A 57,671-nucleotide genomic window follows, 5' to 3' on the forward strand; every position below is an offset into this window, starting at 1 on the left:
CGTCGCCAAACGCTCGAACACAAGTAGAATCAACACCGTGCGCCTTGTCTACAAAATTTAAACCGGACAGTAGTGGGACAAGCCCAAGGATGACGTTGTGCGGGAGGGCAGCGTTGTCATCACCCTCGGCCCGGCAGCTTACCGGGCTTTTTAAAGCCCGAGAAACAACAGCATGATGAAGGTGGCGAAGAGGATGAAATGCGTCATTCCCTCGATCGCGTTGGTTTCTCCGTCATTCAAATTGATGGCGGCGGCGATGAGGGTGATGAAGACCATGACGGTCTGGACCGGTGTCATCGCCATCACGAAGGGCTGGCCGGTGTAAAGCGCGATGCCCTCCATCACCGGCACTGTCAGGATAACCGTCGAGAGCGAGGCGCCCATGGCGATATTGACCACGGCCTGCATGCGGTTGCGCAATGCGGACCTGAGTGCGGTCAGGATTTCCGGCGATGCAGAGATCGTCGCGACCACCACTGCCATCAGCGCCGGTGGGGCGCTTGTGCCTTCGAGGCTCTCGCTTAGGAAGGCCGCCATGAATTCCGCCAGCACGCCGATCAGCACCACGCCTGCGATGATGAGACCGATGGAGAGGGATGCGCTGCCTTCCTCTCCCTCTTCCTCCGCGTGGCTGTCGGATGGTTGACCGTCCGGGCGTGCCTTGCGCGGATAGGCGTAGCTGAAGAAATAGCTGTGCGTGCCGACCTGCATTTTGAGAAACAGCGCGTAAAGCGCGATCATTGCGACGATGGTGAAGGCGGAATAGACGTGCCAGCTTTGATCGGGGATGAATTCCGGCACGATCATCGAGATGCCCATGGCGGTGAGGATCATGACGCCGTAGGTCTTGCCGGAATCGTCATTATAGGGCTGCTCACCGTGGCGAAGGCCGCCGAGCAGGGCGGCCAGGCCCAGAATGCCGTTGATGTCGATCATCACGGCGGAATAGATTGTGTCGCGCACCAGGGTCGGCGAACTGGATTCGCTCATGATGATGGCAAGGATCAGCACTTCCACCGCCACCGCCGAGAGTGTCAGGATCATCGTGCCATAGGGATCGCCGACTTTGGTCGCCAGGATTTCTGCGTGATGCGCGACCCGCACCGACACCAGAATGATCATGCCGATGAGCGCGATCGCGGCGATGAGCGAGGCCGTTTTGCCGGCCTCGAATATTGCATGTTCGGCCATGTAGGCGACGATCGCCGCAGGTATGGCCAGGAGCAGCATGCGCTCCTGTTTCAAAATAGAACCCACCATCGATTTCCCCTCTCCTGACAGTGTGAGGCTGTGACGTATCGTCGTTAAGATCAAGCAGGATTTGCGCTTGAGTGCTTTTGGTAGGATAGTGATGTCGTCTGGACATGCTGCTCGTGCCGCGGTGTCCCCCTCGAGTGCAATGCTTGAAGCGCGGTTGTGGTTGCCATGTCACCTACTGAAACAGGAGGAACATGCATGACCAAAGTGGTATATGAAATCGTCGAACATGACGGGGGCTTCGCTTACCGCATGAACGGCGCTTATTCCGAAACATTTCCGTCCTATGCCGATGCCGTCGAGGCCGCGCGCATCGTTGCCGCCGAACAGCAGGTGGGCGGCGATGACGAGGAAATCAGCTATCAGGACGAGCGCGGCCAGTGGCATGAAGAATATAGCCAGGGCGGCGATCGGCCGGAAGCGGAGGTGGTCGACAAGGTTTCGCCTCCCGCCAGGCCGTTTTGATGAAGGGTTTCAGCATTTCCGGTGAAAACGGCATCATCCTCCATGCTTCGCCGGTTTGTTTCATGCAAGTGCGGACGCAAGGTCGCGTGGCATCGATGGCGCAATGACGTCAGCGCCGTTGTGGCGGCGCGCCCGGATCGGTTTCCTTGAGATGAGCCTTGAGGCCTTCGACAAGGGCGCTGAACAGGGCACGGCATCGCGGCGAGGTCTTGAGATTTTCATGCATCGCGACCCAGGTATGCAGCGGGATGTCGATTTTCGGAAGGACCTGGACAAGCCGAGGGTCCTTGCGCGCCAGACCGATCTGACAGACGCCGATGCCCGCGCTGGCGCGGATCATGGCAAGCTGAGCAAGATTGCTATCGGCGCGGATTGCAAAGGAAATTTCTTCCGTGTCCGGTATCTCCGGATCGATTGAACGCATGCGCTGCACGGCCGCGCGAATGAAGGGCGTCTTGCGGTCGAAACCGATGAGGCGATGATCTTCAAGGTCGCCCATGTCTTTCGGAGTGCCGGCTTTCGCCAGATAGTCGCGCGTCGCGTGAAATCCCAGACGGAAATTGCCGATATAACGCATCACGATCGCATCCTGCTGCGGTTCGGTCATGCGAATGGCGATGTCGGCCTCGCGCCGCAAAAGATCTTCCAGCGAATCGGAGAGCGAAAGCTCGATTTCAAGCCGGGGATGAACCTCCTGCATGGCCGTAATGATCGGCGGCAGCATTTCCACGCCGATGATATCCGAGGCGCTGATACGCACCGTGCCTTCGATCTTGCCGACTTCGCCGGAGGCGGCGCGCATGAGGGCTGAGGCCGTCGCTGCCAGATTTTCCGCATAGGGCCGGAGCGCGAGTGCGGCTTCCGTCGGCATCAACCCGTGCGGCGAGCGGATGAACAGCGGAAAGCCGACGGTTTCTTCCAGCGCGCTGATGTGGCGCCCAGCCGTCGGCTGGGTGATGCCGAGTTCGCGGGCAGCGGCGGAAAGCGAGCCGTCACGCAGCACGCTGAGGAAGGTCCGGTAAAAATCCCAACTGACATTGCGGCTTTTGAACATAAGATTTTGTATAGCTGTTCCACTTATTTCGACAATTTCGTATATCGCCTGACGGGTCGATACTCCAGCCCACAGGAAGGAGTAACCACCATGATATATGAAAATCAGGCAACTACAGCAGGGAATGACCAGCCTCTGGCCTTGATCATCGGGGCGAATGGCGGTGTCGGCAACCATGTTTCGAAGATGCTGCTGCAGCGCGGCTGGCGGGTGAGGGCGATGACACGACAACCGGTCTCGACCGACGCCGCTGATGGCGTCGAGCGCGTGACTGGTGACGCCATGAACCGGCAGGATGTGGTGACGGCGGCAAACGGCGCCACGCTCATCGTCCATGCGGTCAATCCTCCGGGATATCGCAACTGGGACAAGCAGGTGCTGCCGATGCTCGACAACACCATTGCCGCCGCCGAGGCCTGCGGGGCGAGGATCGTGTTTCCGGGCAGCGTCTATAATTTCGGCTCTGACGCTTTTCCGCTCCTGACGGAAGACAGTCCGCAAAGGCCTTTCACCCGCAAGGGCGTCCTGCGCGTGGAAATGGAGCGGCGGCTAAAAATGGCCTCGATGCGCGGCGTGCCGGTGCTGATCGTCCGCGCCGGGGATTTTTTCGGCCCGGACGCGAAAAACAACTGGTTTTCGCAAATGCTGGTGCGGCCGGGCAAGCCGGTCCGCAGCGTTCAGAACCCGGCACATCCCCACGCCGGGCATCAATGGGCCTATCTGCCTGACGTTGCGGAGACGATCGGGCGGCTGCTTGATTGCTCGGACGAACTTCAGACTTTTGCCGTCTACCACATGGAGGGGTTCTGGGATTTCGACGGGCTGGAACTGGTCGCGGCAATCGAGCGCGTGGTGGTTCACCCGGTCAAGATGCGGCGACTTTCCTGGTGGGCCATGGGGCTGGCCGCGCCTTTCGTGCCATTGTTCCGTGAAGTCCGGGAAATGAAATATCTCTGGCAGATGCCGATCCGGATGAGCAATCGCAAGCTTGTGGATTTTCTCGGAACGGAACCGCGAACGCCGATCGATGCCGCGGTATCAGCGACACTGGCGAGCCTCGGATGCCTTGAACAGGTGCCGCAACCGGCGAACCTTCGCCGTCCGGCCGATGCCGGGAGTAGTGTGTGATGGTGATAACGGTGAATGGATTGTCGCGCCGGCGGCGCATGTTTGCAGCGATTTCGGCAGGCGTGCCGGTGCTGGTTTTCGCGCAGGTGCTGCTGGCCGGGCTGTCGATCTATTATGACGGGTCGCTGCTTTCGGTCCACAAGGGGCTTGGCATTTTCATTGCCGTTCCCATCGTGTCGCTGGTGGTCTTTGCCCTGCGCTATGAAGATGTCCGGCCGAACCTTGCCCGAGCGCTGGTGCTGCTCGGCCTCTATTGTCTTCAGGTGGCGCTGATGAGCATCGGCCGGGAAACGGGCAATGGCTTTTTGCAGGCGCTGCATGTCGCCAATGCCTTCGTCATGGGCGCGTTTTCCGATTTTGCCGCGCGGCAGGCGCGAAGCCTACCTTAAAACAGCAAAACGCCGCACCGCTGTGGAGCGGTGCGGCGTCTTGGATTTATCACTTATCAGCCAAGCGCCGGATAGTCGGTATAGCCTTCGGCCCCGCCACCATAGAAGGTCGGCTGGTTCGGCTCGTTCAGCGGCGCGTCGTTTTTGAAGCGGCGCACCAGATCCGGGTTGGCGATGAAGGCCTTGCCGAAGGCGACGGCATCGACCTTGCCGCTTTCAACGGCTTCGATTGCGCTGTCACGGTCGTAACCATTATTGGCGATCCACAGGCCCTTGCCGCCGGCGTTACGATAGGCGGCTTTGAAAGCGGCGTAATCGAAGGGCTTGTCGCCCTGCTTGAAGTCGCGCGGACCACCCGTCGCACCTTCAACGACATGGATGAAGGCGAGACCCCGCTTGCCAAGTTCTTCCGCCACGTAATTATAGAGCGGCTGCGGATCGGCCTCGAAAATGTCGTTGGCGGGGGTGACGGGGGACAGGCGGATGCCGGTGCGGCCCGCGCCGATCTCTTCGGCAACCGCATCCACTGCTTCCAGCAGGAAACGGGCGCGATTTTCAATCGAACCGCCATAGTCGTCGGTGCGCTGGTTGGTGCTGGATTTCAGGAACTGCTCGATCAGATAACCGTTGGCGGCATGGATTTCGACGCCGTCGAAACCGGCCTCAAGTGCTGCGCGCGCACCGGTGCGGTAGTCTTCGAGGATAAGGCCGATATCGTCAATGGTCAGCGCACGGGGTTCGGAGGTTTCCGCAAAGGTGCCGGTGCCATCATCATTGATGATATAGGTCTTGGACTTGGCCGGGATGGCGGAAGGGGCGACGGGCTGGCCGCCATGCGGCTGGAGCGACGTGTGGGAAATACGCCCGACATGCCATATCTGCGCCACGATCTTGCCGCCTGCCGAATGCACGCCGTTCGTGATCTTCTTCCAGCCCTCGATTGCTTCCCGCTTGTAGAGGCCCGGAACGTCGGCATAACCCTGACCCTGCTGGGAAATCGGCGTGCCTTCCGTGACGATCAGCCCGGCTGTTGCGCGCTGTTCGTAATAGGTGGCGTTGAGGTTGTTGGGAATTGCCCCCGGCGAGCGGTTGCGGGTGAGGGGAGCCATGACGATACGGTTGGCGAGTGCGATATCGCCGGCCTGTGCCGGTTCGAAAAGACTGGTCATGCGACTTCACTTTCTGGTCGGTTGGCAAAATTGCGCGGCTGGCGCGCTGTCTTTTTGTCTGGGCATCGGAGAGAAAACCGCCTTGCAGCTTTCGGTCCGACGCCCCGGTCTTATAAGCTTGGGAGGCTCAAAGATTGGCTTGCAGATAATTGCGGAAGGCGTCGATGGTTTCCTCGTCGCGTTCGAAAAACACCCATTGCCCGACTTTCTTCGACCTTATCAGGCCGGCCGCCTGCAAAACCGCCAGATGTGACGACACCGTCGATTGCGACAGGCCGCTGATCTGGAACTGGTTGGCGCATACGCCCATGCTGAGCGGATGGTCCTGGCAGAAGTGACTTTCCGGGCTTTTCAGCCATTCAAGGAACTTCAGCCTTGCAGGGTGTGAAAGGGCTTTGAGGATTTCCTCCGGGTTCATCAGCGTTTCTCTAATATCTGGTGTTTCCGATATTTATATCGATTATTTCCGATATACAATTCACGTCTCCGTGAGGACCTTATCTGCGGCGGCGCAGCGTCTTCCAAAAAAGAAGGCCGCTGGATTTCTCCGCGGCCTGATAAGTTTGAAGGTTAAAACCTCCAGAGGGGAACAGCTGTCGCGTGCATAGGCAAGCGTGACAGCTAACTAAAATATGGGAGTGGCAAGAATACAAAACAAGGTTGCATCGTGCGATATTTCGCCAAATTGGAGAAAATTCTTGCGGGTAAAAAAAGAGGGCCGCCGGATAGATCCAGGGCCCTTTAAGTGTGAAGGTTAAAAACCTCCAGAGGGGAACAGCTGATGCGGTGGAACTGGGAGGAAAAGCCACCGTGTGCATCAACTGAGAGCGATATGGTGCTTTTTTGTGCACGAAACAACTCTTCTTTGTGCAGGTCAGGCATGCGCTTGATGCAAGTCTGGATATTTCCGGTATATTTTATGTGCAAAGCTGGAGAGCGGCATCTATGTGCCGCTCTCACGCGCCATTGTGCAAACTATTGAATTCAAACAATTATATCTGCTCGTCGGCTATTTAAACGTCAGAAGTTCCAGTTCCGTGCCTTGGCGACGACGAAATCCCGGAAGACTTTCAGTTTTGCAGCGTTTTTCATCTCGTCGGGATAACAGAAGTAGGTATCGAACGAGGGAATATCGGCGGCAAGCGAAAGCTGAATCAGTCCCGGGTCGCGCCCGACGATGTAATCGGGCAAACAGGCGATACCTATCCCCAGAAGGCAGGCGCGCTTGATCGAGGTCTGGCTGTTGATCTGCAGATGTGGAATGCGCGTGTTGTCCGACGAGCGCCCCGCATTTTCCAGCCAGTTGACATCGAGCAGGTAGTTGGGTGCCGGTTCGCCGAAGGAGATGACGCGGTGATTGTCCAGATCCTCGATCGACTGCGGCTCGCCGTGGCGGTTGATATAGGAGGGAGCCGCATAGACGTGCATGTGAACCGTGAACAGCTTGCGCTGGATGAGGTCCGATTGCTGCGGCTGGCGCAGGCGGATGGCGCAATCGGCGTGCCGCATGTTCACATCCAGTTCCTCATTGTCGAGGATGAGCTGGATCGACATTTCCGGATAAAGTTGCAGGAACTCCTGCACCTTGTCCGTCAGCCACCCCTGGCCGAGACCGACGGTCGTCGTCACGCGCAGCTTGCCGCTCGGCTTCTCCGTTGTTTCGGTCAGTTGCATCTTGACGGTTTCAAGCTTCAGCAGCACGTCATGGGCAGTGCGATAAAGCAGTTCGCCCTGCTCGGTGAGGATCAGACCTCGGGCATGACGGTGAAACAGCTTGACGCCGACATCCTGTTCCAGCGCGCTGACCTGACGGCTGATGGCCGACTGGGACAAATGCAGCTTGTCGGCAGCGTGGGTAAAAGACCCCGCTTCGGCTGCGGCATGAAAAATGCGCAGTTTATCCCAGTCCAATGGCATTGCCATGCCTATCCTGCCTTTCGGTTATTCCGCTGCTACCGCGAGCGGTTGTTGCGCGGTGAGATACCGTTCTGCTTCGAGAGCTGCCATGCAGCCCATGCCGGCGGCGGTGATTGCCTGGCGGTAAATATCGTCGGTGACGTCGCCGGCCGCGAAAATACCTTCCACGTCGGTCGCCGTGGAATCGGGTGCGGTCCACATGTAACCATTGTCCTTGAGCTTCACCTTGCCCTTGAACAGTTCGACCGCCGGCGCATGGCCGATGGCGACGAAGACGCCGTCGATCGGCGTGTCGCTGATCGCACCGGTCTTGGTGTCACGCAGCCTCACACCCGAGACGGAGGGCGGCATGGGCGGCTTGGCGGGTGCGCCGGTGATTTCGGCGATTTCCGTGTTCCACAGGATCTTGACGTTTTCCTTGGCGAAAAGCCGTTGCTGAAGGATCTTCTCCGAGCGGAAGCTGTCGCGGCGATGCACGACGGTCACTGATTTCGCGATATGGGCGAGATAGAGCGCTTCTTCCACGGCGGAGTTGCCGCCGCCGACCACGATCACATCCTTGTTGCGATAGAAGAAACCGTCGCAGGTCGCACAGGCCGAAACACCGAAGCCCTGAAATTGCTGTTCGCTCTCAATGCCGAGCCACTTGGCCTTGGCGCCGGTGGCGATGATCAGCGTGTCCGCGGTCCAGACCTGACCGGAATCGGTCTTGACCACGAAGGGGCGCGTGTTGGTTTCGACTTCGGTCACGAGGTCGCTGACGATTTCAGCGCCCACATGCGTTGCCTGTTTCAGCATCTGGTCCATCAGCCAGGGGCCCTGGATCGGATCGGCGAAGCCCGGATAGTTCTCGACATCGGTGGTGATCATCAACTGGCCACCCTGTTCCATGCCGGCAATCAGCACGGGTTTCAGCATTGCGCGGGCCGCGTAGATCGCAGCCGTATACCCGGCGGGACCAGAGCCAATGATCAATACCTTGGTATGGCGGGCAGACATGGAAACATTCCTTTCAATAGCGGGGCCTTTCGGCAGCAGAGCCTTCCAGCCGCAAGACGGCGGACAGGGCCACAACCCCTTCGTTGGCAGGTATTTAAGGTTGTCTAGTGCCTTTATTCAAGGGCAGCCTTGCGTTACCAACAAGGCAGTTGTGGATGCGTGCGCAATTTTGTGACCGGCCGGCGGCATATTGTTGCGAATCCTGTACCAAATAGTACAAGGAAGTTCTCCAGCTAAACGAGGAACTTCTCCGTGACCAGCGTCGAACTCGATGCCATCGATCTGAAAATCCTGCGCGAATTGCAGCGTGACGGGCGTATGACCAATGTGGAGCTGGCCGAACGGGTCGGGATTTCCGCTCCGCCATGCCTCAGGCGCGTCCGCAAGCTGGAAGAAGCTGATGTGATCGAGGGGTATCACGCCATGTTGAATGCGCCGAAACTGGGTTTCGATCTCGTCGCCTTCTGCATGGTCGGTCTCAAGCGCCAGTCGGACAGCAATCTGAAAGCCTTTGCGGCGGCGACGGGTGGATGGTCGCTGGTGCGGCAGGCATGGATGGTGTCCGGCGAAAGCGATTTCCTGCTGCATTGCATTGCCAGAAACCTGACCGAGTTTCAGGATTTCGTCATCGAGGTTCTGACGGCCGACGAAAACGTCGATACGGTGCGCACCATGCTCACCATCCGTCAGGTCAAGCGCGTCGGTCTCGTGGAGATCTGAACGGCGACGCCTTGCCGCCGCTTACCCGCGCCGCAGCGCGTCGTAGATCGTGCCGAGGCTTGTCGCCTCTTTTTCCAGCGGGAATACATTGCGCACATGCGCAAGCCCGGCACGGGCATGGTCCCTGGCGAGGGCTGGGTCGGCAAGATAGGGTTTTATCGCATCCCGCAGGGATGGGTAGTCGCCGGCTTCGACGACCATGCCGGTCTCGCCCCTGACGATCATCTCCTCATAGGCCCCGGCATTGCTGGCGACGACGGCGGTTTCCGAAGCCATGGCTTCGAGCGGCGTCAAGCCGAAACCCTCGTTGCGCGACGGCGCGACGTAAAGCGTCAGCCGCCGATACCACGGCTTGATGTCGTCCACTTCGCCTTGAAACACGATGCGGTCCGAGAGGCCGGCGGCTGCGACATCGGCTGCGAGCTTATCGGCGAAGGCTTTGTGTTCGGGGGTTACGCGACCGGAAACGACCGCCGTCCATTCGGGGTGGGCGGGCAGAAGCTCGATCATGGCGCGCACGAAAAGGTCGGTACCCTTCTGGTGGCGCACCCGTCCGAAACAGCCGATCAGATACTGGCCCGGCAGGCCGGTCGACGCGATCGTGTCTTCGGGACCATTTCCCGGATGAAACAGGTCGGTATCGACGCCGTGCATGACGACACTATGGGGAACTTCCAGAAACGAGCCGGAGCGGCCGCTTGTCGCGACCACCGCATCCATCTTCGAAATCAGAAAGCGGGTATAGGCCGAGTGTCGCCTTTGCGCGGCCGAGGTAAAGAGCAGCTTCACCTTCATGCGCAGCACGTCACGCATAAAAATGCCCGGCAGCATTTCCAGATTGCGGCGGGCGTGCCATATGCGCGGGCCGCCGTGCGGACCGTTTTGCCAGAGCCGCCACAGATCGCGGAAACGCACATGTGGCAGATGCTGGGGCAGGCCGGGTCCGATGACCGCTACCTTCTGCCCCAGCCGGTTTTGCACCGGGATAAGCTGGACGATGGTGGAGGTGACGCCGGAGAGCCGGCGTTTGAAGTTCGGCGCAAGCACCTGCACATCTTTCAGACTGGCGTGGGGCAAGATGAGCTTCCGTCTTTGCGGCAGATTCGAAGTGCTAGGGCGTTCTTGTGCAACGTCGTTTCGGACGCGGAGCGCTCCAGGGTGCGTTCAGTTCGATACGTTGGAAAGCAATGCGCCCGTAGCGGGCGCATTGCATTTGAGGGCAATCAGCCCCACTGCACCGCGAGAATCTCGTAACCCTTGGCGCCGCCCGGAGCGTTGACTTCAATGCTGTCGCCGACTTCCTTGCCGATGAGGGCGCGGGCGATGGGCGAGGAAATGGAAATACGGCCAGCCTTCACATCGGCTTCCTGGTCGCCAACGATCTGGTAGGTCCTTTCCTCGTCGCTATCCTCGTCGATCAGCTTCACAGTGGCGCCGAATTTGATCTTGGAACCGGACATCTTGGACAGGTCGATGACTTCCGCGCGTGCGGTCAGATCTTCGAGTTCGGTGATGCGGCCTTCATTGTGGCTCTGTGCTTCCTTGGCAGCGTGGTACTCGGCATTTTCCGAAAGGTCGCCATGGGCGCGCGCTTCCGCAATTGCCTCGATGATACGGGGACGTTCCTCCTGCTGACGAAAGCGCAGCTCCTCCTGCAGCTTGATGAATCCACCGTGCGTCATCGGTACTTTTTCTACCATTTTTTTATCCTTCGCAGTCCTGTCGCTTTACTTGCAGACACAAAAAGAAACAGGTTCCGGAGAGGAACTCCGGAACCATGTCAAAATCACAACTGAGCCGACTATATCAGAAGACGGCAGGGAAATGCCAGCAAATTTGAAACAGGTATATTTCTAATTTAATTCAAATACTTAGATGGAACGGTTGATCTTTTTCGAGGGGACATAGAGTGAACATGACCATTGGGAAGGCAGCGCGCAACGGTTGGCCATCTTTTCCAATGCGGCGAAATACGATGTGTCCTGCGCTTTCAGGGCATGCCGAGACCTCCGGGGGCACCGCCCCGCAGAGCGAATGGGCATATTCCCAATGTTGGAGTAATATTTTAATGTTTATTAAATTTGGAATTTTATTGTATTTTTATACTTCATAATTTAATTGTGTCGTTTCAATTTATCTATTGCGTGGGCATGTTATGTTTGGCGAACTCGATCTTACGACCGTCATATTGATGCAAAAATGTTCTTACATCGTCGGATTGTTGAGTTTCATCTACCTCAAATTGACAAATCGCGGTTTGCCTGGCCCGGCTGTTCTTGCTGCTGGCTTTGCAGCGATGGTAATCGGCTCCACACTTGCCGGTTACGGTGAATGGGGAATGATTTCGCCCGCCTTATGGCAGCTCGGCAGCGTCGTCTTCGGTATTGCGGGTTATTCGCTGATCTGGCTCGGTCTGAAAATCTTGTGCGATGGACGTTCGCCCGGAAAGTGGACCGTTTTCGTTACTAGCGCCATCGCCTTGCTGGCGATTGTCGTTGCGCAGCAAATCGCTGACAATAACGCGTTTCGCGCGGCCCTGTTCAACGGTTGCGCGGCTCTGGCCTATCTTGCGGGCGCGGTTGTTTTTCTCGCCAGCTGGGGCAGGGAACCGCTTCTTTCCCGGCTGGCGCTTGCGGCTATCACGGGCATTTCCGGGCTCATATCGCTGTTGGTGATGAAAAGCATGCTTTTCCCCGATTTTGCCAGCATCAATATCGTCGACGCGTTTTTCTTCATCATCACACTGAACTTCGCAATCGCCCTGTTCGTGATGATCCTGGTGGCCGAGCGCTCCGAGCGGAAATTGCTGGTTCTCGCAAACACCGATCCGCTGACGGGCGTCAAGAACCGGCGTTTCTTTTTCCAGGCCATGCCTGCGGTGCCAAATCCTGCGGATGCCGCCATGTTGCTCGATCTCGATCATTTCAAGGCGATCAACGACCGTTTTGGCCACGCCGTCGGCGATAGCGTTCTTCAGGAAGTGGCGAAGCGAATCGGTGGCAGCATACGCGGCGGCGATGTGCTGGCGCGTTATGGCGGCGAGGAATTCATCATCTTTCTGCCGGGTGCGGGCGTTCAGAAAGCCTGCATGATCGGCGAACGCATTCGCGATGCGGTTGCGATAACCGAGGTCGATTGCGGCGGCCTGCGCGTCGGCGTGACGATCAGCATCGGCGTCGCGACCAGCGGCGAGCTGGGTTGCGATCTCCAGACATTGGCGGAAATGGCGGACCGCGCCCTTTACCGCGCCAAGACCGAAGGGCGCAATTGCGTGCGCGAGGCTATGGCGGCGTAAGCTTCAGGGTCCTTTATGTGGCAAAGCAAAACGCCGCAGGCATGGTGACCTGCGGCGTTTCAATTGTCTTCACTACCGGAAAACCTTGAGGTTTTCCGCGCCGGAAGCTTACTGGAAATAGCTCTGCAACGGCTTGACTTCGAGGTTGCCGGCCTTCAGCGCCTTGATGGCAAGGGCTGCTGCTTCCGCACCGGCCATCGTGGTGTAATATGGCACCTTCTGCATCAGCGTCGCGCGGCGCAGCGACTTCGAGTCCGAAATCGCCTTGTTGCTGTCGGTGGTGTTGATGACGAGGTGGACCTGACGGTTGCGAATGGCGTCCTCGATATGCGGACGGCCTTCCTGCACCTTGTTGATCTTTTCGGCATTGACGCCCTGTTCGGCGAGGAAACGCTGGGTGCCGCCGGTTGCCAGCACCTTGAAGCCGCTTTCCACCAGAATGCGGATGGCGGGCAGGACGCGTTCCTTGTCGTCGTCGCGCACCGATACGAACACCGTGCCGGAGCGCGGCAGATCGACGCCCGCGCCGAGCTGGCTCTTGGCGAAAGCCAGCGCGAAATCGGTGTCGAGGCCGATGACTTCGCCGGTCGAGCGCATTTCCGGGCCAAGCAGGATATCGACGCCGGGGAAGCGCGCGAAGGGGAAGACGGCTTCCTTGACGGCGATGTGCTTCAGGTTGCGCGGATCGGGCTTTGCGCCATAGGCGGCGATTGCCGCGTCAAGCTTTTCTCCGGCCATGATGCGGGCGGCGATCTTGGCGATCGGCGCGCCGATGGTCTTGGCCACGAAAGGCACGGTGCGCGAGGCGCGCGGGTTGACTTCGAGAACGTAGATCGTGCCGTCCTTGATGGCATATTGCACGTTCATCAACCCGCCGACATTGAGCGCCTTGGCAAGCGCCGTTGTTTGGCGTTCCAGCTCGTCGAGGGTCTCCTCGCTGAGCGAACGCGACGGCAGCGAGCAGGCCGAGTCGCCCGAATGGATGCCGGCCTCTTCGATATGCTCCATGATGCCCGTGACGAAGACGTTTTCGCCATCGCACAGCGCATCGACGTCCACTTCGACGGCGTTGGTCAGGTAGCTATCGAACAGAAGTGGGTTCTTGCCGAGCAGGGTATTGATCTGGCCGGTCTTGTCGTTCGGGTAACGCTGCTTGATGTCCTCAGGTACGAGGCCCGGAACCGTATCGAGCAGATAGGTCTGGAGCTGGCCTTCCGAATGGATGATCTGCATGGCGCGGCCACCCAGAACGTAGGAGGGGCGCACGACCAGCGGGAAACCGATTTCGGAGGCGACGAGGCGCGCCTGCTCCACCGAATAGGCGATGCCGTTATTCGGCTGGGCAAGATCGAGCTTCATCAGCAGCTTCTGGAAGCGGTCGCGGTCTTCGGCAAGATCGATCATATCAGGCGCGGTGCCGAGGATCGGGATACCGTTCTTTTCCAGCGCTTCGGCGAGCTTCAGCGGCGTCTGGCCGCCGAACTGCACGATGACGCCGACCAGCTCGCCGCGCTCCTGTTCGGCGCGCAGGATTTCGATCACGTCTTCGGCCGTCAGCGGTTCGAAATAGAGACGATCGGAGGTGTCGTAGTCAGTGGAAACCGTTTCCGGGTTGCAGTTGATCATGATCGCTTCGAAACCGGCATCCTTCAACGCGAAGGCGGCATGGCAGCAGCAATAATCGAACTCGATGCCCTGGCCGATGCGGTTCGGGCCACCGCCGAGGATGACGACCTTTTTGCGGTCGGAAACCTGTGCTTCGGAGCGCGCGGCGCCAACGAAGGGAACTTCATAGGTCGAATACATGTAGGCGGTGGGCGAGGCGAATTCGGCCGCGCAGGTGTCGATGCGCTTGAAGACCGGGCGAACGTTGAGGCTGTTGCGCAGTTCGGCCACTTCCTTCGGGCGCTTGCCGGTAAGGCTTGCAAGGCGGGCATCGGCGAAGCCCATGGCCTTCAATGTCCGCAGGTTTTCGGCGTCTTGCGGCAGGCCATGTTCGCGGATGCGGGCTTCCATATCCACGATCGCCTTGAACTGGGCGATGAACCAGGGATCGATCTTGCTGTTTTCGTGAACTTCTTCTTCGCTCATGCCCATGCGCAGCGCCTGTGCGACCATGCGCAGGCGATCCGGCGTCGGCGTGCCGATGGCGGCGCGAATGGCGTTGCTGGAGCCTTCGCCTTCTTCGTGACCGGGAATTTCGATTTCATCGAGGCCGGTGAGACCGGTTTCCATGCCGCGCAGTGCCTTCTGCAGCGATTCAGCGAAAGTGCGGCCAATGGCCATGACTTCGCCGACCGACTTCATGGCGGTGGTGAGGATCGGCGAAGCGCCGGGGAATTTCTCGAAGGCGAAACGCGGGATCTTGGTGACGACATAGTCGATCGACGGTTCGAAGGAGGCAGGCGTGGCGCCGCCGGTGATGTCGTTCTCCAGCTCGTCCAGCGTGTAGCCGATGGCGAGCTTGGCGGCGATCTTGGCGATCGGGAAGCCGGTTGCCTTGGAGGCGAGAGCGGACGAGCGGGAGACGCGCGGGTTCATTTCGATGACGACGAGGCGGCCGTCCTTCGGGTTGACGGCGAACTGTACGTTCGAACCGCCGGTCTCAACGCCGATCTCGCGCAGCACCGCAATCGAGGCGTTGCGCATGATCTGGTATTCCTTGTCGGTCAGCGTCAGCGCTGGCGCGACCGTGATCGAGTCGCCCGTGTGGACGCCCATCGGGTCGATGTTTTCGATGGAGCAGATGATGATGCAATTGTCCGCCGTGTCGCGGACCACTTCCATCTCATATTCCTTCCAGCCGAGAACCGATTCCTCGACCAGCACTTCGGTGGTTGGCGAGGCGTCGAGGCCGCCGGAGACGATATCGAAAAATTCAGAGCGGTTATAGGCAATGCCGCCGCCGGTGCCGCCAAGCGTGAAGGAAGGGCGGATGATGGCGGGCAGGCCGACATGGTCGATCGCCTGGGCAGCAATCGCAATCGCATGCGCCATGTAACGCTGCTTGCGGTCGGTCTCGCCAAGGTTCCACTGGTTTTCAAGATCGTCCAGCGCCTTATCCAGATCGGCACCGGAAAGCTTCGCCTTGAGTTCGGCGCGAGCAGCTTCGTGCTTCTTGCGGTCGGCGTCCTTGATCTCTGTCGCATTGGCGAGCATGGACTTCGGCGTTTCAAGGTTGATGCGGGCCATCGCTTCGCGGAACAGGGCGCGGTCTTCTGCCATGTCGATGGCTTCGGGCTTCGCGCCGATCATTTCCACGTTGTAGCGGTCGAGAACGCCCATGCGCTTCAGGGAAAGCGCGGTGTTGAGCGCCGTCTGGCCGCCCATGGTCGGCAGCAATGCGTCCGGGCGCTCCTTGGCGATGATCTTGGCGACCACTTCGGGCGTGATAGGCTCGACATAGGTCGCGTCGGCAAGGCCCGGATCGGTCATGATCGTCGCCGGGTTTGAGTTGACCAGAATGACCCGGTAACCCTCTTCCTTCAGCGCCTTGCAGGCCTGCGTGCCGGAATAGTCGAATTCACATGCCTGACCGATAACGATCGGTCCTGCGCCAATGATGAGGATGGACTTGATATCTTGGCGCTTCGGCATGGCTCTCTCGTTCCGCGTTTTGGTTGCGCAAAACACCAGCCAGGGTGAAAAATCACCGGCCGGGGCGCGCAATTCAAAGTTTTCAGGCTAGAAGCGGCTTATAGGCAAATGTTTTTGAGAACGGAACCCCATAAATTCCGGAATCGACAGAAACTCTTAACGGATAGTGGAACGCGCGGCGAAACGGGCCTGCACCGCCGTATTATGGGAGCGGCTGACGGGGATTTCCGAGCCGTCTCTTGTCACGACATGCAGACGACCCGCCTGTTTACGCAACGAGGCGACGTCGGCATCGGCAATCCAGTGGGAACGATGCACCTGCAAGCCTTCCGTTTGGCCGATTTCCTTCATCGCATCGGCAAAACGCAACAGCACCAGCTGACGTCCTCGCGTCGTTACAACCTCCGTATAATGGTCCTGCACGGACAGCCGCAGCAATTCTCCGCGCTTTTGCGGCGGCAGCCGCTCCAGCAGCGGCGCGGTGCTTTTTACCTCACGATCGGCATCTCCATTTGCGTCCGAAACAACATCCGCAGCCGTTTCGAGTGACCGGTAGGCGGTGAGATAACTCAGCAGGCAAAAGATCGCGCAGAGCGGCAGGGCCGAGAGGCTGCTTTTCAGAAAGGACACGAAACCCATTTCCTTGCCGGAAAAGACCGTGTTCGTGATGGTCAGCAGCAGTCCGATCGGCAGGGCTGCCGTCAGTGAACCGATCATCATGCGCGCCAGCAGAGTTTCGATGCTGCCGGCAAGGATGGTGTTGGCGGTGATGGAAAAGACCAGGGCGATTGTCCAGGCGCCGGCCTGTATGACTGTCCAGTAAAGCAGCCGGTCGGCGAAACTCATGGTTTCGCTTGTTCCAAACGGCCCGGTCACAATGAAGATTGCGAGTATGGCGAGGAATGTCAGCCACAGCCTGCGCGATTGCAGGATGGCGTGCATTTCACGAAGCGTGGATTGCAAATATGGGTGATCCACGAAGTTTTCCTGCGGTTGACGCCAATCCGTTTTTCTTATGCGCATGTTTTGCCGAAATTGCCGGTGATTTCAACCGAGCCGAAACAGCATCCATGTCACTACAACCTTTGTTAGACGCACCGCTTGCCGTGCAATTTCATGTCGCCACCGTTATTCCCGCAGCCATTCTCGGCACCTTTATTTTCCTGCGCCCCAAGGGAACCGCCATCCACCGGCTGCTTGGCAAGATCTGGGTGGTGCTGATGGTCGGGACGTCTATTTCGACTTTCTTCATCCATGAATTGAGGATGTTTTACGGTTTCAGCCCGATCCACGTTCTGTCGATTTTCACCATATATGGCTGTCTGCAATCGGTCTATTTCGCACGCCGAGGCGAAATAAGGCGGCACATGCGGATCATGCAGAGTGTCTATCTCGGTAGTATTGTGATCGCCGGGGGCTTCACCTTCGTTCCGGGGCGCATCATGCACGAGATTGTTTTCGGTGACGGAAAGCCCGGTTTCGTGGTGTTTTTCGCCGGTGTTCTCGTATTTGCCTTGCTGTTTTTGACCGTCTTCAGGCAAAGGCGGAGAGCCGCCTGAGCGAATGCGCTCACCTCCGCTTTCTTCCGGAACAAGATGTACTATAGTGCCGCTATAAGGTTGCCTGTTGAGGCGACGTTTGCGGGGAGATCAGATCATGGAATGGAGAGGGCGCCGCCAGTCGGACAATATCGAGGACCGGCGCGGCATGTCGGCCGGATCGGGGCCTTCGGGTACCGATCCGTTTTCCCGTGGCGGAATGCGCGTGCCGGTCGGGCGTCGTGGTGGCGGTATCGGCATTGGCGGAATTTTGTTGATCCTTTTGATCAGCTGGGTTCTCGGCATCAATCCGCTGACGCTGCTTTCAGGCGGTGACATTTCGCTGGATGGCGGCGGCACAACGCAGCAATCCGGCAGCCAGCAAGCGGGCACACGTCCGCAAGGTCAATCGGCTGACGAGACGACGGCTTTCGTGCGCACGGTGCTGGCCGAGACCGAGGATACGTGGAGCGGCATTTTCCAGTCCGCCGGACAAACCTATGAAAAGCCGACACTGGTTCTGTTTTCGGGGCAGGTCTCGTCCGCCTGCGGATATGCTTCGGCCGCCAGCGGCCCGTTCTATTGCCCTGGTGACCGCAAGGTCTATCTCGACACCGCTTTCTTCGCAGAACTGGACAAGCGTTTCGGCGCGGCCGGTGATTTTGCGCAGGCTTATGTGATTGCGCATGAGGTGGGTCACCATATCCAGAACCTGACCGGTGTCCTACCGGAGTTCAACCGACGCCGCCAGTCCATGAGCCAGGTGGACGCCAACAAGATGTCGGTCAAGGTAGAGCTTCAGGCGGATTGCTATGCGGGCATCTGGGGCAAGTTCACGGAACAGAAGGGCATTCTGGAAACCGGCGACCTCGAGGAAGCACTCACCGCCGCCCACCAGATCGGCGACGATACCCTGCAGAAGCAGACTCAAGGATATGTGGTGCCTGATAGTTTCAACCACGGCACCTCGGCGCAGCGCATGGAATGGTTCAAGCGCGGCTTCCAGAATGGTCGTGTCGAGGATTGCGACACCTTCTCGGCGAATATTTGAGGTCAAACAGACGAGGGGGCTTTTGAGGCCCCCTTTTTTGTTCAGCGCATCAGCAGCGCCACGGCATACATGCCGAGTGCGAAGACCGTGTGCGCAACAAGGTTGAGAAAGCGGACCTTGTTGGGGTTCGGCGTTTTCGATGCCGCCCAACCGATGCCAAGCCCCGGTTGCAGCAGGAACCAGCCCGCGCCGACCGTGATGATGCCGACGATCCACGGCTGGATGAAGGACGGCTCGGAAAACCACGAAGCCGGCACTATCAAAGCGAGAATGATGCCGTAGAGAATGCCGACGGCATAATGCGAAATCCAGCCGAGCGCCAGTTCATGCTCGTAAGGTGCGGCCGTGGCGATGCTGTCGTGAAATATCCTGCCCTTCGGCACATGCCAGAACCAGCGGCCGACTGGCGCCCAGTTCGGGGCGGACTGGCCGAAAAACCGGTGCAGCACGATTGCCCATATATCCATAAACACGGTGCCGCCAATGCCCATGGCAATGCCGCGCCAAATCAGTTCCAGCATAGATCCCTCCGAAAATCATGATCGATCAAGCTCTACCGGATCGAGCCGGGAGAGAGAACCGGGTATCGTTCGCGCGGCAAATAAAAATGGCCGGATAGCTCGGCCATGGGGGAGGTTGAAACCTCTCCTCCGTCATCCTCGGGCTTGACCCGAGGATCCATCTCCCGGCGCACCATGGATCCTCGGGTCAAGCCCGAGGATGACGTCGCGCGTGTAGAGACCTAGAGCACGTCCAGTTTAAACGGAATCGTTGGACGTGTTCTAGCTCTTTGTTTTTACGCATTTTCCGGACGTAAAACCGCTACGCACTTTTACTGGAAATGCTCTAGCCGATGCAGAGATGGTCGGGTCGCTCCGGCCAGCTCTGTCCTTGCTATCACGCAGCACGCCCATATTCCGCCTGCCGCCGCGTTGCCGTGGTGAGCTGGAATTGTGCGAGCAGCTCGTTGAGCGCCGCCGCTTCCGAGGCGAGGCCATGACTTGCGGCCGTCTGTTCCTCGACCATGGCGGCGTTCTGCTGGGTACCCTGGTCAATGGTGTTGATGGCGGTGTTGATTTCCTGAAGTCCGGTCGACTGCTCACGCGACGACGTCACGATGGCGCCGATGTGGCGGTTGATCTCCTGCACTTCGCGGACGATGGTTTCCAGCGCCTTGCCTGCATTGCCGACGAGATCGACACCGGATTGCACCTGCGATGTCGAGGCGTTGATCAGCGTCTTGATCGCTTTTGCTGCATTGGCGGAGCGCTGGGCAAGTTCGCGCACTTCCTGTGCGACGACGGCAAAACCCTTGCCAGCCTCACCGGCGCGGGCGGCTTCGACACCGGCGTTCAGCGCAAGCAGGTTGGTCTGGAAGGCGATTTCATCGATCACGCCGATGATGTTGCTGATCTCGGACGATGATTTTTCGATGCCTTCCATGGCGCGAACGGCGTCTTCGACGATGATGCCGGATTGTTCGGCATTGTTGCGCGTACGGTCAACCAGACGACCGACTTCTTCGGCCCGGCGGGCGGAATCCTTGACCGTCGTGGTAATTTCCTCAAGCGCTGCCGCAGTCTCTTCCACGGAGGCTGCCTGCTGCTCGGTGCGCTTGGCCAGATCGTCGGCGGACTGGCGGATTTCTCCAGCGCCGGCATCGATTGCCCGTGCATTCTGGCCAACGGTGCTCAAGGCAACGTTTAGCTTGGCGACGGAATTGTTGAAATCGTCGCGCAGGCGGTCGATGCGGGTCACGAATGGCGTCTCGATGCGGTAGTTGAGATCGCCATTCGAAAGATGCTCCAGTCCCCTGGCAAGCGAATCGACCGCGAACTGGATGTCGGCCGCGTCTTTCGCCGCCAGTCTTTCGCGGTCGTTGCGCTCCTGTTCGGAAAGTGTGCGGTTCTGTTCAGCGTCTCCTTCGAGGCGCAGGCGTTCCGTGGCGTTCGATCTGAAAACAGCGACTGCCGCGGCCATCGAGCCGATCTGATCGCTGCGTTCCTGGCCCGGAATGGCAACATTGAGATTGCCGGCGGCAAGGCCTTCCATGGCTGATGTCATCTGCGTGACGGGGCGAACGATGAAGCGGGAGAGAACGGTTGCGAGCAGGACAATCATGATCGCTGCCGCAAGAACCGTGGCGATGGTTGCCGCGAGGCGAAATTGGCCGACCGCGCTATAGGCGACGTCGGAATCGACGACGAAACCGAGATACCAGTCGACCGATGGCAGGCCGGCGACGGGAATGAAGCTGGTGATCTTGCCCTTGCCGTCGATTTCGGTTTGCAGGATTGCAGACGAAATCGCCGGCGTGTTGACCGTAAAGAGATCGGTGAGCCGCTTATCGACGAATTTCGCATCCGGATGAATGAGGATCTTGCCGTCCCTGTTGACGAGGAAGGCGTATCCGTCCTTGCCGGCATCGACCGCCTTGATCATAGCGACCAGTGAATCCAGCGAGAAATCGCTGCCTGTGACGCCCGCCAGCTTGCCGTCGATGGAAACGGGAATCGCGGCGGTGATGACGAGGCCGCCGGTCGATGCGTCGTTGTAAGGTTCGGTCAGCACCGGCTTGCCGGCCTTGACGGCGTCCAGATACCAGGGGCGCTTGCGCGGGTCATAACCTTCCGGCAGCGGCAATCTCGGAAATGTTGTGAAACTGCCATTTTCGGCGTTGCCGAAATAGGTGGACATGAATTGCGCCGTCAGCACGTCGTTCTGCAGGAAATGCACCTTGGCGTCGTCTTCGGGAAGTTTGGCGAGTGTCTTTGCAACCGTGTCGGTCAGCATGATGCGGCCGTTCAGCCAGTTGGCGATGCTTTGGGCGGCCTGTTTGCCGGAAGAATCGATGTTTTCCGCCACGGCTTCCGTTGTCACCCGGTGCTGGAGACTGTCGATGTAGAAAGAAAAGCCTGCAAAGGCGGCGACGACAAGCGATGACGCCGCAAACAGGATGCGCGTCATGAGATTGGTTTTTTTGGGCAAGCTACACGTCCTTGGACCAGATGCGCCGGTTCGGCTCATCTTGAAAAATGATGGGAAAGACATGCCTCAATGGCGGGTATATTCTGCATCATGCAGCTTACGGTTTGAAAGAACTACGCGATATTCTAATAGGTAAAGGGAAATGGTAAAATTCGGCTAAATTTGTTTGATGTCCTGCCATTTCAGCCGATCTAGAGCCGATGCCGGGCAGGATTGTCGTTCTGCGCAAATTTTGATCATTGATCTGCAAAGGTTGCGTGCAGGAAGGGAATATTTTATTCATCACCTGCTGCCGTTGCGCAATTCGCGGCAATGGCCAAGATTCAGGTGAATTACAATGTCTTCGTCGATTGTTGCAGAAACCGTTCCCTCCGGGTCGGGGTCGTGGTTTTCGCATTTTCGGGCTACGCTTGCGCTGGGCATCCCGCTGGTGGGTGCGCAGCTCGCACAGCTTGGTATACACACCACGGATATGGTCATCGTCGGCCAGCTGGGGGCTGAAAAGCTGGCAGCCATGGTGCTGGCCGGGCAGTTCTTTTTCGTCGTCTTCATTTTCGGCTCGGGATTTTCCGTGGCCGTGGTGCCGATGGTGGCGCAGGCCTACGGGCAAGGGGATGCGACGGCCGCCCGCCGCTCGTTGCGCATGGGCATGTGGGTGGCGATCGCCTACTGGCTGCTCACCTTGCCGATATTCTTCAATGCAGAGCGCATTCTGATTTATCTCGGGCAAAACCCCGATGTAGCGGCGCTGACCGGCCATTATCTCGCCATCGCCAAGTTCGGCTTGCTGCCGGCGCTGCTTTTTTACGTGCTGCGCGGGCTGGTCAGCGCCATCGGCCGTGCGGGCATCATTCTCTATGTCACCATCATCATGCTGGTGATGAACGGTTTGATGGCTTACGCGCTGGTGCTGGGGCATATGGGACTGCCGGCGATGGGCATGAACGGTGCGGCCGTGGTTGCCGTCATCGTCAACGCCTTCAGTTTTATCTTCATCGTCGCTTATGTGCAGACGCGTGAGGAAACCAAGAAATATGAACTGTTCGTGCGCTTCTGGCGGCCGGACTGGCATGCGCTTTGGGACGTGCTGCGCCTTGGCCTGCCGATCGGCATCACCATTCTTGCGGAAGTGACGCTGTTTGCCGCCGCTTCGATCCTGATGGGTCAGATCGGCACCGTGCAACTGGCGGCGCATGGCATTGCGCTACAGCTTGCCTCCATCGCCTTCATGATTCCGCTCGGCCTGGCCCAGGCGGCAACCGTTCGCGTGGGAATAGCGCGCGGTCAGGGCGATTTCAAAAACCTCGTTCGCGCCGCTATCATGATCTATGTGATTGCATGCGGCATCGCCATTTGCGGCGGCATCCTGTTTGCGGCCTTCCCAGAATTTCTGGCGAAATGGTTTCTTGACGCAAAATTGCCGGAAGCGGCGGAAGTGCTTGCCTATGCCAGCAGCCTGGTGGTGATCGCCGGTATTTTCCAGCTTGTCGATGGTATTCAGGCCGTGACGGCAGGCTTGCTGCGCGGGCTGAAGGATGCGCGCATTCCAGCGATACTGGCCCTTATTTCCTATTGGCCGATCGGGCTGGCGCTTGCCTGGACCATGGCCTTTCCGCTCGGTTATGGCGGGCGCGGTGTGTGGTTCGGCTTCGTGATCGGCCTTTCGACGGCAGCCGTTCTGCTGACCGTGCGCTTCGTCCTTCTGGTGAAGCGCGAAATGAAAACGGCCCGCTAAAAAGCGGGCCGCATATTCTTCCTGATTGTCCGAAGGTTATCAGCGCTCGGCGAGCGCTGCCTCACCTTGTCTCTCGCGCAGGAGGTTAACGAAGCGGCGGAAGAGATAGTGGCTGTCCTGCGGGCCGGGCGATGCTTCCGGATGGTGCTGGACGGAGAAGACCGGCTTGCCCGTGATGCGCAGGCCGCAATTGGTGCCGTCGAACAGCGATGTGTGGGTTTCCTCGACACCATCAGGCAGCGACTTGGCGTCGACAGCAAAACCGTGGTTCATGGATACGATTTCCACCTTGCCGGTGGTGAAGTCCTTGACCGGATGGTTGGCACCGTGGTGGCCCTGATGCATCTTTTCAGTCTTGGCGCCGACGGCGAGGCCGAGCATCTGGTGGCCGAGGCAGATGCCGAAGATCGGCAGATCGCTTGCGATGAGGTTCTGGATGACCGGCACGGCATATTCGCCTGTCGCCGCCGGGTCTCCCGGACCGTTGGACAGGAACACGCCGTCCGGCTTCAACGCCAGGATGTCTTCGGCCGATGTCTGGGCCGGAACCACGGTGACCTTGCAGTCAAGACCGGCGAAGAGGCGCAGGATGTTGCGCTTGACGCCGAAATCCACGCAGACGACATGGTATTTGGTGTCAACTTCACTGAGCGTGCCATAACCCTCGTTCCATACCCACGGCGTTTCCGTCCAGGTGGAGGATTGCCCGGATGTGGCTTCGATGGCGAGGTCGAGGCCGACGAGACCGCTCCATGCCTTTGCTTCCGCCTTCAGCGCCTCGATATCGAACACGCCGTTCGGATCATGCGCGATCACCGCGTTCGGCGCGCCGTTTTCGCGGATCCATGCCGTCAGCGCGCGCGTGTCGATGCCGCAAAGGCCGATGACGCCGCGGGTCTTCAGCCAGGTGTCCAGATGTTTGGCGGCGCGGAAGTTCGATGGCTCGGTAATATCAGCCTTGAAGATGACGCCGACCGCGCCGCGCCGGGCGGCGGGCGTCAGGTCTTCGATATCTTCCTCATTGGTGCCGACATTGCCGATGTGCGGGAAGGTGAAGGTGACGATCTGGCCGAGATAGGACGGATCGGTCAGGATTTCTTCATAACCGGTCAGCGCGGTGTTGAAGCAGACTTCGGCCTGTACCTTGCCGGTTGCGCCGATACCTGTTCCCTCGATCACTGTGCCATCGGCAAGAACAAGCATTGCGGTCGGTTTGCGGGTAGTCCAGGGCGCTGTCTCGGTCATCTCGTTCCGTTTCTGCCGCTTCGCACCCCGCCTCTTGAAAGGCAGGGGGAGAGGGGCCATTTTTTGTGCAGGCTTCGTGACATAAAGGGGCGCGCGATAAACTCGCGTTCCGACCCTTCGTTAAAATCTCGTGCAGGTGCCGGAAAATAACGAAAGCTGCTTAAACGGTCAACCGCAGGCTCAAGATTTACGCGGAATTAAACCTTCGCACATTCAAGGGCTTATGCATTTGATTTGCTTGAGCGGGTTTGCTCGGTTATGTCGTTTCGAAAAATAAGGTGGAAAGTTTCCCTGTAGATATGCTGCGGAATGCACTTTCCCAAGGAGAAGAAAAAATGATGCGCGACACGTTCGCTAATACTCTGAAAGACGCGCTGAAGGCTCGCGATACCCGACGCACATCGACCGTGCGTCTGATCCAGGCAGCCATAAAGGACCGCGATATCGCCAATCGCGGCGTGGGCAAGGACCCCGTCAGCGACGACGAAATCATGCAGATCCTGACCAAGATGGTGAAGCAGCGGGAGGAGTCCGCCACCATCTACGAAGGTGCCGGCCGTCCCGAGCTTGCCGCGCAGGAGCGCGAGGAAATCGTCATCATCAAGGAATTCATGCCGGAAGAGATTCCGGCCGAGAAAGTGCGTGAACTGTGTCAGGTCGTCATCACCGAAACCGGCGCCTCCGGCCTGCGCGACATGGGCAAGTGCATGAATGCGCTGAAAGAACGCTATCCCGGCCAGATCGATTTCGCGAAGGCCTCCGGCGTCGTCAAGGATTTGCTGAAGTAAGGGCTTGCTGGAGCAGGCTTCTGCCGTTCAGAAAAAGTAAAGGCAGGGTAGCCATGGCTACCCTGCCTTTTTGCTGCCGACGAAGGTGCATTTCGGCGGATCAAAATGCGGTCCCGCGCAGGCTTTTTTCGGGGGACGTGCCTGCGGGCGTCAGCAGCTTTATGGGAATGCTCAAGCGCTGCCTTTAAATATGTTTTATATCGCCGCGACGGGTGGCTCAAATTACAAAAACATAATTTTTAGTGATGCTGCGCTGCCATAAATTTGCCCTAAGCGGGCGGCAGCAGGCGATCTGCGGCCTTCTGCGCTTTTGCCGAAAGCGGTCGCCAATCGTTCCGGGCCTTTAACCTTGCCGCTTCTTCTGCTGTTCATGCACATAATGACGCAGAACGGCATTCATGCGCGTCTGATAGCCTTTGCCGGTGGATTTGAAGAAGTCCACGACATCCTGGTCGACGCGGATGGAGATGGATTTTTTCGCCGTGGGGAAAACCACTTCGGCCTTCGACCAGTCGATATCGTCAAAACCGGCCCAGTCCGGATCGTCGCGCATGGCGCGTTCGATATCTTCGTCGGTCATGGCATCGACACGCGCCCAGTCGGTGCGGTCTTCGCCCTTGGCGATCTTCTCTCTGATCTCATCCAGAGAATATCTGACGATACGCTGCTCGCTCATTTTTCCTCGTCGCCCGTGCTGATATGATCCGACAAACTTCTCCGCGCGTCGTATAAACGATTGCGATCAGATCGTCTGTTTCCGGGCATATCGCCAGAATGCGACTCTCTCCGTTTTGATCGGACCGTCTTTCCAGATGTGGCTGTGAAAGTGCCCTTGCCGCTCTCGGAAAGTCGATGCCGTGCTTCTCGATATTAATCAGACGTTTGTTTTCATCCCATTCGAAAGAGATGAATTCTCTCGTTACCAGTGCCATGCCTCACCTTCCAGGCACTCGAACACTGAATGTGTATATTCATCTGTATATACACCAATGTCAACGCACCTGTGAATATCGGGTATTGTTTGCTGAGTGTTTTGTATTGCGGCTTTTATGCGCTTATATGAAAGACTGGCCTCGAACAGGTAACCCATGCGCTTTTCCAATTCTTTTCTCGATGAGATACGCGACCGCGTGAACATCTCCGATGTGATCGGCCGACGTGTGTCCTGGGACAAGAAGAAGACCAACACGCCGCGGGGCGATTATTGGGCCTGCTGCCCGTTTCATGGGGAAAAAAGCCCGAGTTTCCATTGCGAGGACCGCAAGGGGCGATATCATTGTTTCGGCTGCGGTGTTTCCGGCGATCATTTCCGGTTTCTGACCGACCTCGAGGGCTTGAGTTTCCCCGAAGCGGTACAGCAGATCGCCGACATGGCCGGCATTTCCATGCCGCAGCCCGATCCGCAGGCCGAAAAGCGCGAACGCGAGCGTACGTCGCTTCAGGACGTCATGGAAATGGCGACGCTGTTTTTTCAGGATCAGTTGCAGACGGCGCTTGGCGCGCGGGCGCGGGCCTATCTGCGCGATCGCGGACTGACAGGTCGCACCATCGAGACGTTCAGGCTCGGTTTTGCGCCTGATAGCCGCAATGCGCTGAAGGAGCATCTGGCGAGCAAGGGTGTGGCGCGCGAACAGATGGAAGCCTGCGGACTGGTGGTTCATGAAAACGTGCCGGTCTCCTATGACCGCTTCCGCGACCGCATCATGTTCCCCATCCTGTCGTCGCGCGAAAAGGTGATTGCTTTCGGTGGCCGCGCCATGGCGGCGGATGCCGTGGCCAAATATCTGAACTCCAACGAGACCGAGCTTTTCCACAAAGGCAACGTTCTTTACAATTTCGCCCGCGCGCGCCGGGCCTCGCAGGCTTCCGGCGGCACCGTCATCGCCGTCGAAGGTTACATGGATGTCATCGCGCTCTATCAGGCGGGTGTCGAGAATGTGGTGGCGCCGCTCGGTACGGCGCTGACGGAAAGCCAGCTCGATCTCCTATGGAAAATGTCGCCGCAGCCGGTTCTCTGCTTTGATGGCGATGGTGCTGGCATTCGCGCCGCCAACCGCGCGGCGGATCTGGCTCTGCCGCATATCAAGCCGGATCGCTCCGTCAGCTTTGCGCTTTTGCCTGACGGAAAGGACCCTGATGATCTCGTGCGGCTGGAGGGGCGCGCGCCGTTCGACCGGGTGCTGTCCGAGGCAAAGCCGCTGGCCGCGATGATCTGGAGCCGCGAGACGTCGTCGGTTACGTTCGATACGCCTGAAAAGCGCGCCCAGCTTGAAAGCCGCCTGCGGCAGATCGTTGCCGTGATCGGCGACGAGGCGGTGCGACGTTTTTACCAGCAGGATGTGCGCGACAGGCTGAATGCCTTCTTCCAGCCGCGTTTTCAGCAAAGCGGATCGCAGGGCGGAAATTTCCGCCGCGATGGCCAGCAGGGGAACGGGCGCGGGTTCCAGCGAAACGCTCCCGGACGGGGCGGGGCGATGACCGCGCCGACCAGCAGCATCTCCGACCGGCTGACGCAGTCCGGTCTGGTCAGGGGACATCAGACCAAACCTTCGCTAAGGGAAAGCGTTCTCGCCATCACCATCGTCAACCACCCTGAACTGTTGCTCGAGGAATATGACGAAATCGCCGCGATCGATTACGAGAACCGCGACTTGCAGCGCCTGTGGTCGACGGTGCTGACCTTTGCGGCGGAAAGTGCAGCGGACATATCGCGGGCAGGCCTGATCGAGCGCCTGTCGCTGCAGGGTTTCGAGGTGCTTTTGAAAACCATGGACCAGCAGGTGCGCAATGCGCGCCTGTGGACGGCCACCGAACAGGCGGCGCTGGAAGATGCGCGCGAGGGATATGTGCAGGCGCTTTCCTTGCATAAAAGGACGAAATCGCTGCTCTGGCAGAAGCGGGAGCTGGAACGGGAAATCGGCGAGGCGACCGATGACGAGCGCGGCACGCTTCTGGTGCGGGCGCTGGCCGAGGTTCAGCTGGAAATCGGCCGTATGGAAAATCAGGAGGCGATCATCGATGGTTTCGGGGTCATGTCCGGCCGTGTGAAGGGACCGGCCTTCGGTCACGGCTAAGTGCTGCAGGCAAGAATTGAAAGACGTGTGGGGTTGCCTTTTGCGGCAGGCGACCTAAATAGGGGAGTAGTCTGGTGATAACCCGCAAAATGCGGCCTTTTTTAAGAATTTCCGTGGCTGTCTCGCCCTCAAAGGCTTGACGGGGCGGGAAATAGCGGGAATCACCATTTCAGGAATAGTAAAGTGGAATGAGCCTTGGCGGATAGAAATTGCATGAGCAAGCATTTCCGGGTGCACTGTCTTTGCATTCTATCTGAGGCTGCCGTGGTTAATCGGCAATTAAAGATCACTCCGTTAGGTGTCTGACAGTGATTCGCTGATCAGCCGGATGCTCGAAAGGCGGACGGCGATGCGGCGGAACAGGTGTTAGCGTCAGGGAAAGCGACGAGATAGATGGCAACCAAAGTCAAAGAAAACGAAGAAGCAGAAAACGAACGCGACGGTGCGACGGACGGTCCGCTTCTCGATCTTTCGGATGACGCGGTCAAAAAGATGATCAAGGCCGCCAAGAAGCGCGGCTATGTGACGATGGACGAGCTGAATTCCGTCCTGCCGTCCGAAGAGGTGACCTCCGAGCAGATCGAAGACACGATGGCGATGCTGTCCGATATGGGCATCAACGTTATCGAGGACGAGGATGCCGAGGAAGCGCCGAGCGAAGCCGAAAGCGACGATTCCGATAATGAAGAGTCCGAAGGCGGCGAACTGGCACCTTCCAGCGGCACCGCGCTTGCGACCGCGAAGAAGAAAGAGCCGACCGACCGCACCGACGATCCCGTGCGCATGTATCTGCGCGAAATGGGTTCCGTAGAGCTTCTGTCGCGCGAAGGCGAAATCGCCATCGCCAAGCGCATCGAGGCCGGCCGCGAAACGATGATTTCGGGCCTTTGCGAAAGCCCGCTGACGTTCCAGGCGCTGATCATCTGGCGCGACGAACTGAACGAAGGCACGACGCTGCTGCGCGAGATCATCGATCTCGAAACCACCTATTCCGGTCCGGAAGCCAAGGCTGCGCCGCAGTTCCAGAGCCCGGAAAAGATCGAGGCTGACCGCAAGGCCGCCGAAGAGAAGGAAAAGACCCGCAGGCTGCGTGCGCCGACCGGTGACGAAGATGTGACTGACGTGGGCGGCGATGGCCTTCCGCCGGAAGAGGAAGAAGAGGACGACGACGAGTCCAATCTTTCGCTTGCCGCGATGGAAGCCGAACTGCGCCCGCAGGTCATGGAAACGCTTGATACCATTGCCGACACCTACAAGAAGCTGCGCAAGCTTCAGGACCAGCAGGTCGAGGCTCGCCTTGCCTGCACGGGAACCCTGTCTTCCGGTCAGGAGCGTCGCTACAAGGATCTCAAGGACCAGTTGATCACGGCTGTGAAGTCGCTGTCGCTGAACCAGAACCGTGTCGACAGCCTTGTCGAGCAGCTTTATGATATTTCCAAGCGTCTGATGCAGAACGAAGGCCGGCTGCTGCGCCTTGCCGAATCCTACGGCGTCAAGCGCGACAGCTTCCTCGAGCAGTATCACGGTGCTGAACTCGATCCGAACTGGATGAAGTCGATTGCCAATCTGGCCGCGCGCGGCTGGAAGGAATTCGCGCGCGAGGAAAGCAACACGATCCGCGAGATCCGTCAGGAAATCCAGAATCTCTCGACGGAAACGGGCATTTCGATTGCTGAATTCCGCCGCATCGTTTCCATGGTGCAGAAGGGTGAGCGCGAAGCGCGTATCGCCAAGAAGGAAATGGTCGAGGCCAACCTGCGTCTCGTGATTTCCATCGCCAAAAAGTACACCAATCGTGGCCTGCAATTCCTCGATCTCATTCAGGAAGGCAATATCGGCCTGATGAAGGCGGTGGATAAGTTCGAATATCGCCGCGGTTACAAGTTCTCGACCTATGCGACCTGGTGGATCAGACAGGCGATCACCCGTTCGATCGCCGACCAGGCGCGCACGATCCGTATTCCGGTGCACATGATCGAGACGATCAACAAGATCGTTCGCACCTCGCGTCAGATGCTGCACGAGATCGGCCGCGAGCCGACCCCGGAGGAGCTGGCGGAAAAGCTGGCCATGCCGCTTGAAAAGGTGCGCAAGGTTCTGAAAATCGCCAAGGAGCCGATTTCGCTCGAAACCCCTGTGGGTGACGAAGAGGATTCGCATCTCGGCGACTTCATCGAGGACAAGAACGCCCTGCTGCCGATCGATGCGGCCATTCAGGCGAACCTGCGCGAGACGACGACCCGTGTGCTGGCGTCGCTGACGCCGCGCGAGGAGCGCGTTCTGCGCATGCGTTTCGGCATCGGCATGAACACCGATCATACGCTGGAAGAGGTCGGCCAGCAGTTTTCGGTGACGCGCGAACGTATCCGCCAGATCGAGGCGAAGGCGCTGCGCAAGCTGAAACATCCGAGCCGCTCCAGAAAGCTCAGAAGCTTCCTCGACAGCTAAGCTTTCCGCTTCCTTGAAAATTGAACCCGGTCAGTCACCTCTGGCCGGGTTTTTTGTTTCGCGCACTGGCGATCTCTGCGACAAGCCTTATGTGTGAAAATAAAGCATTCCGCTTTTACCGGGAATGCTCAGGTTCGATCTGGTTCGATGACATGCAACAGGTTTCAGCAAGCAGATGGCGTGGGAAGGGATGGGCTGTGCCCATCTCCGTGCTGCTGCATCTGGCTGTTGTCGCGATCTTTCTTTTCGAGCTGCCCAAAGGGATAGCCGAACCGCAGGAGCCGGAAAGCATCAGCGTCGATCTGGTGCCGCCGCCCGAGGAGAAGAAGGCGGAAGAGCAAAAGCCGCCCGCCGCAGAGGAGGCGAAAGAGGAAAAGCCGCAACCTCCACCGCCGCCACCACCACCCCCGGCGGAAGAAGCAAATCCTTCGCCGCCTATGCCGGCGACGCTGCCGGCTATCGCCATGAGGCCGGAGGAGACGCAGGCGGACCCCGAGGACAAACCGGGAAAGGCGGAGGAAGCGGAAAAGACAGAGCCTTCCAAGGAGCCAGAAAGCCAGCCCGAGAAGACCGCTGAGGATAAACCCGCGCCGGCCGCCGCCAATAGCGACCTCCAGGCTTCCGCCGAACAAGGGGAAATTGCGGTCTCACCCGTCAAGGAGGAGATTGAGCCGGAAAAGGCAGCGGTGCCGCAGGCCAAGCCGGCTGATGAAAAACCTGCCGAAGTGGCTAAAGAGAAGCCCGCGAAGCTTCCCGCCGCCAAGCAATTGTTATCTTCGTCGCTGCTGTCTCCGGCCCAGAGACGCCAGATGTTCGGCGATCTGCCGCCGCGTCGCCGTGTCGTGCAGCTTTGCAGTACGGAAGCTCTGGCGCAAATTCAGGGTGCGGGATTTGCTGCCCGTGGCATGATACCCTATTCGGACACCGGGGGCAGGATTTCCGGTAGCTCGATCGACGCTTCCGGCGGCGCATTCAACATCGGCAATACCTGGCACGATGTCTCGTTCCAGTGCGAAGTCGATCTGGATAATTACGCGGTGACGGAGTTCCGGTTTAAAATCGGCAATGCCCTAACCCCGGATGAGGCGAAAAAGCGGGGCTTCACGCGATTTCAATGAGGATGGCGTCGAGTTTGGGGAAGTCCAGTTTTCCTGAAGGACGTTCTACGCCCTCTCTCTGTCGCCCACCAAGAGCCCAATACCCGCCATCAGCGCATCCTCGTCGTAAGGCTTCCTGATAATCGGTACGTTGCCGAATTCGTCTGGCACCATGCTGGCATCGGCATAGCCGGTGGCGAAGAGGAAGGGGATGCCGCGGCGGTGAAGCTCGCGTGCGACCGCGATGGAGGTGTCGGAACCGAGATTGATGTCGAGGATAGCCACATCCGGCACGTAGCTCTTCAGCTTTTCGATGGCCATTGCCGAAGATGTCGCGGTTTCGATCGTCTTGATGCCGTTGTCCTCCAGCATGTTCTCGACATCCATCGCAATCAGCATCTGGTCTTCGACGAGCAGTATTTTCAACGATTCCTCCCCGTTGGAACGCCTGGGCTGCTGCACGGCTTCATCCTCGGTTTTCGTGCCGGAGGCTATCATTGCCGCTGAGATATGGCGGGAGGGCAGGAGCATTTCTGCCTCCAGGCCATCCGGCAAATATCGCATGGTGCTGCGTCCGCCCAGATCGTAAGGGATGCTGCGGCTGATGAGCGCCGTGCCGAAACCGGCGCGTGACGGTGTGGGCAGTCTGATGGGCAGAATTTCCCGCCACCGCATTTCGCAATCGCGGTTCTCGTTGATTTCCCAGCGCACCTGCAATTGTCCGCCGGTTTGCGAAAGCGCGCCGTATTTTGCCGCGTTCGTCGCCAGCTCATGCAAGACCAGAGCCATGACGGAGAAAGCGCGCGAATCGAGCGTCACCTGTGGTCCGGCAAGATCGACGATCGTCTCGGGCGAGCGATGCGGTGACAGCTCGGCATCCAGCAGATCGCGCAGCGCCCCGCCGCCTTCACCGCGAATGATCTGGTCATGGGCAAAGGACAATGCCTGAATACGGCCCTTCAGCGCGGTGACGTATTCCTGCAGGGTTTTGCCCTCCTGCGAGGGCGTGCCGACCAGCGATTTGATGATGGCGAGAACATTCTTGACGCGGTGGTTGAGTTCCTCGTTCAGCATGCGCTGGCGCACTTCCGCGCGCTCCCTTTCGCCGGCCATCAGCTCGCTGTGATGGAATGCGACCTCGACCAGCGCTATTCTGGCCGCTTCGGCGATTTCCCGGTCCGCTTCGGACCATGGCTGCGCCTGAAGGCGGACGGTTTCCTTCCAGATCGCAAAGCTCTTGCGCGGGGTGAGGCGATCGCCCAGCGAGCCGGTCGCGTAGGATTTTTCCGGATTTCCGGCCCAGTTCAGATTTTGCACGATCTCCCTTCGGAAAAACAGCAGATAGTCGTTCTTGACCTGCGACAGCGGAATGGCGAGCATTCCGGCTGCGGTACCGGCATAGATTTCCGCTTCGGGTATGGCTTGCGAGATGGCATGGGTGGCCCAGACCTTTCCTTCGCTGGCCGAGGCGACGAAGCGCGCCAGCCTTGGAATGGCGTCTGGCGGCGGGGTTGCGCCGTGGCCGTGCCAGTTGTTTCCGACCCAGAGCCCGACGCCGTCGCATGGCATGAGCTCGGCAAAATCCTGGAAACTGTCGATCAGCAGTTCCCCTATGTTGTTGTGATGGGCAGCGAGGCGCAGAAAGCGATCGAGAGCGGCATGGGCGTGACTGACGGTATCGAACCGGCGCTTCTGCTTGAGGACCTGCAAATGCATGGAGAAAAACTCGCCGAACATTTCGGCGGCGATCCTCACCGGCATCGTCAGAACGCGTGGCGAATAATGGTGGCAGGCGATGAGGCCCCACAAGGCGCCATCGACGATCACCGAAATCGACATGGAGGCTGCGACGCCCATGTTGCGAAGATATTCGCAGTGGATGGGCGAGACGCTGCGCAAATGCGCGAACGAGAGATCGAGCGGTTCGCCCGATGCATCGATGGCGGGCAGCACGGGAACCCGCGCGCCGCTGGCATCGGAGATGATGCGCAGCGTGTTCCTGAGATAGAGCGCACGGGCCTGCTGGGGTATGTCGCCCGCTGGAAAATATTGCCCGAGAAAGCTTTCCAGCTCCGGCTGCTTTGCCTCCGACACGACCTTGCCGGCCCCGTCTTCCTCGAAACGGTAGATCATCACCCGGTCATAACCCAGGGTCGCTTTTACCAGCCGGGTCGTTCTCGATATCAGACTTTCGACACTGTCGGCCTCGCGGATGCGATCCACCATCTTGCGTGCGGTGCCGAGCGGCTGCATCTCGCTTTGTGACGGTTCGAATTCGATGATCGTTGTCGCCTTGTAGCGGTGGAGCGAAATATCGAAGCTGCGGCCGTCGCCCATTTCCGTGGCGGGCAGCATGGCGGGGCGCGCGGTTCTGCCGGTTACGGTGAGCGCGTTGCGAAGTTCGTGGACAAGGTTTTTACCGAGCACCTCTTCGGCGGTCCTGCCGTTGATATCGCCATCGAATCCCAAAAGGTCACGACAGTTTTCCGAATGCCGCAGGATCATGCGCATGGCGTTGTCACAGGCGATCAGGCAACCATGCGGCTGAATATAACCTGGGATGTGGATGGGTTCGCGGTCGCAATTGGTAAGATCGACAGGATAGTCAGTGGATGCCATGAATCAGTCTTTCGCACCCTGTATCTGTCTTGCGCTGAAAATATCCTGTTCGTCCCGAGACGGAAAAGCCTGAATAATTCATTCTGGTATTGCCAACCCTTCCCCGTTTTCTGCAACCGTGACGCCGGTTTTCCGTTCTGTTACAGCCCGCCGTCATGTGGTCCCCGTACCCCTTTTGTCATCGGGTATAATTGAACATCGTACAACGTTGGCAACCGCCAATTTGTTCCGAATTATCTGAAGGAAAAAATGTGCCGCAGAAGAAAATGACCATCACCACCGCCCAGGGGCAAGGCCTTTACGAGTTCACGTCCGAGGCCGAGCGTTTTGTGACGGAAGCGGATATCGACGAAGGCCTGCTGACCGTCTTCGTCAGGCACACATCCTGCTCCCTGCTTATTCAGGAAAATGCCGATCCGGATGTCAGGCGCGATCTGACGACATTTTTTTCCCGCCTCGTGCCGCCTTCGGATGACGCCTCCATGCGCTGGATCGTCCACACACTCGAAGGTCCTGATGATATGCCCGCCCACATCAAATCGGCCCTGACGGCAGTTTCCATCGGGGTGCCGATCAGTGGGGGCAGGCTCGTTCTCGGCACATGGCAGGGCCTTTATCTTTTCGAACACCGCGATCGGCCGCACCGCCGCGACGTCGTTCTGCATATTTCCCCCTGATTCCTGTCAAAAGCCGCGCGTTTTCCTGTTAATATCCATGAACGTCTGCTGAACATGCGGTTCTGCCCGCGTTCAGGCGGACGGGTCTAGGGTCTCGTCAATCGCCGGGGGACGTTCCCTGTCGGCGAAGAACAAACGGAGTGAGCTCGATGTTCAGCACTTTTGCAAAAGCCGGCCTGGCGGCCCTCATTGCCCTCGGCGGAATTTCCGCCACCGCTCCAGCTGCTTCGGCTGGCTCGGATGTTCAGTTCAGAGTTCAGGTTCAGGATGGATACGGCCATGACAGAGGTCGCGGTCCGGGTTGGGGCCGTCCTGATCGCCCGCGTTACGGTTGTTCGCCGCAGTTTGCGGAAGAAAAGGCAAGCCGCATGGGTCTTCGCCGCGCTCGCGTTGTCGACGTATCGCCGCGCCGCGTCGTGGTTGCAGGCTTCGACCGTCGCGGCCGTGACCGCGTCGTCTTCGCCAATGAGCGTGGTTGCCCGGTAATCCGCCGCTAAAACGGCCGATATTGATCCGCCGAAATCCCCCGCCCTTTGGGTGGATCAAAAAAACGCCCCTCCCTGTCCGGAATGACAGGCGAGGGGCGTTTCATTTTGAGCATCGCCCACGCGGGCACTTGCGCACAGCTCTCGGAAAATGGGGCGACGGGCAATGCCGCCGCCCTGATCGGCTTTACTGGTCGAGAGCGAAGGTGACGTTGATAACCACGCTGTAGCTGTTCTCACCCGAAGCGATCGGCACGCTGTCGGCTTCCTTCGCCATCGCGGCGCGCATCATGCCCTGCGGCACCGGCATCGGGCGCTGCATGTTCTCGCTGATCTGGATGACGCGGCCAAGCTTCACGCCTGCCGCTTCCGTCAGCGTCTTCGCCTTGGTCAGCGCATCGGCAACGGCCTGCTTGCGGGCCTCGGTCACCGTTGCCTCCGGCTTGTCATTGGTGAAGGTGATATCGCCGCCCTGGTTGATGCCGAGCTTGACGGAGGTATCGAGGATCTCGCCGAGCTTCTTCAAGTCGCGCACGCGCACGGTCAGCCCGTTGGAAACCTGATAGCCGGTAATTTCCGGGGCGACATAAACGCCGTCCTTGGGCTCATAATGCTTGTAAAGCGGCTGCACGGAGAAATTGCTCGTCTGCAGGTCGCGGTCTTCGATGGCGGAGGCCTTCAGCGCCTTCAGAACCTCGGCGAGCGCCTTGGAATTTTCCGTAAGAGCCGCAGCCGCCGTTTCCGCCTGCTTGACGACGCTGAAGGACAGGATCGCCATATCGGGCGCGATCGCCGCCTGGCCTTCGCCGGAAACACTGATGGTGGCTTCGCGCGGAGTGGCGTCTTGCGCAAGGGCATAACCGGCAAGCGGCATGGTTACCACTGCGGTCAATGCGGTAAGTGCGAAAAGGCGGGCCTTTATCGTCGTCATGGTGTTTCCTCGTTGATTGTGTCCCTTGAGAGGGTATTGCCTTAGATTGTGAAGCTAATACGGCAGCGGCAATTTGCGATAGCATCAATGGCTTGTCGGGCTGTAAAAATTACGTTAGAGCGTGACCCACCGGATTCGAACCATTGCGAAGCCGGTGTTTCGGATAACTTGTTCCGATAAGGGCCTGTAGCTCAATGGTTAGAGCCGGCGGCTCATAACCGCTTGGTTGGGGGTTCGAGTCCTCCCGGGCCCACCATTTCCTCATGTTTCGAACGATACTTCGTCGATCATTGCCGCCTTCATGAACTATCGTCCCATCCAACAAAAAATCCGACCAGCCATTTAGACTGATCGGATCATTCATCGCGGATTTTCAGCTATAGGGCTGTCAGTTGCAGACTCGCATGCTTTCGGTGTGCCAGCCGCCGTCATAGGAATTGGGGACGCGGCGGTCTTCGAACCAGCAGCGCGGCGGGGGTGGCGGTGGCGGTTCGTAGTAGCGTGGGCCGCCGTTGCCGTTGGCGATTGCGCCGCCGATCAGGCCGCCGATGACGCCTGCGGCCAGTCCGCCGGCGATTGCTGCGCCGTCATTGTGGCGGCGGTGTTCGCGGTAGGGCGGTGGGGGCGGGCCGCCACGGTCGTAACCACGGTCATAGCGCGGACGATAGGGATAGTCCTGCGCGGCGGCGGTGCCGTAGGATGCGAAGACGCTGCCGGTGGCGACCAGCGCGGCAATTGTGGAAAGAATTATCTTTTTCATCGAGGGCTACTCCATAAGCCTGCGTCGGGAGATAGAGGCTCATTATGCCCGCATGATGGCATGGGCCTGCTGAACGGTCTGTGAATGTTTCATTTTTGCGGGGTTCATATCTTTCGCGCTGCTAAAATTGATGAGCGAAACCGGTGCGGTCTTCCGGCCAAGAAAAAGCCCGGCGGATGGCCGGGCTTTTTATGTCGACGCGGTCGGTCGGGATCAGAACTTCACACCGATGCCCACCTTGACGGTGTGCTGGTCGAGATCGGTGTTGATGCCGAAGATGTCCTTGTCGCCGAAATCATTATAGCGATATTCCAGCCTGCCGAACACATTGTCGGTGAAGGCGTAGTCCAGACCGGCACCGACAGTGTAGCCGTTGAAGGTGGTGCTGTCCTTGCCGCTTCCGGGCGTTTCGATGAAACCGCGCGTGGCCGTCCAGCCGGCGGTCCCGTAGATCAAGGCGCGGTCGAACGCGTAACCGACGCGGCCACGAACGGAACCCTGCCAGTCGGTGCCGACGTTCACGCCGGCATAGTCATTGTCGTTCCAGTTATAATCGACGTCACCCTCGATGCCGAGAACCACATTATTGTCGAACTGATAGTTGTAACCGGCAAAAGCGCCCAGAATGCCGCCATCGAAACTATCCGACGCAACGGGGCCGCCAGCCGAAAAATCGCCATTCGCCCAGCCTGCACCGCCTTGAATACCAAGATAGGGGCCAGACCAGGTGAAGACCGGCAAAGTTTCCTGCGCGACCGGAGGCGCCGGCGTTTCGTAGACGGCATCCGCAGCCATTGCGGTGCTGGCCGACAGGGCCAAGAGTGACGTTACGATCAGCGTTTTCATCGTTATTCTCCCTGAGCTGACTGACCACTATAACATATATTAGGTTCATTTAATATGGGTTGGGGATCGGCGGTTCCAAGGGGCATGGTGTTCCCTTGCATTGCCGGCCGTCCTGCCCGTATCGCGACGTTTTTTACCGCCCCGCCATGCTATTCTGATGCGTCGAACGTCTCCGGCGGCGTTTGGTTCCCTTCGCCGTTTCGCCCAGACTGCGGTGGCGCGACGGGCCGGAGTCACGCTTGGTTGTCTTGACAGCAGGGGGCACGACCATAGAGTTGTGCATGTCCGCAGCAATGCCGGTGCTTCGCCGTTCCAGCCATCCGTATATAAAACGGCATGGAGCGGCAGTTGAGACGGTGACGACGTCGGGAAGGACGGTCGTTGCGGGCAAGAATGTGCAAGGGAGGACAGGATCGCATGCGGGTCAGTTTTTATGGGGGAGGGGCTACGTGATTGTCGGAGCCGTTCTCAGTGCCATTCTTCTTCTCACCCTCATCGCTTTTCCGCGGCACCTCAAACCCGTCGTTATCTGCCTGTTGCTGATCTGGACGGCGACTGCCGCCTTTGTCATCTATGACTGGCGGCGCGGCAGCCAGCGGCTCGGCCATGTCATTGCAACAGCGGGCTTCGATGCGGCGTGCACGGACGCTGCTGCGCCCATTCGCGTCAGCTTCCGCAACGACAACGACGTCGCCATTCAGCGCCTGACCTATACGCTCGAAGGGTTCGAGCCGGCCTTCCGCGCCTCGGTCGCATTCGATCCCTATCAGGTGAGCGAAAGGCGGATCGAGGCCGGGGAGACTTTCGCCGCATGCCGCGCGTTCCGGCTGCGCAACAATGAAAGGGTGGAACCGCAACGGCTGGAATGGCGCGTTAGCGTCATTTCCGCAGAGTTTGACTGAACGAGGCTGTTCTTCCGGCTATCACGGCATTTTGAAGATTTCCGCGCCGCTGCTGAAAATCCTTGCACCGCAAGGTGTTCTTAAAGATGCTCGCGTCCTTGCCGGCCGTGCTCCGGCGGCTTTGGCTGGCGCGGGACTTGTTTTCGCCGGGTTGCGATGCCAACTCCCAACCGTCCGATGAATCTTGCGGGTTGATGTCTTGCGTATTGTTCTGAAGTTTCTGAAAGTCACCGCCATCGGTCTTGTCGCCCTGCCGGTTCTGGCGGGCGCGCATATGGGCATCGGCCAGCTGACCGGAAATTTCCACGAGGTCATTCCCGGCGAACTCTACCGTTCGGCCCAGCCGAGCGGCAAGGACATCACGGCCTATGCCAAAACTTACGGCATCAAGACCATCATCAATCTGCGTGATGAAAAGCGCGAAGGCTGGTATGACGCCGAGAGCCAGGCGGCGAAAAGCAACGGCGTCCGGCTTGTCGATTATCCGCTGAGTTCAAGCGAAAAGCTCCCGGTGGAGGAAGCGGAAATGCTGGCGGCGGTGCTGCGCAACGCCGAAAAGCCGATCCTTATTCATTGCGAGCACGGCGCCAACCGCACCGGGCTTGCATCCGCGATCTATGTGGGGGCCGTGGCCGGCAGAAGCGAGGCCGCCGCCGAGTTTCAGCTTTCGCCCTATTACGGCCATGTGCCGATCCCCGGTCTCGGGCGGTATGAAATGTATCAGTCCTGGGACGATTTCGAGGAAACCATCGGTTTTTGAGGATGGCCCGCGAGGTCTTTTCAGGTTGCGGAAGCTGAGGCCGTTGGCCTCACACGCGACGTCATCCGGCCTTGTGCCCAGGATCTATCCACGTCGCGCCCAGCCGACAGGTTGCAGATGCTCGGGACAGGCCCGAGCATGACGGAGGAGAGGTTCTCGAACCTCGTCGTCAGCAGCCTCTGCCTCCCGCAACACTCCTCAATAAAGTCCGCCGCTTTCCTTGATCACTTTCGTCAGGCTTCCCGTTGCCGGGAAAAGCGGGATGAGGCAGGCCTGAAGCGCGTGGTAGATATCGCCCTTGCCGGGAAAGAGTGTGTGGGCGGGAACCAGATTTTCCGTCAGTTCCTCATGCCAGCCGCCATTGTCGTGGTCGATGAAGTTGTTGGAAATCGTGCTCCAGATGCGGCGGTAGCTGTCTTCGTAAAACTCGTCGGCCGGCAGATTTTCGTTGAGGAAGTGGGCTGCACCCGCCGCCTCGCACATGGGCCACCAGAGCTTCGCCGTCTTGTCGGGATTGTCGTTCCAGTCGAGCGTATAAAAGAAGCCGCCCTTTTCCCGGTCCCAGCCAAGCGTCATGGATTGTACGAAAAGCGATTTCGCCGCCACCGGCATCCAGTCGTGGCGGCGCTGCCCCAGCACCCACAATTGCAGAATGAGACGCGCCCATTCCAGCCAGTGGCCGGGGGTGGAGCCGGAGGGGCGGAACATTTCGTTGCCGCGATACTCCTTGTCGAGTGTCCAGTTCTCGTCGAAATGCTCCGGCACGCGGAAATCCAGCTCGCCGGCGCGGCGGCGAATGACGAGGTCGGCGATGCGTTCGGCCTTGGTCAGGTAATTGCTGTCGCCGGTCGCCTCATAGGCCGCCATCAGTGCTTCCGTCAGGTGCATGTTGGAGTTCTGGCCACGATAGTTGTCGATGGGCGACCAGTCGCGATTGAACTCCTCGGCGATCGCGCCGTGTTTCTCTTCCCAGAAGCGGGTTTCCAGAACCTCGGTAACGTCGGCCAGCATCCGGTCGGCAAGCGGGTGGCCAACGGTCTTGGCGGAAGAGGCGGCCAGCAGCACGAAGGCATGGCCGTAACCCTGCTTGGTGGCGTCAAACGGGCCGCCATTATTGACCTGCCAGAAATACCCGCCGTGCTCGCTGTCGCGATGCTTGTTCCAGAGGTAGGTCATGCCATGGTCAACGATATCGCCGCAGCCGGGACGTCCGAGCAGATGGCCGATGGAGAAGCAATGCACCATGCGCGCCGAGGCATGGATGCCGCGCACGGGATCGTTTTTTTGCAGCGGCGCGCCCTTGGCGTCGAGATCGAAGAAGCCGCCGGCCGGGTTGACGGCGCGGTACTGGAAGAAGTCGAAAAGCCCATCGGCCTGTTTGACCAGCCATTGGCGATGCCAAGGCAAGGCGTTCCAGTTCCGGTTGTTGTGATCGTCCTCGGGCATTTCGTCCTCCATACGGTTTGCTGCTTCGGCTTATATCCTTGCCGTATAAACCTGTCATCTGCCCGTGAAATTTCGTAGTCTGCGGTAACGGCGCAAAGTCATGTCTGTCCCTTGAAGATATATTGACATAAACATATCTTTATGTGACTTGACGAGTTGCGATCTTGCAAATCGAAATGAGGAGTGTGCCCGTGTTTGACGATCTGTTCGGCCCTGAAGGGGCAAAGCGCGACGGCGCGGAAATCTTGCAGGCGTTGCGCGATGCCGCGAGCGAACGCATCCTCATTCTCGACGGCGCGATGGGTACGCAGATCCAGGGGCTGGGTTTTGATGAAGACCATTTCCGGGGCGACCGTTTCATCGGCTGCGCCTGTCACCAGCAGGGCAATAACGACCTTCTGATCCTGACCCAGCCGGACGCTATTGAGGAAATCCATTATCGTTACGCCATGGCCGGCGCGGATATTCTCGAAACCAACACGTTTTCGTCGACGCGCATCGCGCAGGCCGATTACGAGATGGAAAATGCGGTCTACGATCTCAACCGCGAGGGCGCGCAGATCGTGCGACGCGCTGCCATCCGTGCCGAGCGCGAGGATGGCCGTCGCCGCTTCGTGGCGGGCGCCATCGGCCCGACCAACCGCACGGCCTCGATTTCGCCCGACGTCAACAATCCCGGTTACCGCGCCGTCAGTTTCGACGATCTGCGCATTGCCTATGGCGAGCAGATCGACGGCCTGATCGACGGCGGCGCCGACATCATCCTGATCGAGACGATTTTCGATACGTTGAACGCCAAGGCGGCGATCTTCGCCTGCGAGGAGCGTTTCGAGGCCAAGGGTATCCGTCTGCCTGTCATGATATCAGGCACGATCACCGACCTTTCCGGCCGCACGCTTTCCGGCCAGACGCCTTCGGCGTTCTGGAACTCGGTGCGCCACGCCAACCCCTTCACCATTGGTCTTAACTGCGCGCTGGGTGCCGATGCGATGCGCCCGCATCTGCAGGAACTTTCGGATGTGGCCGACACCTTCGTCTGCGCCTATCCGAATGCCGGCCTGCCGAATGAATTCGGCCAATATGACGAAACGCCTGAGATGATGGCGCGTCAGGTACAGGGTTTCGTCCGCGACGGTCTCGTCAACATCGTCGGCGGTTGCTGCGGCTCCACGCCGGAGCATATCCGGGCGATTGCCGAAGCCGTCAAAGGCTACAAGCCGCGCGAGATCCCCGAGCACAAGCCGTTCATGTCGCTTTCGGGCCTCGAGCCTTTTGTGCTGACCAAGGACATTCCCTTCGTCAATGTCGGCGAGCGTACGAATGTTACTGGATCGGCCAAGTTCCGCAAACTCATCACCGCCGGCGATTTTACGGCGGCGCTGGCGGTTGCCCGCGACCAGGTGGAAAATGGCGCGCAGATCATCGACATCAACATGGACGAAGGCCTGATCGACTCTGAAAAGGCGATGGTCGAGTTTCTGAACCTCATCGCGGCCGAGCCGGATATCGCCCGCGTGCCTGTCATGATCGACTCGTCCAAGTTCGAGATCATCGAAGCCGGTCTGAAATGCGTGCAGGGCAAGTCGATCGTCAATTCGATTTCGCTGAAGGAAGGCGAGGAGAAGTTTCTCCAGCAGGCGCGGCTCGTCCATAATTACGGTGCGGCGGTTGTGGTCATGGCCTTTGACGAGGTCGGGCAGGCGGATACCTATCAGCGCAAGGTGGAGATCTGCGCGCGCGCCTATAAGCTGCTGACCGAAAAGGCGGGCTTGTTGCCGGAAGACATCATCTTCGATCCGAACGTGTTTGCGGTGGCAACGGGTATCGAGGAGCACAATAATTACGGGGTGGACTTCATCGAGGCCACCAAGACCATCCGCGAAACCATGCCGCTGACGCATATTTCCGGCGGCGTTTCCAACCTGTCCTTCTCCTTCCGCGGCAATGAGCCGGTGCGTGAGGCGATGCATGCCGTGTTCCTCTACCACGCCATTCAGGTCGGCATGGATATGGGCATCGTCAATGCCGGGCAGCTTGCGGTTTACGACAATATCGATGCGGAACTGCGCGAGACCTGCGAGGACGTGGTGCTGAACCGCCGCGACGATGCGACGGAGCGACTGCTTGAGGTAGCCGAACGTTTCCGTGGCACAGGCGAAAGGCAGGCGAAGGTGCAGGATCTGTCCTGGCGCGAGCTTTCCGTCGAAAAGCGGCTTCAGCATGCGCTGGTCAACGGCATTACCGAGTTCATCGAAGCCGATACGGAAGAGGCGCGCCAGCAGGCCGCCCGCCCGCTGCATGTCATCGAAGGGCCGCTGATGGCGGGCATGAACGTGGTTGGCGACCTGTTCGGTTCCGGCAAGATGTTCCTGCCGCAGGTAGTGAAATCCGCCCGTGTGATGAAGCAGGCGGTTGCCGTGCTGCTTCCCTACATGGAAGAGGAAAAGCGCCTGAATGGCGGCTCCGAGCGGAGTGCTGCCGGCAAGGTGCTGATGGCCACCGTGAAGGGTGACGTGCACGATATCGGCAAGAACATTGTCGGTGTTGTTCTCGCCTGTAACAATTACGAGATCATCGATCTCGGCGTGATGGTGCCGACGACAAAAATTCTGGAAACGGCGATTGCCGAGAAGGTCGACGTGATCGGCCTTTCCGGTCTCATCACGCCGTCGCTGGACGAGATGGTGCATGTGGCGGCCGAAATGGAGCGGCAGGGTTTCGACATCCCCCTTCTCATCGGCGGCGCAACGACGAGCCGGGTGCATACGGCCGTGAAAATCCACCCGCGATACGAGCAGGGGCAGGCGATCTATGTCACCGATGCCTCGCGCGCGGTGGGTGTGGTGTCAGCACTTCTCTCCGCCGAGCAGAAGCCCGCTTATATCGATGGCATCCGGGCCGAATATGCCAAGGTGGCGGAAGCCCATGCCCGCAACGAGCGCGAAAAGCAGCGACTGCCGCTTTCCCGCGCCCGCGAGAATGCGCACAGGATCGACTGGTCGACCTATAGCGTCGTCAAGCCGCAGTTCTTCGGCACGAAGATATTCGAGACCTACGATCTGGAAGAGCTTTCCCGTTACATCGACTGGACGCCATTCTTCCAGACCTGGGAGTTGAAGGGCCGCTACCCGGCGATCCTTGATGACGAGAAGCAGGGTGAGGCGGCGCGGCAGCTCTTCAGCGATGCGCAGGCGATGCTGAAGAAGATCATCGAGGAAAAATGGTTCCGGCCGCGGGCGGTAATCGGCTTCTGGCCCGCCAATGCGGTGGGCGACGATATCAGGCTGTTCACGGATGAAAGCCGCAGGCAAGAACTGGCGACCTTCTTCACGCTTCGCCAGCAGCTTTCCAAGCGCGACGGACGCCCGAATGTGGCGCTCTCCGATTTCGTGGCGCCGGTCGATAGCGGCGTTGCCGATTATGTCGGCGGCTTCGTGGTGACGGCGGGCATCGAGGAAGTGGCGATTGCCGAACGCTTCGAGCGGGCCAATGACGATTACTCGTCCATTCTCGTGAAAGCGTTGGCCGACCGTTTCGCGGAAGCCTTTGCCGAGCGCATGCATGAGCGGGTGCGCAAGGAATTCTGGGGTTACGCGCCGCAGGAGGGGTTTGGCAGCGATGAGTTGATCAACGAGGCCTATGCCGGCATCCGCCCTGCGCCCGGTTATCCGGCCCAGCCAGATCATACCGAAAAGAAGACGCTGTTCTCCCTGCTGGACGCCACCAACGCTGCAGGCGTGGAGTTGACGGAAAGCTACGCCATGTGGCCGGGCTCCTCCGTCTCCGGCCTCTATATCGGCCATCCCGAAAGCTATTATTTCGGCGTCGCCAAGGTGGAGCGCGATCAGGTGCAGGACTATGCGCGCCGTAAGGATATGCCGGTGGAAGAGGTAGAGCGCTGGCTCGGACCGGTGCTCAACTATGTGCCGGTGAGCAGCGCTGAGAAAATCGACAGCGCGGCTTGAGGTTTCAGGCGCCGTTGTTGCAAATGAAAAAGCGCGGGTTTGCCCGCGCTTTTTTGTGTTCCGCCGGCGAGTTTCCGTTTTATTTGGCGGTCCGGAGGTTCGGACGTCTGACCCACGCCGAAGATCGTTAAATCTCAAACTGCTGACACGACTGGTCGGAGTGCTTCGGCAGCTATTCGAACCGGTCGATGATGCTGATGCCGCTTTCCTGGAAGCTGTTCATGGCGGGCAGGGCGGTGATGGCATCGGAAAGCGTGATGTGGCGGCCGATCAGTTTTTCGGGCGCAAGCTTGCCGCTTTCGATCATTGCCAGCATATCCTCGTAACGCCATGCCTGCATGCCGTGGCTGCCGTAAATCTCCAGTTCGTGGGCGATCACCCGGGCCATGGGGATGGCGGGCATGGCGTGATCGGCCAGCATCAACCCCACCTGAACGTGGCGACCGCGTCGACGCAGGTTGCTGATGGAGTTGCAGCAGGTCTGTGGGTGGCCAAGCGCGTCGATCGAGACATGGGCGCCGCCGCCGGTTATCTCGCGCACCGCTTCCGCGACATCGGCAACCGAGCGGCTGTTGATGGTGGCGGTCGCGCCGAGCTGGCGCGCAAGTTCGAGCTTGTCTTCCGCAATGTCGATGGCGACGACCTGTGCACCAAGGCCCGCGCCGATCATGATGGCGGAGAGGCCGACGCCGCCGCAGCCATGCACCGCCAGCCATTCGCCGCCCTTCAGGCGTCCCTGATCGGTCACGGCCCGGAAGGACGTGGCGAAACGGCAGCCGAGACCGGCAGCAGTGGCGTAACTCATTGCATCAGGCAGATGCACGAGGTTCTGGTCGGCGTAATCGATGGCGACATATTCGGCAAAGGAGCCCCAATGGGTGAAGCCGGGCTGGAACTGTGTCTCGCACACCTGCTGATTGCCGGAGCGGCATTCCTGGCAATGGCCGCAGCCGGAAACGAAGGGAACGGTGACGCGGTCGCCGATTTTGAAGCGGGTAACGTTCTTTCCGACTGCTGCGATAACGCCGGCGAATTCGTGGCCCGGAACGTGCGGCAGGCGAATATCCGTGTCGTGACCCATCCAGCCGTGCCAGTCGCTCCGGCACAAGCCGGTCGCCTTCACCTCGATGACCACGCCGCCGTCGGCCGGTTCCGGATCGGGCAGAGATGCAACGATAGGGGTCTCGCCGAACAGTTCATAGAAAAGCGCGCGCATCATGGCCTCACATCGTTGGTAGCAGGTTCGAATTTATACCTGCTCTATCTGCTTCCGCCGATTGAGAAAAGCAATTTAATCTTTGATCACCATAAGATCACCGGCCGCGAATTTAAGCGTTACTTGTTCGCCAAGCGTAGGCGGGGCGGTGCCTGGATCGTTGAACATGTCGAAAGACAAGGTCGAACCGCCGAGATCGAGACGCGTGCGAATGACCGAGCCGAGGAACTGGCTTGAGGTGACGACACCGGAAATCGCGACGTCGCCCTTCGCATCGACGCCGAGAGCGCCTGCTTCCGGGCGCAAGGCGAGGGTGATTTTTTCACCGTTCGCGGCCTCGACCGGCTTGTGCAGGGTGATCTGCTGCTCTCCGACACGGATGGTATTGGTTGAGGAATCGATGACGGTGGCGTCGATGAGGTTCAGTGTGCCGACGAAGGAGGCGACAAAACGGGTCGCTGGCTTGTTGTAGATGTCGAAGGGCGAGCCGATCTGGTCGGCGCGGCCGGAATTCATGACGACGATACGGTCGGAGATCGACAGCGCCTCTTCCTGATCGTGGGTCACGAAAATCGTGGTGATGCCAAGTTTCCGCTGGATCTGGCGGATTTCTTCGCGCAGCGAAACGCGGATTTTGGCGTCCAGCGCGGAGAGCGGCTCATCCAGCAGAAGCACTTCCGGCTTCGGGGCCAATGCGCGGGCGAGCGCCACGCGCTGCTGCTGGCCGCCCGACATCTGATAGGGGTAGCGGTCCGCGAGATGTTCCAGATGGATGAGCTGGAGCATTTCCTTCACGCGTGCATCGATCTCGGCTTTCGGCTTGCCGGCGACTTTGAGGCCGAAGGCGACGTTCTCGTAGACATTCATGTTCGGGAACAGCGCATAGGCCTGAAACACCATGCCGATATTGCGCTGGTTGGGTCTACGCGTCGTCTGGTCCTTGCCGTTGATGACGATCGATCCACCGGTCGGGATTTCGAAACCGGCGATCATGCGCAGCACGGTGGTCTTGCCGCAGCCCGATGGTCCGAGAAAGGAAACGAACTCGCCCTTCTCGATGGCCATGTCGAAATCATGCACGACCTGCACGGAGCCGAAGGATTTCTTGATATTGCTAAGTGTCAAAAAGCTCATGAAAATCTTGTCCTCAGGCCTTGGGAGGCGCGCCCTTGTGGTAGCGTGAAACGAGTTGGATCAACCCTAGGCAACCCCAGGTGATGCCGAAGGAAATCACGGCAAGTGCCGCCGGTTCATAGGCGCGGTTGGCGCCGAGCAGCTGCATATAGGGGCCGAAGGCCGGGCGGTTTAAAAGTGCCGCCATGGTGAATTCACCGATGACGATGGCGAAGGTCAAAAATGCGCCCGAGAGGACGGCGACCAGTACATTCGGCAGGATGATGCGCGACAGGATGGTCGTCCAGCCTGCGCCAAGGCTTTGGGCGGCTTCCGTCAAGGTCGCGACATCAATGGTCCTGAGACCGGTATCGACGGCTCGATACATGTAGGGCAGAGCGAGTATGGCGTAACCGAACATCAGAAGAAGGTTGGTGCCGAAGGTCGTGCCGGTCAGCGGCAGCCAGCTGGAGGTGTTGTATAGCCGGATATAACCGAAAACGATGACGATGGCCGGAATGACCAGCGGCAGCAGCGTTATGAACTCGATATAGGGGCGTAGGTGCGGCAGTTTCAGGCGCACCCAATAGGCCGTTGGCACCACCAGCAGAACACCGAATACGATGGTGAACAGCGCCATCACCACCGAATAGCTGAAGGTTTCCTGAAAACGCGGGTCGGAGAGCACCTTGCCATAGGCGTCGAAGGAATATTCGCCGCGCCGCATTTTCAGCGAGAAATTGGTCATGCCGATCAGCGGCAGGGCGAAATAGAGAAGGCCGAAGACCAGCGCGCCCCAGGCGAAGAACTTCTTCATTTGAGCCACCTTTCGCTGCGGGCGCGCAGCCAGATATAGAGCGCATTGGCGATGCCGGTCACGACGATCATGCCGAAGGCGAGCGCGTAACCGAGATGCGGATTGCCGAGAACGTCGCCGCGGATCTGTGCGAAAAGCAGGATCGGCACGATGTTGAGCGAGGAGCCGGTGAGCGCAATTGCGGTGGCCACCGCGCCAAAGGCGTTGGCAAACAGCAGCGACATGGTGCCGAGCAGCGACGGCAACAGGATGGGGAAGGCCACCATGCGCCAATATTGCACGCCGGTCGCGCCGAGAATTTCCGCAGCCTCGCGCCATTCGCGCTTCAGCCCGTCCAGCGCCGGTGTGATGATGAGGATCATTAGCGGTATCTGGAAGAACAGATAGGTGACGGTCAGGCCCCAGAACGACAGGATGTTGAAGCCGAGGAGTCTCAGATCAATACCGATCTGTGTCTTCAGGAATACGGTGAGGAGGCCGACAGGGCCAAGCGTGGCGATGAAGGCGAAGGCGAGCGGCACACCGGCAAATTGCGAGGCGACGCCCGAAAATGTGAGGAGTGGCCCGCGGATACGCTGCGGCAATCCGCCGAGAACTACGGCCGCGGCGACGGCAAAGCCGACCAGGCAGCCGAGGGCTGCCGAAGCGAGGCTGATCTTGATCGAAATCCAGTAGGCCGCGAGGATGGAAGGTGTGAAAAGCCCCGCGATGTTTTCGAGCGTAAAGCTGCCATCGGGGCGCTGAAACGCGCCGATAACGATCTTCATCGTCGGCAGGATCAGAAACAGCAGAACAAAAACGGCAAAAGGTACGACGCCTATCCAGTTAAGCGGCAACTTCCTGCCCGCATCGGATGGTCCGCCGGTGTTGGTTGATGGCATGCCTTGTCCCCAAACGCCGTTTTCAAAACGGTCTGTCTATAAAGGTCTTTAACTATAGCACGTCCGGTTGAAACGGTACCGTCGGAGGCGCTCTCGATCTTTGTTTTGCGCATTTTCCGGACATAAACCGCTGCGCACTTTTACTGGAAATGCTTTAAAAGAAGCACCCCGGCTTTTTGACCAGCCGGGGTGCGTTTTCAACAGTTTACTTCACGTTCGCGCCGACGACGCTGTCCCAGCCGCCGGTAACGGCCGCCTTGTTGGCGTCGACTTCCTCGAGCGTCGGGAAGATCGCCTTTTCATAGGCTGCTGCCGGCGGCAGGCTGTCGATCAGTGCCTGCGGAACCTTGCCGGCCTTGACCATGGCGTTGAAGCGGATCGGGTGGCAATAACCCTTCAGCCAGCCAAGCTGACCGTCGTCGGAATAGAGGTGTTCCATCCAGAGCTTGGCAGCGTTCGGATGCGGGGCGTAGGCGGAAATGCCCTGGACGTAGACGCCGGCCAGAACGCCTTTTTCCGGAACCACGACTTCCGTGGGCGGGTTGTCGTTCAGCGTCTTCTTCCAGGAAAGCGCGTTATAGTCCCAGGCGACGATGATCGGGGTAGCACCCTGCGCCAGCGTTCCGGCCTTGCCGATGACAGGCAGGAAGTTACCGGCCTTGTTGAGATCGGCAAAATATTTCAGGCCAGCTTCGCCAGCTTCCTTGCCGGATTTTGCACCCGATGCCAGACCAGCTGCAAGAACGCCGAGGATAGCCTGGTTGGAAGCGCGCGGGTCGCCGGCAAGTGCCACCTGACCGGAATATTCCGGCTTCAGCAGGTCGGCCCAGTCTTTCGGCACGTTGGTGACGAGGTCCTTGTTCACGAACATCGACATAACGCCGTAATAGTCACCGTACCAGTAACCATCGGCATCCTTGACGTTATCGGGAATTTCGTCCCAGGTGGAGACCTTGTAAGGCTGCAGCAGGCCTTCGGCCTTCATCTGCGGGCCGAAGGCGAGACCGACGTCGACAACGTCAGGAGCCTGCGGGCCCTTGTTGTCCTTGTTCGCCTTGACCGCTTCGACTTCATCGGCAGAGCCGGCGTCGGGGTTCAGTTCGTTGACGGTGATTTCCGGATATTTCGCCTTGAAAGCGGCGATGACCTCGCCGTAACCACACCAGTCGTGCGGCAGCGCAACGGTGGTCAGCATGCCTTCCTTCTTGGCGGCGGCGATCAGTTCGGCGCTCGGCGCGGCGGCAGCGATCGCGGTGGAGGCCATTACCAGAGCGGTGGTGGCAGCAAGCAGTCGACGGCAATGAGAGATCACTTTTTTCTCCTCTTCGTGTTCTCGTATTACGGACGCTGATACGGATTCTGGATGAAGCTAATGTGACGGCCGGATTGCAATTTATTTATCCGGATTCCGCCACTTTACGCCCATTTTCCGCCATCGCCCGGCTTTGTGCCTGCAATTGCGGGGAATCCCATCATCATTCGTGTTGGCCAGATATGTTCCCCAGCTTGTTTTTATCCTGCTTTATCGCGCTGGTATCGATTTCAGGTATCCAATCAGCCGGCGGTTTCCGCGTCAAGCACTGTGCCGGCTACTGATGTTCATGTCCGGTCCGGCCTGCGGAACAGGCGTGTCTGCTCAAACAGGCCTTCCAGCGCGTTCATTCGCTCCCTGGTTTCATCCCAGGTGCCGCTTTGCACCGCTTCGATCAGTGCTTCGACGACAAACAACGTGACGACCGAGGAATCCCATGCCGAGGGCGCCTCGATCTTGACGCGGAAGGTGTGCAGCGCGTGGCGCGCCACCGGTGACGTCCATTGATCGGTAAAAAGAATGATCTGTACGCCGTTTGCCTTTGCCACCTCGGCGAGCGTCGTCATGTCGTGCTCGTAGCGGCGGATGTCGAAGATGACAAGCACATCGCCGGCGCTCATGTTCAGCATATATTGCGGCCAGGCGCTGGAGTTCGACGACATCAGCGTCGTCTTCGGCCGGATCACCTGCATATGGGTGAAAAAATATTCGGCTATCGCGCCGGTGATGCGCCCGCCGACGAAATAGATGCTGCGTTTGCGGTCCGAGAGCAGCTTTGCCGCATTGTCGAAGACGGCGGTGTCGAGATCGCTCAGCGTGTCGCGCAGATTGCCGGTGATGGCATCGGCGAAGCGGTTGAGAATGTGCAGGCCCGGCGCATTGGTGGCCCAGCGGTCATGTTTCGCGATCGGGCCGGAGATCGTCGCTTCCAGTTCCTGATGCAGGTGGGCCTGAAATTCCGGATAACCTTTGTAGCCGAGTTTCTGCACCATGCGCGCCACGGTCGGCGTCGAGACACCGGCATTTTCGGCAATGGTGGTGATGCTGCCGAGACCCGAGACGGGGTAGTTGCCGAGCAGGCTCTCCGCCAGCCGTTTTTCCGAACGGGTCAGCGCGGCGTAGTGAGCATGAATGACATCCGACACGGTGGCCGTTGTGCTGCGCAAATTTTTCCCCTTCCGGTCTTTCTGCCGGTGTATCTGCTGAAATAAACATCTGCGCCAGCTACAGAGTCAATGGGCGAATGAAGAGAAAATTTCAAAATTCCATTTGACACCGACCATAATGTGAAGAATTCTTTTCTTCATTGGCGGAAATAGCGGTTCGGGGCGGGATGCGTGCATGACGGTGCGTTCACGGTTTTTCACAGAGGCGGAAGGGCAGGCTGTCGGCATCGAGAATGCCGCCGCGAAGGGCGATGTCATTCTCGTCTGCGAACACGCCTCCGCCATCATCCCGCAAAAATTCGGTACGCTCGGTCTTTCGCAGGACGTGCTTTCGAGCCACGCGGCCTGGGATCCGGGTGCTCTGGCCGTTGCCAGGCTGCTTTCGCAAAGTCTCGACGCGACGCTGGTCTATCAGCGGTTTTCGCGGCTGGTCTATGATTGCAACCGTCCGCCCGAATCACCTTCCGCCATGCCGGTGAAAAGCGAGATTTACGATATTCCCGGCAATCTCGATCTGAGCGAGGCGGAGCGGTTCGCCCGTATCTCAGCACTTTACGTGCCGTTTCACGACCGTGTCAGCGAGATCATCGCCGGGCGGCAGGCCGCAGGCCGCAAGGTGGTGGTGGTGACCGTTCACAGCTTTACGCCGGTCTATCACGGAAAATTCCGCGAGGTGCAGATCGGCATCCTGCACGATACCGACAGCCGAATGGCCGATGCGATGCTGGCGGGCGCTGAGGGTTCTGCGCTGACGGTCAGACGCAACGATCCTTACGGTCCGGAAGACGGTGTGACGCATACGCTGCGGCTGCACGCGCTACCGGACGGACTTTTGAATGTGATGATCGAGATCCGCAACGATCTGATCGCCAATGAGGGAGACCAATCGGCAATTGCCGGGTTTCTCCACGAGCTTATGGGGAAAGCGCTCTCATCAATCGATGAGTGAGGGAGCAAGGGCGGCCGATGGTGAAAACACCGGGGCCGACCGTCAATGAGACTGCCGCCATTCGATAAAAGCCGGAACGGCATGAAGCGGCAGGGGAACAGCAGATGCGTGCGGCGCAGCGCGGGAAACTTCCCGGGCGGTGCCGGAAACTGGGGCACAATCAGCCAATAACGGTTGACTGGCTTTTTTCTTATCAGGAGAGAAGGGCATGGACGGTTCATCATCAGGCGTCAGCTACAAGAAGGCTGATGCATCCTATTTCGAAAAACGCGGACTATCCCGTTACGCGGGCGTTTGGTCGTTGTGGGCGCTTGGCGTCGGCGCGGTCGTTTCCGGGCATTTTTCCGGATGGAATTTCGGTTTCTCCACCGGCGGCTGGGGTGGCATGCTGGTGGCTGGCATCATCATCGCCGTCATGTATCTCGGGCTGACATTCTCCATTGCGGAAATGAGCCCGGCGCTACCCCACACGGGCGCAGCCTATTCCTTCGCTCGCACCGCCATGGGGCCGTGGGGCGGGTTTGTCACCGGACTTTGCGAGAATGTCGAATATGTTTTGACGCCGGCGGTCGTCGTCACGTTCATCACCGCCTATGTGAATTCTATTCTCGGGCTGGATCCCGCCTATTCGCCATTCGTCTGGATCGCTTTTTACGCGATGTTCCTTGCCCTCAATGTCTTCGGGCTGGAGCTTTCCTTCAAGGTCACGCTGGTCATCACGCTGATTTCGCTCGGTGTTCTCGTGTTCTTCTGGATCAGCGCCATTCCGAACATGGATTTCTCGCGTTATGCGCTGAATATCGGCGTCGGGCCGGATGGCAAGGCGGTCGAGTTGCCGGAGGGCGGCGGTTCCTTCTTCCCCTTCGGTTTTTCCGGTGTTCTCGCCACGCTGCCCTTTGCGGTCTGGCTGTTCCTGGCCATCGAGCAGTTGCCGCTGGCGGCTGAAGAATCGGTCGATCCGAAACGCGACATGCCGAAGGGCATCATCCTCGGCATGGTTACGCTGATGGTCTCGGCCTTCATGATCGTGCTGCTCAATCCGTCCCTGCCGGGCGTCGGCTCTTTCCATCTCAGTTCCTCGCTCGAACCGCTGCTGGACGGCTTCAAGGCAATCTACGGCGATGGCGGCGTGGTGCTGCTCGGTCTCGTGGCGCTTACCGGCCTGATCGCCAGCTTCCATACGATCCTCTATGCGCAGGGTCGCCAGATCTATTCGCTGTCGCGTGCGGGCTACTTCCCGACCGTGCTGTCGATCACCCATTCGAAATACCGGACGCCATACGTTGCCAACATCGCCGGCGCTCTCGTCGGTCTTGCGGTCATGCTCGTCATCTGGTTCTCGCTGGGTGCGGAGCAGGGCGGCAGCATCATCGGCAGCGTTCTCCTCAACATGGCAGTGTTCGGCGCCATGTTCTCCTACATCCTGCAGGCGATTTCCTTCATTCTGCTCAGGAAAAACCTGCCGCATATCGAGCGGCCGTTCCGCTCGCCCTTCGGCATTCCGGGTGCAGTATTGACGGTTATCATCGCCATCGTAACGCTGCTCTATCAGATCCAGGACCCGAACTTCACCAAGGGCGTGCTCTGGGTGGCCGTGTGGTTTGCCGTCGCGATCGCTTACTTCGCCTTCGTCGGACGCCATCGCCTCATCCTGTCGCCGGAAGAGGAGTTTGCGCTGGAGCACAAGCAGGCTGCCGTTGCAGCAGCGGGTGCGAAGGCCTGATGCTCGAACAAACGGGCGGCCGCATCCCGGCCGCCCTTCCATATTAAAAGGGAACGGACGAAAATGACGAGCTATACATTCGACGCGCTTAAAATGGATGTCGCCGAAGGGCGCATCGACACGGTTCTGGCCTGCCTTGTCGACATGCAGGGGCGTCTGATGGGCAAACGGTTCCAGGCGGAGTTCTTCGTCGAAAGCGCCTTTGAGGAAACCCATAGCTGCAACTATGTGCTTGCCACCGACATGGAGATGGAAACCGTTCCCGGTTACAAATCCTCAAGCTGGGAAAAGGGATACGGCGACTACACGCTGAAGCCCGACCTTTCGACGCTGCGGAAGGTGCCGTGGCTGGAGGGAACGGCGCTGGTTCTGTGCGACGTTCTGGATCATCACACCCATGAAGAAGTGCCGCACTCGCCGCGTGCACTTCTGAAAAAGCAGGTGGCGCGGCTGGAGGCCATGGGGCTGAAGGCCTACATGGCGACCGAGCTGGAGTTCTTCCTGTTCGATCAGACCTTCGACGCGGCGCGGGCCAGCGGCTACAAGGACCTGAACCTCGCCAGCGGCTACAACGAGGACTACCATATCTTCCAGACGACCAAGGAAGAAGACGTCATGCGGGCGCTGCGCAAGGGCCTGCAGGGTGCCGGAATTCCGGTCGAGAATTCCAAGGGTGAGGCGTCTCCCGGCCAGGCTGAGATCAACGTGCGTTATGCCGAAGCGCTGACCATGGCCGACCGGCACGCCATCATCAAGAACGCCACCAAGGAAATCGCCTGGTCGAAGGGCAAGGCGGTGACGTTCCTCGCCAAGTGGAACTACAATGCCGCCGGCAGTTCCTCGCATATTCACCAGTCGCTTTGGAGCCTGGACGGCAAGCCGGCTTTCCTCGACAAGGACGGCGAACATGGCATGTCGGATGTGATGCGGCACTATGTTGCCGGGCTTCTGGCGCATGCCAGCGACATCACCTATTTCCTGGCGCCCTATATCAATTCCTACAAGCGGTTCATGGCCGGCACGTTTGCGCCGACCAAGGCGATCTGGAGCCTCGACAACCGCACGGCGGGATATCGCCTGTGCGGCGCCGAAACGAAAGGCATCCGTATCGAATGCCGCGTCGGCGGCTCCGATCTCAATCCCTATCTCGCCATGGCAGCCTTGCTCGCAGCGGGCATTGACGGCATCGAAAATAAACTCGAACTTGAGCCCGCTTTTGTCGGTGACGCCTATGGCGGCAAGGACGTGCGCGAGATACCCAAGACATTGCGCGACGCCACCGCCTTTCTGGACGGATCGAAAATGCTGCGCCAGGCCTTTGGCGACGATGTGATCGATCATTACGTCCACGCCGGAAGGTGGGAGCAGGAAGAATACGACCGCCGCGTGACCGACTGGGAAGTGGCGCGCGGTTTCGAACGAGCCTAATCATTACGGGAAAACATCATGACCATGATCCAGAATATCTCGCCCATCGACGGCTCGGTTTATGCCGAGCGGGAGGCGATGTCGCTGGAAGCGGCGCGCGCCGTCGTTTCGAGCGCGCGCAAGGCGCAAAAGGACTGGGCACGGCGTCCGCTTGAGGACCGCGTTCAGCTGGTTCTGAAGGGTGTGGCGCGCCTCAATGAAATGGTGGCGGAAGTCGTGCCGGAACTGGCCCATATGATGGGCCGTCCGGTTCGTTACGGTGGCGAGTTCAAGGGCTTTAACGAGCGTTCCAACTACGTCGCCTCCATCGCGGCCGATGCGCTTGCCCCGCTCGTCATCGAGGAAAGCGGCAATTTCGAACGCCGTATCGAGCGCGAGGCGCATGGCGTGGTCTTCGTCATCGCGCCATGGAATTATCCTTACATGACGGCGATCAACACCGTCGCGCCCGCCCTGATGGCCGGCAATACGGTGATCATCAAACATGCGGCGCAGACGCTGCTGGTGGGTGAGCGCATGGTGCGGGCTTTCGTCGAGGCCGGCGTGCCGGAAGATGTGTTCATCAACGTCTTCCTCGACCATGCCACGACCTCGGCGCTGATTTCCGAAGGCCTGTTCAATTTCGTCAATTTCACCGGTTCGGTGGAAGGCGGGCGGGCAATCGAGCGCGCCGCTGCCGGCACCTTCACCGGTCTCGGGCTTGAACTCGGCGGCAAGGATCCCGGTTATGTGATGGAGGATGCCGATCTCGACGCCGCCGTCGATACGCTGATGGATGGCGCGACCTTTAATTCCGGGCAATGCTGCTGCGGCATCGAGCGCATTTACGTCAACGAAAACCTCTATGACGAATTCGTCGAGAAGTCCGTGGCGTGGGTCTCCAACTACAAGCTCGGCAATCCGCTGGCTGAGGAAACGACGCTTGGGCCGATGGCCAACAAGCGTTTCGCCAAGGTAGTGCGCGCGCAGATCGCTGACGCCGTTTCCAAGGGTGCGAAGGCATTGGTCGATCCGAAGCTTTTCCCCGCCGATGACGGCGAGGGGGCCTATGTCGCGCCGCAAATCCTCGTCAATGTCGATCACTCCATGGAATTCATGACCGAAGAAACCTTCGGTCCCGCCCTTGGCATCATGAAGATCAGGAACGACGACGAAGCCATCGCGCTGATGAACGACAGCAAGTACGGCCTCACCGCCTCGCTCTGGACGCAGGATGCGGCACGCGCAGGGCGGATCGGCCGCGAGATCGAAACCGGAACCGTGTTCATGAACCGCGCCGATTATCTCGATCCCGCCCTTTGCTGGACCGGCGTGAAAGAAACGGGCCGTGGCGGCTCGCTTTCCGTCCTCGGTTTCCAGAATCTGACCCGACCGAAATCCTACCATCTGAAGAAAGTCACGACATGAACATCGTCGCCAACTGGAGCTATCCCACCGCCGTCAAGCTTGGCCGTGGCCGGATCAAGGAACTGGCGGAAGCCTGCAAGACGCTCGGCATCAAGAAGCCGCTGCTCGTCACGGATCGCGGCCTTGCCAATATGGCGATCACCGCGCATGCGCTCGATGTGCTGGAAGAGGCTGGCCTCGGCCGGGCGATCTTCGCCGATGTCGATCCGAACCCTAACGAGATCAACATGGAAGCGGGCGTGAAAGCCTATCGCGATGGCGGCCATGACGGCGTCGTCGCTTTCGGCGGCGGTTCGGGCCTCGATCTCGGCAAG

Annotated in this window: 48 protein-coding genes and 1 tRNA gene (1 of these 49 running past the window's edge); 23 read left to right on the forward strand and 26 right to left on the reverse strand. The window is 59.1% G+C overall.

Features of this window, described 5'->3' with window-relative positions; translation table 11 throughout:
* Nucleotides 1-150 precede the first annotated feature (150 nt).
* Nucleotides 151-1,260, reverse strand: coding sequence for a calcium:proton antiporter (locus QSK43_RS25335; protein WP_332305784.1), 1,110 nt, complete (start codon nt 1,258-1,260; stop codon nt 151-153).
* Between the two features lie 195 nt (nt 1,261-1,455).
* On the opposite strand from QSK43_RS25335, the gene QSK43_RS25340 reads away from it, so the two are divergent.
* Nucleotides 1,456-1,722, forward strand: a complete 267-nt coding sequence (locus tag QSK43_RS25340; RefSeq protein WP_045018964.1) for a DUF2188 domain-containing protein — start codon at nt 1,456-1,458, stop codon at nt 1,720-1,722.
* Nucleotides 1,723-1,831: 109 nt separating this feature from the next.
* On the opposite strand, the gene QSK43_RS25345 is transcribed toward QSK43_RS25340, so the two are convergent.
* A complete protein-coding gene (locus QSK43_RS25345; RefSeq protein ID WP_045018963.1) occupies nt 1,832-2,776 on the reverse strand; it encodes a LysR family transcriptional regulator in 945 nt (314 codons plus the stop codon).
* 90 nt (nt 2,777-2,866) lie between these two features.
* On the opposite strand from QSK43_RS25345, the gene QSK43_RS25350 reads away from it, so the two are divergent.
* Together QSK43_RS25350 and QSK43_RS25355 are read left to right on the forward strand one after the other, a co-directional pair.
* Nucleotides 2,867-3,904 carry an NAD(P)H-binding protein gene (locus QSK43_RS25350; protein WP_332305785.1) on the forward strand — a complete coding sequence of 346 codons (1,038 nt, stop codon included), beginning with the start codon at nt 2,867-2,869 and terminating at the stop codon, nt 3,902-3,904.
* Nucleotides 3,904-4,293 (forward strand): DUF6220 domain-containing protein, encoded by a 390-nt coding sequence (locus tag QSK43_RS25355; protein ID WP_332305786.1) that lies wholly within the window; start codon nt 3,904-3,906, stop codon nt 4,291-4,293. Before QSK43_RS25350 ends, QSK43_RS25355 begins: the two co-directional genes overlap by 1 nt.
* 56 nt (nt 4,294-4,349) lie before the next feature.
* Here QSK43_RS25355 and QSK43_RS25360 read toward each other — a convergent pair whose 3' ends face one another.
* The 4 genes from QSK43_RS25360 to trxB form a co-directional block, all read right to left on the reverse strand.
* Complete coding sequence (locus QSK43_RS25360; RefSeq protein ID WP_332305787.1) at nt 4,350-5,462, reverse strand: alkene reductase; 1,113 nt, start codon at nt 5,460-5,462, stop codon at nt 4,350-4,352.
* 127 nt (nt 5,463-5,589) lie between these two features.
* The gene (locus tag QSK43_RS25365) at nt 5,590-5,880 is read right to left on the reverse strand and encodes an ArsR/SmtB family transcription factor (protein ID WP_045018958.1); all 291 of its coding nucleotides are present in this window, start codon (nt 5,878-5,880) and stop codon (nt 5,590-5,592) included.
* Between the two features lie 602 nt (nt 5,881-6,482).
* Complete coding sequence (locus QSK43_RS25370) at nt 6,483-7,379, reverse strand: LysR family transcriptional regulator VtlR (RefSeq protein ID WP_332305818.1); 897 nt, start codon at nt 7,377-7,379, stop codon at nt 6,483-6,485.
* A 24-nt stretch (nt 7,380-7,403) separates the two neighbouring features.
* Nucleotides 7,404-8,378, reverse strand: a complete 975-nt coding sequence (gene trxB, locus QSK43_RS25375; protein ID WP_332305788.1) for a thioredoxin-disulfide reductase — start codon at nt 8,376-8,378, stop codon at nt 7,404-7,406.
* Between the two features lie 252 nt (nt 8,379-8,630).
* Here trxB and QSK43_RS25380 point away from each other — a divergent pair, with 252 nt between their 5' ends.
* A complete protein-coding gene (locus QSK43_RS25380) occupies nt 8,631-9,098 on the forward strand; it encodes an Lrp/AsnC family transcriptional regulator (RefSeq protein ID WP_045018954.1) in 468 nt (155 codons plus the stop codon).
* A gap of 21 nt (nt 9,099-9,119) precedes the next feature.
* Here QSK43_RS25380 and QSK43_RS25385 read toward each other — a convergent pair whose 3' ends face one another.
* Together QSK43_RS25385 and greA are read right to left on the reverse strand one after the other, a co-directional pair.
* Complete coding sequence (locus QSK43_RS25385; protein ID WP_332305789.1) at nt 9,120-10,175, reverse strand: glycosyltransferase family 4 protein; 1,056 nt, start codon at nt 10,173-10,175, stop codon at nt 9,120-9,122.
* Between the two features lie 146 nt (nt 10,176-10,321).
* Entirely contained in the window at nt 10,322-10,798 is a 477-nt protein-coding gene (gene greA / locus QSK43_RS25390; protein WP_045016726.1) for a transcription elongation factor GreA, read from the reverse strand.
* A gap of 455 nt (nt 10,799-11,253) precedes the next feature.
* Here greA and QSK43_RS25395 point away from each other — a divergent pair, with 455 nt between their 5' ends.
* On the forward strand, nt 11,254-12,393 hold the full coding sequence (locus QSK43_RS25395; protein WP_332305790.1) for a GGDEF domain-containing protein: 1,140 nt from the start codon (nt 11,254-11,256) through the stop codon (nt 12,391-12,393).
* A 108-nt stretch (nt 12,394-12,501) separates the two neighbouring features.
* Here QSK43_RS25395 and carB read toward each other — a convergent pair whose 3' ends face one another.
* Complete coding sequence (gene carB / locus QSK43_RS25400; protein ID WP_332305791.1) at nt 12,502-15,990, reverse strand: carbamoyl-phosphate synthase large subunit; 3,489 nt, start codon at nt 15,988-15,990, stop codon at nt 12,502-12,504.
* A 156-nt stretch (nt 15,991-16,146) separates the two neighbouring features.
* Nucleotides 16,147-17,013 carry a LytTR family DNA-binding domain-containing protein gene (locus QSK43_RS25405; protein WP_332305792.1) on the reverse strand — a complete coding sequence of 289 codons (867 nt, stop codon included), beginning with the start codon at nt 17,011-17,013 and terminating at the stop codon, nt 16,147-16,149.
* 47 nt (nt 17,014-17,060) lie between these two features.
* On the opposite strand from QSK43_RS25405, the gene QSK43_RS25410 reads away from it, so the two are divergent.
* Nucleotides 17,061-17,549 (forward strand): DUF2306 domain-containing protein, encoded by a 489-nt coding sequence (locus QSK43_RS25410; RefSeq protein ID WP_332305793.1) that lies wholly within the window; start codon nt 17,061-17,063, stop codon nt 17,547-17,549.
* A gap of 97 nt (nt 17,550-17,646) precedes the next feature.
* A complete protein-coding gene (gene ypfJ, locus QSK43_RS25415) occupies nt 17,647-18,579 on the forward strand; it encodes a KPN_02809 family neutral zinc metallopeptidase (RefSeq protein ID WP_332305794.1) in 933 nt (310 codons plus the stop codon).
* Nucleotides 18,580-18,620: 41 nt separating this feature from the next.
* Here the strand turns inward: ypfJ and QSK43_RS25420 are convergent, their stop codons facing one another.
* Together QSK43_RS25420 and mcpU are read right to left on the reverse strand one after the other, a co-directional pair.
* Nucleotides 18,621-19,100 carry a DUF2938 domain-containing protein gene (locus QSK43_RS25420; RefSeq protein ID WP_332305795.1) on the reverse strand — a complete coding sequence of 160 codons (480 nt, stop codon included), beginning with the start codon at nt 19,098-19,100 and terminating at the stop codon, nt 18,621-18,623.
* A 376-nt stretch (nt 19,101-19,476) separates the two neighbouring features.
* Nucleotides 19,477-21,567 carry a methyl-accepting chemotaxis protein McpU gene (gene mcpU, locus QSK43_RS25425; protein ID WP_332305796.1) on the reverse strand — a complete coding sequence of 697 codons (2,091 nt, stop codon included), beginning with the start codon at nt 21,565-21,567 and terminating at the stop codon, nt 19,477-19,479.
* A 337-nt stretch (nt 21,568-21,904) separates the two neighbouring features.
* Between mcpU and QSK43_RS25430 the strand changes: the two genes are divergently transcribed.
* Nucleotides 21,905-23,302, forward strand: a complete 1,398-nt coding sequence (locus QSK43_RS25430) for an MATE family efflux transporter (protein WP_332305797.1) — start codon at nt 21,905-21,907, stop codon at nt 23,300-23,302.
* A 39-nt stretch (nt 23,303-23,341) separates the two neighbouring features.
* On the opposite strand, the gene carA is transcribed toward QSK43_RS25430, so the two are convergent.
* Entirely contained in the window at nt 23,342-24,547 is a 1,206-nt protein-coding gene (gene carA / locus QSK43_RS25435) for a glutamine-hydrolyzing carbamoyl-phosphate synthase small subunit (protein ID WP_332305798.1), read from the reverse strand.
* 338 nt (nt 24,548-24,885) lie between these two features.
* On the opposite strand from carA, the gene QSK43_RS25440 reads away from it, so the two are divergent.
* Entirely contained in the window at nt 24,886-25,335 is a 450-nt protein-coding gene (locus tag QSK43_RS25440) for a GatB/YqeY domain-containing protein (protein WP_200893620.1), read from the forward strand.
* Nucleotides 25,336-25,678: 343 nt separating this feature from the next.
* Here QSK43_RS25440 and QSK43_RS25445 read toward each other — a convergent pair whose 3' ends face one another.
* Complete coding sequence (locus QSK43_RS25445) at nt 25,679-26,011, reverse strand: BrnA antitoxin family protein (protein ID WP_332305799.1); 333 nt, start codon at nt 26,009-26,011, stop codon at nt 25,679-25,681.
* Nucleotides 25,974-26,267 carry a BrnT family toxin gene (locus tag QSK43_RS25450; RefSeq protein WP_332305800.1) on the reverse strand — a complete coding sequence of 98 codons (294 nt, stop codon included), beginning with the start codon at nt 26,265-26,267 and terminating at the stop codon, nt 25,974-25,976. Before QSK43_RS25450 ends, QSK43_RS25445 begins: the two co-directional genes overlap by 38 nt.
* Nucleotides 26,268-26,423: 156 nt before the next feature.
* Between QSK43_RS25450 and dnaG the strand changes: the two genes are divergently transcribed.
* The 3 genes from dnaG (at nt 26,424) to QSK43_RS25465 (ending at nt 31,975) form a co-directional block, all read left to right on the forward strand.
* Nucleotides 26,424-28,409, forward strand: coding sequence for a DNA primase (gene dnaG, locus QSK43_RS25455; RefSeq protein WP_045018937.1), 1,986 nt, complete (start codon nt 26,424-26,426; stop codon nt 28,407-28,409).
* Nucleotides 28,410-28,802: 393 nt separating this feature from the next.
* Nucleotides 28,803-30,857 carry an RNA polymerase sigma factor RpoD gene (gene rpoD / locus QSK43_RS25460; protein ID WP_332305801.1) on the forward strand — a complete coding sequence of 685 codons (2,055 nt, stop codon included), beginning with the start codon at nt 28,803-28,805 and terminating at the stop codon, nt 30,855-30,857.
* A 197-nt stretch (nt 30,858-31,054) separates the two neighbouring features.
* Complete coding sequence (locus QSK43_RS25465; protein WP_332305802.1) at nt 31,055-31,975, forward strand: DUF930 domain-containing protein; 921 nt, start codon at nt 31,055-31,057, stop codon at nt 31,973-31,975.
* A gap of 45 nt (nt 31,976-32,020) precedes the next feature.
* On the opposite strand, the gene QSK43_RS25470 is transcribed toward QSK43_RS25465, so the two are convergent.
* Nucleotides 32,021-34,573 (reverse strand): HWE histidine kinase domain-containing protein, encoded by a 2,553-nt coding sequence (locus tag QSK43_RS25470; RefSeq protein ID WP_332305803.1) that lies wholly within the window; start codon nt 34,571-34,573, stop codon nt 32,021-32,023.
* Between the two features lie 251 nt (nt 34,574-34,824).
* On the opposite strand from QSK43_RS25470, the gene QSK43_RS25475 reads away from it, so the two are divergent.
* Both QSK43_RS25475 and QSK43_RS25480 read left to right on the forward strand, forming a co-directional pair.
* On the forward strand, nt 34,825-35,250 hold the full coding sequence (locus QSK43_RS25475) for a secondary thiamine-phosphate synthase enzyme YjbQ (RefSeq protein ID WP_332305804.1): 426 nt from the start codon (nt 34,825-34,827) through the stop codon (nt 35,248-35,250).
* Nucleotides 35,251-35,399: 149 nt separating this feature from the next.
* A complete protein-coding gene (locus QSK43_RS25480; protein ID WP_332305805.1) occupies nt 35,400-35,747 on the forward strand; it encodes a hypothetical protein in 348 nt (115 codons plus the stop codon).
* Between the two features lie 175 nt (nt 35,748-35,922).
* On the opposite strand, the gene QSK43_RS25485 is transcribed toward QSK43_RS25480, so the two are convergent.
* Nucleotides 35,923-36,666 (reverse strand): SIMPL domain-containing protein, encoded by a 744-nt coding sequence (locus QSK43_RS25485; protein WP_332305806.1) that lies wholly within the window; start codon nt 36,664-36,666, stop codon nt 35,923-35,925.
* A 180-nt stretch (nt 36,667-36,846) separates the two neighbouring features.
* On the opposite strand from QSK43_RS25485, the gene QSK43_RS25490 reads away from it, so the two are divergent.
* Nucleotides 36,847-36,922 (forward strand) — tRNA-Ile (locus tag QSK43_RS25490).
* A gap of 132 nt (nt 36,923-37,054) precedes the next feature.
* On the opposite strand, the gene QSK43_RS25495 is transcribed toward QSK43_RS25490, so the two are convergent.
* On the reverse strand, nt 37,055-37,426 hold the full coding sequence (locus QSK43_RS25495) for a hypothetical protein (RefSeq protein WP_045018924.1): 372 nt from the start codon (nt 37,424-37,426) through the stop codon (nt 37,055-37,057).
* 213 nt (nt 37,427-37,639) lie between these two features.
* Nucleotides 37,640-38,272, reverse strand: coding sequence for an outer membrane protein (locus QSK43_RS25500; RefSeq protein WP_332305807.1), 633 nt, complete (start codon nt 38,270-38,272; stop codon nt 37,640-37,642).
* Between the two features lie 449 nt (nt 38,273-38,721).
* Between QSK43_RS25500 and QSK43_RS25505 the strand changes: the two genes are divergently transcribed.
* Nucleotides 38,722-39,174: a hypothetical protein gene (locus QSK43_RS25505; protein ID WP_332305808.1), complete on the forward strand. Its 453-nt coding sequence runs from the start codon at nt 38,722-38,724 to the stop codon at nt 39,172-39,174.
* A 199-nt stretch (nt 39,175-39,373) separates the two neighbouring features.
* The gene (locus QSK43_RS25510) at nt 39,374-39,934 is read left to right on the forward strand and encodes a dual specificity protein phosphatase family protein (RefSeq protein WP_332305809.1); all 561 of its coding nucleotides are present in this window, start codon (nt 39,374-39,376) and stop codon (nt 39,932-39,934) included.
* 198 nt (nt 39,935-40,132) lie between these two features.
* On the opposite strand, the gene QSK43_RS25515 is transcribed toward QSK43_RS25510, so the two are convergent.
* Nucleotides 40,133-41,392: an AGE family epimerase/isomerase gene (locus QSK43_RS25515; RefSeq protein ID WP_332305810.1), complete on the reverse strand. Its 1,260-nt coding sequence runs from the start codon at nt 41,390-41,392 to the stop codon at nt 40,133-40,135.
* A 179-nt stretch (nt 41,393-41,571) separates the two neighbouring features.
* Between QSK43_RS25515 and metH the strand changes: the two genes are divergently transcribed.
* Nucleotides 41,572-45,345, forward strand: a complete 3,774-nt coding sequence (gene metH, locus QSK43_RS25520; RefSeq protein ID WP_332305811.1) for a methionine synthase — start codon at nt 41,572-41,574, stop codon at nt 45,343-45,345.
* Between the two features lie 172 nt (nt 45,346-45,517).
* Here the strand turns inward: metH and QSK43_RS25525 are convergent, their stop codons facing one another.
* The 6 genes from QSK43_RS25525 to QSK43_RS25550 all read right to left on the reverse strand — a co-directional run bounded on the left by QSK43_RS25525 (nt 45,518) and on the right by QSK43_RS25550 (nt 51,850).
* Entirely contained in the window at nt 45,518-46,561 is a 1,044-nt protein-coding gene (locus QSK43_RS25525; protein WP_332305819.1) for a zinc-dependent alcohol dehydrogenase family protein, read from the reverse strand.
* A 75-nt stretch (nt 46,562-46,636) separates the two neighbouring features.
* Nucleotides 46,637-47,695: an ABC transporter ATP-binding protein gene (locus tag QSK43_RS25530; RefSeq protein ID WP_332305812.1), complete on the reverse strand. Its 1,059-nt coding sequence runs from the start codon at nt 47,693-47,695 to the stop codon at nt 46,637-46,639.
* Nucleotides 47,696-47,708: 13 nt separating this feature from the next.
* Nucleotides 47,709-48,491 (reverse strand): ABC transporter permease, encoded by a 783-nt coding sequence (locus QSK43_RS25535; protein WP_045018910.1) that lies wholly within the window; start codon nt 48,489-48,491, stop codon nt 47,709-47,711.
* Complete coding sequence (locus tag QSK43_RS25540; RefSeq protein WP_045018908.1) at nt 48,488-49,372, reverse strand: ABC transporter permease; 885 nt, start codon at nt 49,370-49,372, stop codon at nt 48,488-48,490. Before QSK43_RS25540 ends, QSK43_RS25535 begins: the two co-directional genes overlap by 4 nt.
* A 205-nt stretch (nt 49,373-49,577) precedes the next feature.
* Nucleotides 49,578-50,684, reverse strand: coding sequence for an ABC transporter substrate-binding protein (locus QSK43_RS25545; RefSeq protein WP_332305813.1), 1,107 nt, complete (start codon nt 50,682-50,684; stop codon nt 49,578-49,580).
* A gap of 287 nt (nt 50,685-50,971) precedes the next feature.
* Nucleotides 50,972-51,850: a MurR/RpiR family transcriptional regulator gene (locus QSK43_RS25550; protein WP_332305814.1), complete on the reverse strand. Its 879-nt coding sequence runs from the start codon at nt 51,848-51,850 to the stop codon at nt 50,972-50,974.
* Nucleotides 51,851-52,025: 175 nt separating this feature from the next.
* On the opposite strand from QSK43_RS25550, the gene QSK43_RS25555 reads away from it, so the two are divergent.
* The 5 genes from QSK43_RS25555 to QSK43_RS25575 form a co-directional block, all read left to right on the forward strand.
* Complete coding sequence (locus tag QSK43_RS25555; protein ID WP_332305815.1) at nt 52,026-52,799, forward strand: N-formylglutamate amidohydrolase; 774 nt, start codon at nt 52,026-52,028, stop codon at nt 52,797-52,799.
* A gap of 208 nt (nt 52,800-53,007) precedes the next feature.
* On the forward strand, nt 53,008-54,522 hold the full coding sequence (locus QSK43_RS25560) for an amino acid permease (RefSeq protein WP_045018900.1): 1,515 nt from the start codon (nt 53,008-53,010) through the stop codon (nt 54,520-54,522).
* 63 nt (nt 54,523-54,585) lie between these two features.
* Nucleotides 54,586-55,950 (forward strand): glutamine synthetase family protein, encoded by a 1,365-nt coding sequence (locus QSK43_RS25565; protein WP_045018898.1) that lies wholly within the window; start codon nt 54,586-54,588, stop codon nt 55,948-55,950.
* A gap of 18 nt (nt 55,951-55,968) precedes the next feature.
* Nucleotides 55,969-57,357 carry an aldehyde dehydrogenase family protein gene (locus tag QSK43_RS25570; RefSeq protein WP_332305816.1) on the forward strand — a complete coding sequence of 463 codons (1,389 nt, stop codon included), beginning with the start codon at nt 55,969-55,971 and terminating at the stop codon, nt 57,355-57,357.
* Nucleotides 57,354-57,671, forward strand: the 5' portion of a protein-coding gene (locus tag QSK43_RS25575; RefSeq protein WP_332305817.1) for an iron-containing alcohol dehydrogenase. Its footprint extends 828 nt past the window's final position; 318 of the gene's 1,146 nt are visible here — the first part of the coding sequence; it begins with the start codon at nt 57,354-57,356; its stop codon lies beyond the right edge, outside the window. Before QSK43_RS25570 ends, QSK43_RS25575 begins: the two co-directional genes overlap by 4 nt.

The organism is Rhizobium sp. GR12, assembly GCF_036596185.1.
Taxonomy (GTDB): domain Bacteria; phylum Pseudomonadota; class Alphaproteobacteria; order Rhizobiales; family Rhizobiaceae; genus Agrobacterium; species Agrobacterium nepotum.

Coding starts and splice junctions, on each gene's coding strand:
- QSK43_RS25345 (WP_045018963.1), bottom strand. CDS start 2,776: ATGTTCAAAAGCCGCAATGTCAGTTGGGATTTTTACCGGACCTTCCTC.
- QSK43_RS25360 (WP_332305787.1), bottom strand. CDS start 5,462: ATGACCAGTCTTTTCGAACCGGCACAGGCCGGCGATATCGCACTCGCC.
- dnaG (WP_045018937.1), top strand. CDS start 26,424: ATGCGCTTTTCCAATTCTTTTCTCGATGAGATACGCGACCGCGTGAAC.
- QSK43_RS25340 (WP_045018964.1), top strand. CDS start 1,456: ATGACCAAAGTGGTATATGAAATCGTCGAACATGACGGGGGCTTCGCT.
- QSK43_RS25410 (WP_332305793.1), top strand. CDS start 17,061: ATGTCACTACAACCTTTGTTAGACGCACCGCTTGCCGTGCAATTTCAT.
- QSK43_RS25365 (WP_045018958.1), bottom strand. CDS start 5,880: ATGAACCCGGAGGAAATCCTCAAAGCCCTTTCACACCCTGCAAGGCTG.
- QSK43_RS25565 (WP_045018898.1), top strand. CDS start 54,586: ATGACGAGCTATACATTCGACGCGCTTAAAATGGATGTCGCCGAAGGG.
- QSK43_RS25440 (WP_200893620.1), top strand. CDS start 24,886: ATGCGCGACACGTTCGCTAATACTCTGAAAGACGCGCTGAAGGCTCGC.
- carB (WP_332305791.1), bottom strand. CDS start 15,990: ATGCCGAAGCGCCAAGATATCAAGTCCATCCTCATCATTGGCGCAGGA.
- QSK43_RS25560 (WP_045018900.1), top strand. CDS start 53,008: ATGGACGGTTCATCATCAGGCGTCAGCTACAAGAAGGCTGATGCATCC.
- QSK43_RS25525 (WP_332305819.1), bottom strand. CDS start 46,561: ATGCGCGCGCTTTTCTATGAACTGTTCGGCGAGACCCCTATCGTTGCA.
- QSK43_RS25555 (WP_332305815.1), top strand. CDS start 52,026: ATGACGGTGCGTTCACGGTTTTTCACAGAGGCGGAAGGGCAGGCTGTC.
- QSK43_RS25470 (WP_332305803.1), bottom strand. CDS start 34,573: ATGGCATCCACTGACTATCCTGTCGATCTTACCAATTGCGACCGCGAA.
- QSK43_RS25350 (WP_332305785.1), top strand. CDS start 2,867: ATGATATATGAAAATCAGGCAACTACAGCAGGGAATGACCAGCCTCTG.
- QSK43_RS25430 (WP_332305797.1), top strand. CDS start 21,905: ATGTCTTCGTCGATTGTTGCAGAAACCGTTCCCTCCGGGTCGGGGTCG.
- QSK43_RS25570 (WP_332305816.1), top strand. CDS start 55,969: ATGACCATGATCCAGAATATCTCGCCCATCGACGGCTCGGTTTATGCC.
- ypfJ (WP_332305794.1), top strand. CDS start 17,647: ATGGAATGGAGAGGGCGCCGCCAGTCGGACAATATCGAGGACCGGCGC.
- QSK43_RS25355 (WP_332305786.1), top strand. CDS start 3,904: ATGGTGATAACGGTGAATGGATTGTCGCGCCGGCGGCGCATGTTTGCA.
- QSK43_RS25370 (WP_332305818.1), bottom strand. CDS start 7,379: ATGCCATTGGACTGGGATAAACTGCGCATTTTTCATGCCGCAGCCGAA.
- QSK43_RS25500 (WP_332305807.1), bottom strand. CDS start 38,272: ATGAAAACGCTGATCGTAACGTCACTCTTGGCCCTGTCGGCCAGCACC.
- QSK43_RS25335 (WP_332305784.1), bottom strand. CDS start 1,260: ATGGTGGGTTCTATTTTGAAACAGGAGCGCATGCTGCTCCTGGCCATA.
- QSK43_RS25530 (WP_332305812.1), bottom strand. CDS start 47,695: ATGAGCTTTTTGACACTTAGCAATATCAAGAAATCCTTCGGCTCCGTG.
- QSK43_RS25540 (WP_045018908.1), bottom strand. CDS start 49,372: ATGCCATCAACCAACACCGGCGGACCATCCGATGCGGGCAGGAAGTTG.
- rpoD (WP_332305801.1), top strand. CDS start 28,803: ATGGCAACCAAAGTCAAAGAAAACGAAGAAGCAGAAAACGAACGCGAC.
- QSK43_RS25535 (WP_045018910.1), bottom strand. CDS start 48,491: ATGAAGAAGTTCTTCGCCTGGGGCGCGCTGGTCTTCGGCCTTCTCTAT.
- greA (WP_045016726.1), bottom strand. CDS start 10,798: ATGGTAGAAAAAGTACCGATGACGCACGGTGGATTCATCAAGCTGCAG.
- QSK43_RS25480 (WP_332305805.1), top strand. CDS start 35,400: ATGTTCAGCACTTTTGCAAAAGCCGGCCTGGCGGCCCTCATTGCCCTC.
- QSK43_RS25445 (WP_332305799.1), bottom strand. CDS start 26,011: ATGAGCGAGCAGCGTATCGTCAGATATTCTCTGGATGAGATCAGAGAG.
- QSK43_RS25450 (WP_332305800.1), bottom strand. CDS start 26,267: ATGGCACTGGTAACGAGAGAATTCATCTCTTTCGAATGGGATGAAAAC.
- trxB (WP_332305788.1), bottom strand. CDS start 8,378: ATGTCTGCCCGCCATACCAAGGTATTGATCATTGGCTCTGGTCCCGCC.
- QSK43_RS25515 (WP_332305810.1), bottom strand. CDS start 41,392: ATGGAGGACGAAATGCCCGAGGACGATCACAACAACCGGAACTGGAAC.
- QSK43_RS25485 (WP_332305806.1), bottom strand. CDS start 36,666: ATGACGACGATAAAGGCCCGCCTTTTCGCACTTACCGCATTGACCGCA.
- QSK43_RS25395 (WP_332305790.1), top strand. CDS start 11,254: ATGTTTGGCGAACTCGATCTTACGACCGTCATATTGATGCAAAAATGT.
- QSK43_RS25420 (WP_332305795.1), bottom strand. CDS start 19,100: ATGCTGGAACTGATTTGGCGCGGCATTGCCATGGGCATTGGCGGCACC.
- carA (WP_332305798.1), bottom strand. CDS start 24,547: ATGACCGAGACAGCGCCCTGGACTACCCGCAAACCGACCGCAATGCTT.
- QSK43_RS25495 (WP_045018924.1), bottom strand. CDS start 37,426: ATGAAAAAGATAATTCTTTCCACAATTGCCGCGCTGGTCGCCACCGGC.
- QSK43_RS25405 (WP_332305792.1), bottom strand. CDS start 17,013: ATGCGCATAAGAAAAACGGATTGGCGTCAACCGCAGGAAAACTTCGTG.